This window comes from Rhizobium anhuiense, from assembly GCF_003985145.1.
Lineage (GTDB): Bacteria > Pseudomonadota > Alphaproteobacteria > Rhizobiales > Rhizobiaceae > Rhizobium > Rhizobium anhuiense.
Window position 1 is genome coordinate 850,588 of the sequence record NZ_ML133521.1, and the last position, 56,587, is coordinate 907,174.

The following is a 56,587-nucleotide window of genomic DNA, read 5'->3' on the forward strand; positions in this document are numbered from 1 at the left end:
ATTTTCTAAAATAATTGTTTTATTACAGTATGTTGTCGTGCATTTTTGGTTGTCAAATCTGGAAAGAAGCGTGATCTTTAAATCAAGATTTCCGATATTTATAATTCAGACATGCAGCCGCATGATGATATCGCGTCCATGATTTCCGAAGCCGCGGCCGAAAATATTCACGCCGCCGGTATGGCCGGCATTCTCGGCGATGCCGACCCTAAGCCGGATCGAGGAGTGCTGGGCAAGCGCCAGATCGCTGAGCGTGACATTCGATGCGGCGATGCCGTCGATGAAGGTTCCGCGCGTCGAGATGCGCCAGGTCTTCATCATCCCATATTGCGAGCCCTCGAGCTTCCACCATGCCGGCGTGAAGGCGCCGCGCTTGTCGCCGTAATCGCCGGGCGATGTCCAGGTGCCGATCGCCATGCCGTTGACCCAGAGCGTGATATCGGAGGGCCAGTCCGGATTGGTGCCGGGCACCTCGGACGACAGCTCCAGCGAAAACTCGATGGCGCGGATATCCTTGTTCAACACCTTGGCGTTGTTGGGGAATTTATATTCCACATAGCCCCGGCCGAACCAGACGAGCCCGGCCTGCATGCGCTGCGGATCGAGGAAATAGTCCGGCACATCGAGGGGACCGATGACGCTCTCGGTAGAGCAAAGACCGCAGGGCGCATGGACATCGCAACTGGTGTAGAGCCCCACAGGCATCTCGACTTCGATGATATTGTTGGCCCTTTGGGCAGCACTTTCCTCGAAGCTGATCAGAATTTCGCTGTAGATCGCCGAGCAGATCTTCTGATTTCCCTTGCGGGCTTTCGCCAGCTGGGAATCGACAAGCCGGGCGTCCTCCAAAATCTGGATGCCGGTTGCGACGGTGGATTGGGGGAGGGAAAGCGCGCGTGCGATGTCGTTGATATTCATCGGCCCTTTGGCACAGAGCAGCTTGAGAATCTCAATCCGCGCCGGCGCCGAAAGGGCGCGGATCGCATCGTTATTTTCGCCGGCGGCAATCGTCAAAAACGAGCGTTCCATCATTCCCCCATGATTTCCGATAAAATGATGTATATCGGAAATCATGATACATCAAGTGGGGATGCTTCGACGGTTTGATTGTTATTGTTGAGAAAGACGTCATTCCTAATGCCCGGCCGACTTGGGCAGCAGATCGGCATCCGTCAGGCTTCCCAAGAAAGCGACGATGTCGTCGATCTCGGGGTCGGTGAGGGCAGGCGCATCGCCGGATTTCCGGCCGAAGGGTGGGTCCTGGTTGAGATTGTCCCAATAGGCTTGCGGCAGGTCGTCATATCTACGGACCGTGCCATCTGAATTTTTTGGATACCACCGGCCGGGATCGCTGTCGCGGGTCGCATAGAAGGAGACGACGTCGCGCAGCGAGTGGAAATAGCCGTTGTGGAAGAAGCTCTTCTTCAGAGCGACATTGCGCAGCGTCGGGGTGCGGAACAGGCCGCAATAGTCGCTGCGTCCGGCAAAGTCGGTGCGCTGAGGGCCGCAGAGGCCGAGATCGTGATAGTTCGGATCGCTATTGGCCGGGATTGCCATATTGCGGGGAGCGGCGAGCCCGAGGAAGCCGAAATCGGAAAATTGCGGCGGTTCGCCGTCATTGGCAGGCTCGCTCAGATGACAGCTCGAACAGTTGCCCTTGGCCGGATCCTCGAACAGCTGCCGCCCCCGTAGCTCCTGCGCTGTCAGCGTCGCCTTGCCGGCGAGAAAGGCGTCGTAGCGGCTGGAATAGGGATAAAAATCCGGGCCGCTCTGTTCGAAGGTGGCGAGCGCCTCGGCGGCGGCGTCGAAGGCATCGTCGGGATTGTCGAACACCGTCTCGCCGAATGCCGCCTCGATGTCATCGGCATAGGCTGCCTTCTGCAGCTTTGCCATCACTTCGGCCGCATCCTTGTTTCCCATCTCGAAGGGCGAAAGCAACGGGATCTTCGCCTGATCGGCGCCGTGGTCGACCCGGCCGTCCCAGGTCAGGCCGCCGGTCGGGCCATTGTCGACGCCTTCGTCGCCCTCGTCCTCGGAATCGTAATAATGCTCGGTGAAGGTGGGTACCGCCTGGAGGTAGCGCAGCGTCGGCACGGCGCGCAGCCCCGGCCGGTCCATATGCTGGCCGCCGATTTCGACCGGCGTCGCCGATGCCGGGCCGAAGGCGTGAGCCGGATCATGGCAGGACACGCAGGCCTGGAGCCCCGAGGCCGACAGCGAGGCATCCGAGAATATCTTGCGGCCGAGCGCGGTGAGCGTTTCGGCCCGGGCAAAGGCCTCGGCGCGCGACATCGGTCCGGGATGCAGGCCGGCCGTGGTCGCCGCGCTGCTTTGCCGCAGCGGAAGACTGGCAAGACAGAGCGCCACAGCACCCATGCTCACCGCCAGGCCGGACCGCACAAGCCAGATTGTCTTGATTGTCATGATAAGGATTCCAATAGCTTAAGACTGGTTTGCTCCATGATCGAACCTGGTTGCAACAAATTGATGACGGCTATCGCCTGCGGCATCACGCCGACCCCCGATGTCACAAAGTTGATAGACGGCCGGAATAGCGTTTGGACGCCCCCGAGCGTTCTCCGCTCCCTCTAGCCAACGCCCCTAGCCATGAGGAACTGACGTGAAAAGACTGAAGACCCTCCATTCCATCTGTCTCGCCGGATCGGCCATCGTGCCGTTTGCGATCACAACGGCAGCCCATGCGACGCCCGCCGGTTACGACAAGATCGACAATGTCGTCGTCATCTATGCCGAAAACCGCAGCTTCGATAATCTCTACGGCAGCTTTCCCGGCGTCGACGGGCTCTCGAACGCGACCGCCGATCACGCCCGCCAGCTCGACCGCGACGGCCAGCCGCTATCCGAACTGCCGCCCGCCTGGGGCGGCCTCACCGCCAAGGGTGTGACGCCTGCCGTCACCGAGGCGCAGTCGGCCCATCTTGCCAACGCCACCTTTGAGATCGACGATCCCAACGGTTTTGCGCAGTCGCCTTCGGTGATCACCCGCGATCTCTGGCACCGCTTCTACCAGGAGCAGATGCAGATCGACGGCGGCAAGAACGACAAATTCGTCGCCTGGGCCGATTCCGGCAGCCTCGTCATGGGGCACTACGACGGCTCCGTCCTGCCGATGTGGCAGGTCGCCAAGAAATACGTCATTGCCGACAACTTCTTCCAGGGCGCCTTCGGCGGTTCCTTCCTCAATCATTTCGCGCTGGTCTGCGCCTGCACGCCCTATTATCCCGACGCCGACAAGAACCCGGCAAAGCCGACCATTGCCAAGGTCGATGCGGACGGCACGTCGCTTGTTGTGGCGGAAAACGGCCCGAAGTCGGCGCTGGAGGGCGCCCCGAAATTCGTCTCCGACGGCACGCTGACCCCCGACTTCTACGCCGTCAACACCATGCAGCCGCCCTACCAGCCGAGCGCCAATCCGCCGGCCAAGGACGGCGATCCGGCCTATGCCGATCCCACCGCCGCAACGACGCTGCCTCCGCAGCATGAAATCACCATCGGCGACCTGCTGTCGCTGAAGGGCGTCAGCTGGGCATGGTATAGCGGCGCCTGGCAGGCAGCCCTCGACGGCAAGAACGCCACGCCGGTGCCGAACTTCCAGTTCCACCACCAGCCGTTCAACTATTTCGCCAATTTCGCGCCAGGCACGCCGGCGCGCGCCGAACATCTGAGGGATGGCGGTCTTGGCGGCGAAGCCTTCCTCAGGGATATCGACGATGGCAAGCTGCCCGCGGTCTCCTTCTACAAGCCGCAGGGCAACCTCAACGAACATGGCGGTTATGCCGACGTGTCGAGCGGCGACCAGCATCTTGCCGATATCGTCTCCCACCTCGAGAAGAGCCCGCAATGGAGCCATATGCTCGTCATCGTCACCTATGACGAGAATGGCGGCTTCTGGGATCACGTCGCGCCGCCGAAGGCCGATCGCTGGGGCCCGGGCAACCGCATTCCGGCCTTCATCATCTCGCCCTTCGCCAAGAGCGGCATGGTCGATCACACCCAGTACGACACGACCTCGATCATCCGCTTCATCACCGCGCGCTATGATTTGCCGGTGCTGCCCGGCATCCTCGCCCGCGACAAGGCGCTGCGCAACAATGATCGGCCGCCGATGGGCGACCTCACAGCCGCGCTCGACCTGACGCATTGACGATTGCGAGCGGCCCCTGTTCGGGGCCGCTCCATCTGTTTCCTTACGTATTCCGGACGCAAAACCGCTGCGGACTTTTGCTGGAACTGCTTGCCGTCACCGCCGCAGTAATGGTCGCAATGCGGTCTGCGTTTCCTTCAGCAGCGGCAGATACCGCTCCTTCATCTCCGCGGCCGGCACGAGAGCGGCCGGCGCGCCGATATTGATCGCCGCGACGGTTTCGCCGCGGTCGTTGTCGATGGGCACGGCAATGGAGCAGAGACCGATCTCCAGCTCCTGATCGATGATGGCGTAACCCTCGGCGCGCACACGGCGGAATTCTGTGATGAGCTCCTCCGGATCGGTTCTGGTATTCACAGTGTTCTTCTTCAGCTCGCTGCGGGCAAGGATGGCGCGCGCTTCGCTCTCGGGGAGAGCCGCAAGCAGCACCCGGCCCATCGAGGCGCAGTAGGCGGGCAGGCGGCTTCCGGGAGTCAAATTGATCGACATGACGCGGCGCTGCGAGGCGCGGGCGACATAGACGATTTCGGTACCGTCGAGCACCGAGGCCGAGGCGCTCTGGCCGGCCTTTTCCGAGAGAAGATCGAGATGCGGTTGCAGCAGCGCCGGCAGCGGCGTCGCCGCGAGATAGGCATGGCCAAGCCGCAGGATCTTCGGTGTCAGGGTGAAGAACTTGCCGTCGTAATCGGCATAACCGAGTTCGGCGAGCGTCAGCAGCGAGCGGCGCACGGTGGCGCGATCGAGCGCCGTCAGTTTCGACGCCTCGGCAATGGAAAGCCGCTGCCGCGTTTCGCCAAAGGCTTCGATGACTTTCAGGCCGCGGGCAAAGCCGCTGACGAAATCCGTTTCGCGCATGGGTCCGAGTCTCCAATCAACTTGAGTAGTTTGTGCGATATATGAACAAATGTCAAATATCGCACAAATTTCTTGCCGTCCGGCCCGCCGCGCTTTATCCCTGACGCTCAAAGGATGGGAACCAGTTCCCGATCGCATAGCCAAGGAGAGATCCCGCATGGACAAGACAGTCGGGAGCACGGCGGAAGCCGTCTCTGAGATCGGTGACGGCGCGACCGTCATGATCGGTGGTTTCGGTGGCTCGGGCGCGCCGATCGAGCTCATTCATGCCCTGATCGACAAGGGCTCCAAGGGCCTGACCGTGATCAACAACAATGCCGGCAACGGGCGCATCGGCATCGCGGCGATGATCGATGCCGGCTTGGTCCGGAAAATGATCTGTTCCTTTCCGCGGTCGTCGGATCCGCGCGCCTTCACGGATAAATATCTGGCCGGCGAGATCGAGCTCGAGCTGGTGCCGCAGGGAACGCTTGCCGAGCGCATCCGCGCCGGGGGGGCGGGCATCCCGGCTTTCTATACGCCGACGGCTTACGGCACCGAATTGGCCAACGGCAAGGTCATCGCCGAGTTCGATGGCCGCCACTATGTGCAGGAGCGCTGGCTGAAGGCCGACTTTGCGATCGTGAAGGCTGAAATCGGCGATATCCAGGGCAACCTCACCTACAACAAGGCCGGCCGCAACTTCAATCCGCTGATGTGCATGGCGGCGGAAAAGACGATCGTCCAGGTCTCGTCGATCGTGCCGGCCGGCGGCATCGATCCCGAACATGTGGTGACACCCGGCATCTTCGTCGACCGCGTTGTCGCCGTTCCCAATCCCCAACAGGAAGAAGAGCTCATTCGAGCCGGAGTGGCCTACGTATGACCATCGACACTCGTGAAGACATCAAGCTTTCCAACGCGCAGATCGCCTGGCGCGCCGCGCAGGACATCGCCGACGGCGCCTATGTCAACCTCGGCATCGGCTTTCCCGAAATGGTCGCCCGATATCAGCCGCCCGGCCGTCAGGCGATCTTCCACACGGAAAACGGCATCCTGAATTTCGGCGAGCCGCCGGCGGCGGGCGAAGAGGACTGGGACCTGATCAATGCCGGCAAGAAGGCGGTGACGCTGAAGCCGGGTGCCGCCTTCTTCCATCATGCCGACAGCTTCGCCATGGTGCGCGGCGGCCACCTCGACGTCGCGATCCTCGGCGCCTATCAGGTGGCTCAGAGCGGTGACCTCGCCAACTGGCGGGTGGGCAGCAAAGGCGTGCCGGCCGTCGGCGGCGCCATGGACCTGGTGCACGGCGCCAAGCAAGTCTGTGTCATCACCGAACACGTCACCAAGACGGGCGAGCCGAAGCTGGTGGAGAAGTGCACCTTCCCGCTGACCGGCGTTGCCTGCATCACCCGCGTCTATACGAGCCACGCCGTCATCGACATCGTCAAGGGACGCTTCGTCCTGCGCGAAAAGCTCGCCGCGATGTCGCAAGAGGAATTGCAGGCGATGACCGGCGCGCCGCTGCACGTCGAAGGGCCGGTTGGCGACCTCGTCGTCCCGCAACTCTGAGGAAAAGCCATGACCGAAGCCTTTATCTGCGACTATGTCAGAACGCCGATCGGCCGCTTCGCCGGTTCGCTGTCCCAAGTGCGCGCCGACGATCTCGGCGCCATTCCGCTGAAAGCGCTGATGCAACGAAATGCCGCCGTCAATTGGGAAGCCGTCGATGATGTGATCTTCGGCTGCGCCAACCAGGCGGGCGAGGATAATCGCAATGTCGCGCGCATGTCGGCGTTGCTGGCCGGCCTGCCGATCTCAGTTCCGGGCACGACGATCAACCGGCTTTGCGGCTCCGGCATGGACGCGGTGATCACGGCGGCGCGGGCCATCCGCTCCGGCGAGGCCGAGCTGATGGTCGCCGGCGGCGTCGAAAGCATGTCGCGCGCGCCCTTCGTCATGCCGAAGGCCGAGACGGCCTTTTCACGCGCCGCCGAAATCCACGACACGACGATCGGCTGGCGCTTCGTCAATCCGCTGATGAAGAAGCAATATGGCGTCGATTCCATGCCGGAGACCGGTGAGAACGTTGCCGAGGACTATCATGTCAGCCGTGAGGACCAGGATGCCTTCGCGGTGCGAAGCCAGGCGAAGGCGGCGGCCGCCCAGGCGAACGGACGGCTGGCGAAGGAAATCACCCCGGTGATCATTCCGCAGCGTAAGGGTGATCCCGTCATCGTCGAAAAAGACGAGCATCCGCGGGCGACGACGATCGAGACGCTGGCGAAACTCGCCACGCCTTTCAAGAAGGAGGGCGGCACGGTGACGGCCGGCAATGCCTCCGGCGTCAATGACGGGGCGGCGGCGCTGATCGTCGCTTCGGAAGCGGCGGCCCGGAAATATGGCCTGACGCCGATCGCCCGCATTCTCGGTGGTGCTGCCGCCGCCGTTCCGCCAAGGGTGATGGGTGTCGGGCCGATCCCGGCCTCGCGCAAGCTGATGGCGCGGCTCGGCATGACCGCCGAACAGTTCGACGTGATCGAACTCAACGAGGCCTTCGCCAGCCAGGGGCTGGCGGTGTTGCGCGCGCTCGGCATTGCCGATGATGATGCGCGGGTGAACCGCAATGGCGGCGCGATTGCGCTCGGCCATCCGCTTGGCATGTCGGGTGCACGCATCACCGGCACGGCGGCGCTGGAGCTTCATGAGACCGGCGGAAAATATTCGCTGTCGACCATGTGCATCGGCGTCGGGCAGGGCATCGCGATCGCGCTTGAAAGGGTTTGATGTCGCTCGAAAGGGAGGCGCTTCCGGCATTTGCCGGAGGCCGCCCACCCGTTGCAAGCCATATCAGGCTTCTGTAGACATCGGGCATGCTGATCCGCCCCGCAGATAAGAACGATCAAGACGCGATCTGGAGGATCATCGGTCCGACGATCCGCGCCGGCGAAACCTATGCGCTCGATCGTGATCTCTCCGAAGCCGATGCGCTCGCCTATTGGATGGGACCGGACCGCGAGACTTTCGTCGCGGAAGAGGATGGTGTGGTCCTCGGCACCTATTACATCAAGGCCAATCAGGCCGGCGGCGGCCGGCATGTCTGTAACTGCGGTTACATGACCGACGCCGCCGCGAGCGGTCGCGGCGTCGCTCGCCGGATGCATGACCATTCCCTGCAGCATGCCCGCGCCAGGGGTTTTCGGGCGATGCAGTTCAATTTCGTCGTCTGCAGCAATGAACGCGCCGTCGCGCTGTGGCAATCGCTCGGTTTCGAAATCGTCGGTCGTCTTCCCGGTGTGTTTCTTCATCCGACGCAGGGCTATGTCGATGCATTGGTGATGTTTCGTACTCTCTAAGTGCGACGAAAAAGATGTGAGCGCGCTGTCGAAATCGCAGCGGTTCAAACGTCTTTGGATTGCAGGCGCGGAGTGCGGTAGGCTTGCCGCATGCGTCGCGATCACTCTGTCGGCATGGAGGTTATGAAGCCATGAGTGTTTCCTATCGTTGGGTCATCGTCGCTGCGGGCGCATTGATGACCTGCGTTGCGCTTGGCGCGATGTTTTCGCTGGCGATTTTCCAGGGGCCGATCGCAACGGCGACCGGCTGGTCGCATGTCGGCATCGCCAGCGCGATGACGCTGAATTTCATCGTCATGGGCTTCGGCGGCTTCTTCTGGGGCGCGGCAAGCGACCGCTTCGGCCCGCGCGTCGTCGTGATGATCGGGTCGGTGCTGCTCGGCCTGGCGCTTGTGCTGGCGAGCCGGGCCGAGACGCTGCTGCAGTTCCAGCTGACCTACGGCATCCTCGTCGGGCTCGCCGCCAGCACCTTCTTCGCGCCGATGATCGCGGCGACCACGGCGTGGTTCGACGAAAACCGCGGCCTTGCAGTGTCGCTCGTCTCCGCCGGCATGGGCGTTGCGCCGGTGACGATCTCGCCCTTCGCGCGTTGGCTGATCTCGGCCTATGAATGGCGGCCCGCCATGCTGATGATCGGTATCGGCGCCTGGCTGCTGTTGGTGCCGGCCGCTCTGCTGGTCAGGCGTCCACCGGCCGAAACCGCTGAAACCGGAACCGAGTTCGCAGCCGACGGCGCCAGGCCCCAGCTGTCGAAAGTCTTCCGATCCCCGCAATTCATCGTGCTCGGCCTGACCTTCTTTGCCTGCTGCGCGGCACATTCCGGGCCGATCTTCCATATGGTGAGTTATGCGACGATCTGCGGCGTCGCACCGATGGCAGCCGTCAGCATCTACAGCGTCGAAGGTCTGGCCGGACTGGGTGGTCGGCTGCTCTATGGCAGCCTTGCCGATAGGATAGGGGTAAAGCCGGTGCTGGTCGCCGGCCTGCTGGTGCAGGCGGCCGCACTCGCGACCTATCTCTTGGTCAGCCGGCTCGGCGAATTCTATGCGCTCGCCATCATTTTCGGCAGCGCCTATGGCGGTGTGATGCCGCTTTATGCGGTGCTGGCGCGGGAATATTTCGGGCCGCGCATTATCGGCACGGTCTTTGGTGCGGCGACGATGCTCTCCAGCCTCGGCATGGCCTTCGGCCCTCTCGTCGGCGGCTGGATCTTCGACACCTTCGCCAATTATTCCTGGCTGTTCATCGGCTCCGCAACGGTCGGTCTGGGGGCGGCCGCGATCGCCCTCGCATTCCCGCCACTCGCCCGCCAAAAACCGCAGCCGGCCTTTGGCGTGGCTCCATGAGACGACGCCGGGCTGTTCTGTGGTGCGGCGGTTGCGAAGGACCGATCTTTACGAGAAATCCGAAACGAAGCCTTCCATCGTCGTGTTCAGCCGCCCAAGGATCGTCAGCAGGATCTGCTGCTTGCGGGCTCGCCGCGCTGCCGCCGATGTCATATCGACATCGAAGATCGCCGAGAAGGTGGCACGGTTTGAAACATTGAAGAAGCAGAGACCGCTCAGCGTCATATGGATCTCTATTGGCGTAACGGCCTGATGGAATAGTTCCTTTTGGTATCCGAGACGCAGGCATTGATCGATGCGTTGCAGGATCGGCCGGTGCAATTCGCCGATCAGGGATGAGGCCGGCAGGTATTTTGCGTCGTTGAGATTCTCGCTCATGATCAATTTGACGAACGTCGGATGATCGAAGTGAAAGTCGAAGCAGAAGTCCACGAGGTTCTTCAGCGACTGGCGTGGATCTTCCTCACCGAGGTCGACCTTCGCTTCCGCGACGCGGATGCGCGCATAGGCGTTTTCGAGCACGGCGACGTAGAGCTTCGCCTTCGAGTTGAAGTAGTAATAGATCATCCGCTTGCTGCGGCGGGTCTTCTGGGCAATGCTGTCGATTGTCGTGCCGGCGTAGCCATGCCGGGCGAACTCACCCTCGGCCGCTTCGAGGATGTCTGCGCGGGTCTGATCGGGATCATTCGTCCGCTGCTGACGCTGATATTTTTGCGTCGCCTGCGACTTGCCGGGTTTAACCGCACTCTCAGCCATGGTTCCTCGCTGACCAGCCAATGCAATCGCCCTTATCGCGGCCTTTGCCTCGCTTTGCAAGCATGGCCGCCCTCGAACATTCCAAAAACCGCCAGTTGAGCCGATCCCCACGTGAGATGGCTTTTACTTGCATAGCAAGGAATGAATTTTGAACCATTTCGAACAATTTTTTGAGGCTGGCATCGGTGAATATTCAAGAAAAAATGTCAGATTGAATCTTCAAAGTAGATCAGGTTGTTATACTAAATAATTGAAAGAAAAAGAAATATTTCAGATTGGCATTAATCCTCCCAGGGAGTTGACAGATATTTCATCATCTGGCTACTTATGTACGCAAGCGAACATTTTGCGTGTGAGGGCCGGGGACGGAGAAGGCGCTTGCAGCGACGGGAGGAGCTCACCATGAGCTATCAATTTGATTTCAGCGTTATTTTTGCCGCCTGGCCCCGGCTTCTCTATGGGTGCTGGCTGACGCTTGCGATTTCGACCAAGGCGATGGCGATGGGCTTTGCCATCGGCCTTCTCTGCGTGGGCTTGCGCCGGACCGGGATCGGGCCGTTCGTCTGGCTGGTGAAGTGTTTCATCGAGATCATCCGCAACACTCCCTTTCCGGTTCAGGCCTTCTTCATCTATCTCGGCTTGCCGTCGATCGGGATCAGGCTCGCGCCAGATACCGCCGCCATCGTCGCGCTTGGTCTCAACGGCGGCGCCTATGCCGCCGAGATCATCCGTGGCGGGGTGGAATCGATCCAGAAGGGCCAGGTCGAGGCAGGCCGCGCGCTCGGCCTCAGCGGCTTCCAGGTGTTCCGCTATATCATCCTGCGGCCGGCGCTGCGCGTCAGCTTTCCTGCACTCGCAAGCCAGTTCATTCTGTTGATGCTGACCTCCAGCGTTGTCGCCTCGATATCGGCGATGGAGCTAGCCAGCATTGGCCAGCAGCTGGAATCGACGACCTTTCGCAGTTTCGAGGTCTACCTGACCCTGACCGGTCTCTACCTCGGAATGTCCGCCATGCTCACGGGGCTTTTCTCCCTGATCGAGCGCGGCCTTCTCTCCTATCCGACGCGGTGACGGCGATGGTTCAGACACTCGGCCTCAATCAGATCGTCATCCTGCTCGAAGCGTTCCGCTGGACGATCCTGCTCGCGGCGATTGCCTTCGTCTGCGGTGCCGGTGGAGGGCTCTGCATCGCCCTGATCCGCACGGCACCGTTCCAGGCGCTGCGAGCCATGGCGACCGCATTCATCATCGTCTTTCAGGGCACGCCGCTGTTGATGCAGCTCTTCGTCATCTATTACGGCCTGCCGCTGATCGGCATCACGGTCAACGCCTGGGTCGCCGTTGCCGCCGGCCTCACGCTGCATGCGAGCGCCTATCTCGGGGAGATCTGGCGCAGCACCATCATGGCGCTGCCGAAGGGGCAGGAAGAAGCGGCCAAGGCGCTCGGCCTCGGATACCGGACCCGTATCGTCGACGTCATCCTGCCGCAGGCGCTGCGGATTTCGCTGCCAAGCACCGTCGGTTTCCTGGTGCAACTGGTCAAGGGTACGTCGCTTGCCGCCATTATCGGCTTCACCGAGCTGACGCGGGCCGGGCAGATCGTCTCCAACGCGACCTATCAACCGCTCATCGTCTTCGGCCTCGTCGGCGCGCTCTACTTCGCGCTCTGCTGGCCGCTGTCGCACTTCAGTTTCCAACTGGAAAAACGCTTTGCGAGCGCCCGCTAGCGCGCGCAGGGAATAACGCTAAGGGCAAGGAGGAAGCCTAATGATGAAGAATACCAATATGTTGAGGAAGGCCTGGGGGGCAGTCGGCGCGATCGGTTTTGGCCTTGTCGTCGCATTCGGCGCCGGCAAGGCTGATGCGCAGAGCTTTGCGGAGCTGAAGGCCAGCGGCAAGATCGTGATCGGTATCCAGGGCGAGAATCCACCATGGGGGTTCGTCGACGAAAACAATCAGAGCGCCGGCTTCGATGCCGATTTCGCCAAGCTTCTCGGTGAGGAAATCGGCGTGCCGGTCGAGTTCAACCGTGTTGCCGTCGCCAATCGTATCCCGACCTTGATGACCAACAAAGTCGATGCACTGATTGCAGTGATGGGCATGTATCCCGACCGCGCCAAGGTGGTGCAGTTTACCAAGCCCTATTCGGCGATCGACATCATGCTGCTCGCCAAGCCGGAGACAAATATCAAGGCGCCGGCCGATCTCAAGGGCCTGCGAATTGCCGTTGCGCGCTCCTCGGCACAGGATACGCAGGTGACGCAGAACGCTCCGGAAGGCGCGACGATCCAGCGTTTCGATGACGATGCTACCGCCATCCAGGCCTTCCTTTCCGGTCAGGTCGACGCGCTCGGCGCCAACAACACCTATTTCCTCAGCATCGCCAAGATCGCGCCGGACTTCAAATTCGAAAAGAAACTGCAGTTCAACCGCCAATATAACGGCATCTCCGTGCGTCCCGGTCAAAAGCAGTTTGTCGAGGAGCTGAACGCCTTCATCGACAAGGCGCGCGCCGACGGCCGCCTCGAGAAGATCTACCAGAAATGGCTTGGCCAGGACGCGCCCGACTTCCCGGACTCGCTGCCTAATATCCCCTTCACCGTTCAATAACAAAGCAGATGAGGAAGACGCCGTGAATGCGATGGTGACAATTGCGGACAATGCCGCTGTCGATCCGATGATCGTCATGGAAGCCGTGGACAAATATTACGGCGCCTTCCACGCTCTCAAGAGCATCAACCTGACGGTGAAGCAGGGGGAGAAGGTCGTTCTCTGCGGGCCTTCCGGCTCGGGGAAATCGACCCTCATCCGCTGCATCAACTATCTCGAGAATTTCGCCAGCGGCCGGGTCGTGGTCGACGGTATCGAGTTGAAGACAGGCGCCTCGATCGACGCCATCCGTCGTGAGGTTGGCATGGTCTTCCAGCAGTTCAATCTCTTCCCGCATATGACGGTTCTGAGAAACTGCATGCTTGCACCGATGAAGGTGCGCGGAATGAAGGCAGCACAGGCGGAAGAGGTTGCGCGAGCCTATCTGGAGCGCGTGCGCATCTCCGATCAGATGCACAAATATCCGGCGCAGCTTTCCGGCGGTCAGCAGCAGCGTGTGGCGATTGCCCGCGCGCTCTGCATGGATCCAAAGGTGATGCTCTTCGATGAGCCGACCTCGGCGCTCGATCCCGAGATGGTCAAGGAAGTGCTCGACACAATGGTCTCGCTCGCCGGCGAAGGGCGAACGATGATCTGCGTGACCCATGAGATGGGTTTTGCCCGCGCCGTGGCCGATCGTGTGATCTTCATGGCGAATGGCGAGATCATCGAGGAGGCGTCGCCCGAGGAATTCTTCACCGCGCCCCGGAACGAGCGCACGCGCGCTTTTCTCGGACAGATTCTCGGGCACTGAGAGCGGGAAGAGAATAATGCCACTCGATTACGGTGTTCATACGTTCGGCTTCGTCTGGAACGCGACGGCGGCCGAGGCCATCGCCAGGCTGGCGGATCAGGGTTTTAGGAAATTCCAGCTGCTTGCCAGTGATCCGCATTTCAATATCCGTGATCACGGTTCGACGGACTGGATCGCGCTCAGGAACGGCATCGCCGCTGCTGGCGGAAAGCTGGTCGCGCTCGACCTGCCGGTTGGCGACTATAATCTCGCCAGCCCTATGCCCGATGTGACGGAGTTTGCTGTCGGCGCCTATGGCAGAGCAATCGAAGCGGCCGCCTTTCTCGGCAGCCGCTATGTCACGGTGAGTTCAGGGCGTAAACACGCGCTCATCGCCGCGACACCGGGCGTGCTGGAAGATATCGTCGCTGACTGCCTCGTCCGGCTGGCGGACCACGCCGCCGCCTGCGGAATCCGACTTCTCTTCGAAAACCACCCGATCGGTGTCTTCCCGGATGCGGCCTCGATCCGATCGATGCTCGACCGCTGCCGCCGGAACAATATCGACGTCGTCTATGACGTCGCCAATGCCCGGGCGATCGGCGAGGATCCGTCCGCCGGCCTGGAAATGTTGAAGGACAGGGTTCGCGTCATCCACCTCTCGGATGCCGACGACGGCAAATGGCAGCACGCGCCGATCGGCTCGGGACAGATCGACTTCCGGCCGATCCTGAAGACCATCGAAGATCTTCGCTTCGACGGCGACGTGGTCATCGAAATCATCTCGGAAAATCCATTGGCGGATGCGGTTGCTTCTCGCACCCGCCTGCAAACCCTCTTGTGACTGGAACGGAATGGTTGAAAGCATGGCAAATATCTCCATCGGCGTCATCGGCGCAGGCCTGATCGGCCGCAAACACATCAAGAAGATCATCGATCATCCCGATTTCGACCTTGCCGGTATCGCTGACGTCAACCGCGACAGCATCTCGGCGCAATATCCGGGTATTGCGGTCTTCGAGGATTACAAGTCGCTGCTCGATGAAGCACGGCCGCAGGCCGTCATCATTGCCTCGCCCAACCAGAGCCATGCCGAAATCGGTATCGAATGCGCGCGCCTCGGGATCGATATGCTGATCGAAAAGCCGGTGACCGATACGCTCGAAAGCGCCGCCGATCTGCTCCTGGAAGTGCGCGCAAACAATGTCCGGACGCTCGTCGGTCATCATCGCCGCCATCATGACCAGGTCAAGACGCTGAGACGCTTGCTGCGTGAAGGGTTGATTGGCAATCTTGTCGGCGTCTCCGCCATCTGGGCGGCCTACAAGCCGGATGAGTATTTCCGCATCGCCCCCTGGCGCACGCAGCCGGGTGGCGGACCGATCCTGATCAACCTCATTCACGAGATCGATTTCCTGCGTTACACGGCAGGCGAGATCCTTGGTGTCAGCGCCATCTCCTCAAACCGGCAGCGGCAGTTCCCGGTTGAAGATACCACCGGCGCCTTGCTTCAATTCGATAGCGGCTGCATCGGCACCTTCTTTGCGAGCGACAGCGCGGTTTCCCCCTGGACGACGGAGCAGGGGGCCGGCGAAGCAGTCGAGTTTCCGTTCAGCGGAGAGAGCAACTATCGCTTCGTCGGCAGCCGCGGTTCTCTGGAATTTCCGACCCTGGTCCATTGGGCGCAGGCAGAGGGTAGCCAGAACTGGAACGAGCCGATCCGGTCCCAGCGGCTGCTTGCAAGCTTCATCGATCCCTACCACGCCCAGCTCGACCATTTCCGCGATGTCGTCCGCGGCGAGGCGGAGTCGCTGCTCACCGTTGAGGATGGCGCCCGTACGCTGATCGCGACGCTTGCCGTGGCGGAGGCTGCCGCATCGGGAAGCCGGATCGATCTCCACGATCGTTACGAGGCGCTCGCAGCCGGAAAATTCTCACCGACATTGCAAGCTACAAATCCAAGGAAAGCATTCTGACATGAAGCCGATCTTCGTTCTCAACGGTTCCAACCTCAATCTGCTTGGCCAACGCGAGCCGCATATCTACGGCAGCACGACACTCGCTGACATCGAAACCATGTGCCATGCGAGCCCGGCGGGCCGAAAGCATGGTGTCGACTTCCGGCAATCCAACCACGAGGGCGAACTGATCGACTGGATCCACGAAGCCCGCCATGCGGCCGACGCGATCGTCATCAATGCCGGTGCCTATACCCATACCTCGCTCGCCATCCATGATGCGCTGAGGACCTTCGAAGGCCCGATCATCGAACTGCACATCACCAATGTGCATCGCCGCGAAACCGTTCGCCACCACTCCTACATCTCGCTTGCTGCGACCGGCGTGATCTGCGGCCTCGGGCCGGATGGCTATGAGTTCGCACTCGAGGCGGCGTCACGGCTCGTCGCCAAGACAAAGGCGGCATAGGGCGCTCCCATCCCGATCACTGTCGCGAAAGGACTCCTGCGATGAAGACATCGATAGCGACCGTTTCATTAGGCGGCGACCTGCGCGACAAGCTGGAGGCGATCGCCAGGGCCGGCTTCGACGGGGTGGAGATTTTCGAGAACGACTTTTTGATCTACGACGCCAGCCCCAAGGAGGTCGGCCGGATGGTGCGCGATCTCGGCATGGAGATCACGCTGTTTCAGCCGTTTCGCGATTTCGAAGGCATGCCGGAACCGCTGCGCAGCCGCACCTTCGACCGGGCAGAGCGCAAGTTCGACGTCATGCAGGAAATGGGCACCGATCTCGTGCTCGTCTGCTCGAACGTTTCGCCGGCGTCGCTCGGCGGTCTCGACCGGGCGGCGGCAGATTTTCATGAACTCGGCGAGCGGGCCGCCGGGCGCGGTCTGCGCGTCGGCTACGAGGCGCTCGCCTGGGGCCGCCACATCCATGATCACCGCGACGCTTGGGAGATCGTCCGGCGGGCCGATCATCCAAATATCGGCCTGGTCCTCGACAGCTTTCATACGCTGTCGCGCAAGATCGACGTCAACTCGATCCGCTCGATCCCGAAGGAGAAGATCTTCATCATCCAGCTTGCCGACGCGCCGCTGATCGACATGGATCTGCTCTATTGGAGCCGGCACTTCCGCAACATGCCCGGCGAAGGCGATCTGCCTGTGCTCGACTTCATGAAGGCTGTCGCCGCAACGGGGTATGACGGATATCTGTCGCTGGAGATCTTCAACGATCAATTCCGCGGCGGGTCTCCGAGCGCAATCGCCGTCGACGGCCGCCGCTCGTTGATCTATCTCGGCGACCAGGTCAAGCGGCAGCAGCCGCAGAGTGCGCTGCCGGTGCCTCCAATGCCGCCCCGCGCATTGGTCGAGGGCATCTCCTTCGTCGAGTTCACCGCCGCTGAAGACGAGGCGCCTGAGCTCGAAGCGCTGTTTGCAAGCCTCGGCTTTAGAAGAGCGGCCAGACACAAGAGCAAGCGCGTGACCGTCTTTCGCCAGGGCGCCATCAACCTCGTCGTCAATACCGAGCAGAAGGGCTTTGCCAGCGCCTCCTATTCCGTCCACGGCACCTCGGCCTATGCCGCCGGCCTGATGGTCGATGATGCAACGGCAGCGTTGCGACGCGCCGTTGCGCTCGGCGCCCAACGGTTCGAGCAATCGCTCGATGCCGGCGAAATCGAGGTGCCGGCGGTGCGTGGCGTCGGCGGCGGCATCCTCTATTTCCTCGACCGCAAGACCGAACTCGGTCGCATCTGGGAGATCGAATTCGACGCGATCGAGGACCATATCCCTCTTCAGCCGGCCGGGCTGCAGTCGATCGACCATATGGCGCAGACGATGAAATATGAGGAGCTTTTGACCTGGCTGTTGTTTTATACGTCGCTGATCGACGTGCAGAAGACGCCGATGGTCGATATCGTCGATCCCTCGGGCATCGTCAGGAGCCAGGTGGTCGAGAATGCGGAAGGCTCGCTGCGCATCACCATGAACGGCGCCGAGAACCGCAACACGCTCGCCGGCCGTTTCATCGCCGAAACCTTCGGCTCCGGCATCCAGCATCTGGCCTTCAGGACGGACGACATCTTTGCCACTGCAGCAGCCCTTGCCGCAAACGGTTTCGTCTCGCTGGCGATTTCGCCGAACTATTATGACGATCTCGAAGCCCGCTTCGGCCTCGACGCCGAATTTGCCGAGCGCCTCAAGGCGGGCAACATCCTCTATGATCGCGATGAGCACGGCGAATATTTCCAGCTCTATAGCCCGACCTATGGCGAAGGCCTGTTCTTCGAGATCGTCGAGCGGCGCGGTTATCGTGGTTATGGTGCTGCCAACGCCATCTTCAGGATCGCGGCGCTGAGGAAACATCTGAGGCCGGCAGGCATGCCGACGGTCACGAAAAATCGCGGACATCAGACCGACTGATTTTCCCGGCGACCGAGCACATCGCCGCTCGTCAGCCTCGGCCTCTCACGCAAATCTCGCCCTTTCGTGCATTGCCCTTCGTCGATTTCCCCTAGATAAGACTTCTCCTATTCGTTTCATCACCTATGTCCTTGGTTTTTCGGGAGGCATTCGTCGCCATGGTCGAACTTGCGCAATCGCTCGCATCCATCAAGCTGCCGGACCTGTCCGGCAAAGCCGTGCTGATCACCGGCGCCTCGACCGGCATCGGCGCGGCACTCGCCCGTGCCTTCGCGGCTCAAGGAGCCAAGGTCGGTGTGCATTACAACGCCAGCCGCGAACCGGCGGAAAAACTTGCCGAGGAGATCCGGGCTGCCGGCGGCACCGTGCATCTGATCCAGGGCGACGTGTCGAGGGAGGGCGAGACCGAGCGTGTCGTCGAGGAGACGGCGAAGACCTTCGGTCATCTCGACGGGCTCATCAACAATGCCGGCGGCATGCTGGGGCGCAAGCCGACCTCGGAATATACCGACGCGCATTATGCCGCGGTCATGGACCTCAACGCCCGCTCGGTGCTGGCGGCAACGCGTGCGGCGCATCCCTGGCTGAAGAAGCAGGGCGGCTTCATCATCAACACCACCTCGATTGCCGCGCGCAATGGCGGCGGCAATGGCGCGATCCTCTATGCGGCGTCCAAAGGTTTCGTCTCGACGATCACCCGCGGCCATGCCAAGGAATTCGTCGCCGACAAGATCCGCGTCAATGCGGTGGCGCCGGGTGTCATCGCCACGCCCTTCCACGAACGTTATACCAATGACGAGCAGATGGAGCTGCAGCGCAAGTCGATCCCGATGGGCTTCGTCGGCACTTCCGAGGATTGCGTTGGAGCCTATCTCTTCCTCGCATCGCCGACGCTGTCCGGCTACATCACCGGACAGATTATCGAGGTCAACGGCGGACAGTTGATGCCTTAGTTTCCGCCTCCTCGAGAGATCTTCCCTTGCAAGCCAAGGGAACTTTCGAGCCGCCGTTACGTTTCCCGCATGGTCTTTTTATCGAGCGGGGCATTATGAGCTATTCATTTTCAGAACTCGACTTCCTCAAGCCGGAGCTCGGGGCGGAATATACGGGTTCGGGCACCCATTTCGCGGTATTCTCAGCGCATGCAGAACAGGTTGAGCTCTGCCTCTTTTCGCCGGACGGCAAGAAGGAGGTCGCGCGATTGCCGCTGCCCAAGCGTGAAGGCGATATCTGGTCGGGCTATATCGCCGGCGTCGGACCGGGAACCGTCTACGGTTATCGCGCCCATGGTCCATACGATCCGAAAGCTGGTCATCGCTTCAATCCTAACAAGCTCCTGCTCGACCCCTATGCGAAGCAGGTGACGGGCGAGTTGAAATGGGACGACGCGCTCTTTGGCTACCAGATCGGCAAGGACGATCTTTCCTTCGACGAACGTGATAGCGCCCCCTTCATGGTCAAGGGCGTGGTGCAGGATCCGGATTTCGACTGGGCGGGTGAAGAGGCGATCCGCCGTCCCTGGCCTGATACGATCATTTACGAGGCGCATGTGCGCGGCCTGACGATGACCCATCCGAAGGTGCCCGACAGGCTGCGCGGCACCTTTCTCGGCATGTGCAGCGATCCGATCATCGACCATCTCGTCAAGCTCGGCATCTCGGCGATCGAGCTCTTGCCGATCCAGTATTTCCTCGACGATCGTTATCTCCTGGAAAACAACCTGCGCAATTATTGGGGCTACCAGACGCTCGGCTTCTTCGCGCCGCAATCGCGCTACATGTCCGGCGACAAGATCACCGAGATCAAGACCATGGTGAAGAAGTTCCATGCCGCCGGCATCGAAGTCATCATGGACGTCGTCTACAATCACACTGCTGAAGGCAGCGAGAAAGGCCCGACGCTCTCCTTCCGTGGGCTCGATAATGCCAGCTATTATACCCTCTCACCCGACGATCCTCGCCACACCTTCGATACAACAGGTACCGGCAACACCCTGAATGCCGCCAATCCTATGGTGATGCGCATGGTGCTCGACAGTCTGCGCTATTGGGTCGGCGTCATGCATATCGACGGCTTCCGCTTCGACCTTGCCAGCACGCTCGGCCGCCAGGATATGGAATTCGACCGGCAGGGCCTGTTTTTCGGTGCCATCCGCCAGGATCCGATCCTCGCCGGTGTCAAGCTGATCGCCGAGCCCTGGGACGTGGGCGACGGCGGCTATCAGGTCGGCGGCTTCCCGCATCCCTTCCGTGAGTGGAACGACAAGTTTCGTGACGACGTGCGCCGCTTTTGGAAAGGCGACGGCGGCATGGTGTCGGAGATCTCGCAGCGCATCACCGGCTCGGCCGTACAGTTCAACCACTCGGATCGCGGCGCGACATCATCGATCAATCTGCTGTCAGCCCATGACGGCTTCACGCTGATGGATACTGTTTCCTTCAACGACAAGCACAATGACGCGAACGGCGAGGATAACAGGGACGGACATTCGGACAATCATTCGGACAATATGGGTGCCGAAGGAGTGACGGATAACGACGACATCAACAGCCTTCGGACGCGGCGGCGCCGCAACATGATGGCGACGCTGATGCTCTCCCAGGGCGTTCCGATGATCCTTGCCGGCGATGAGGTGGGCAACAGCCAGGGCGGCAATAACAACGCCTATTGCCAGGACAACGAGATCGGCTGGACGGATTGGGCGGGGCTCGACGACCCTTTCCTCGATTTCTGCCGGCAGGCTGTCGCCTTCCGCAAGGCCCATCCCGTCTTGCGGCAGGAGCGGTTCCTGACCGGCGAGACCGCCGAGGATGGCCGCATCGAGATCGCCTGGTACAAGCCGGACGGCAACTTCATGAACGATGGGGCTTGGAACGACGACGGATTGCAGGTGCTCGGGGTCTATGTCTCGAGGAGCGTCAATGCACCAGACACCGAGACGATGGACGACCTCTTCCTCATCTTCAATGCCGGTGGCGATTGCGAGGTTCACCTGCCTGTCGTGAATGGGCTGAAACAGTGGTCGAGGGTTCTCGACACGGGCACGGAGACGGACGCCTTCGAGGTGCACGAGCCGCAGAATCCGGTCATCGTCTATGCCCAGAGCGTGGCGGTCTTCGCGCCGAAGGGCCAGACCGAGCCGCCGAAGGACGCGACAAAAGCCGAGCGTCGACGGTGGTTCCAGTTCGGCCGCAGGAGCAGGTAACAGGTCGCAGCGAAGATGAATGCCGAAGCCATCACCGAACTTGGTCTCGTCTATGTCAGCGATACCGAACCAGGCATCCGAAGACGCAGGAAAGGCAAGGGCTTCAGCTATGTGATGCCCGACGGCACGACGCTCGCTGACGAATTACAGCGGGCGCGCATTGGTGCGCTCGGTCTGCCGCCGGCCTATGAGAATGTGTGGATCTGCCTCTATGATAACGGCCATCTGCAGGCGACTGGCATCGATGCGCGCGGGCGCAAGCAATACCGTTACCACAAGGAATGGCAATCCTTCCGCAGTGCGGGAAAATTCCATCAGCTGATCGAATTCGGCCGGGCGCTGCCGAAGATACGCCGCACCGTGCTGCGCCATCTCGACACCGGCGCGGAGGACGTCAACGGTGTGCTTGCGGCTTTGACGACCCTGCTCGACGAGGCGCATTTGCGCGTCGGCAACCAGGCCTATGTCAGGGAGAACGGCACCTATGGCGCAACGACGCTGCTGAAGCGCCACCTGAAGATCGTCGACGGGCGGATCGAATTGAAATTCCGCGCCAAGGGCGGCAAGCGCGTCCAGCGCAGTCTCAAACATCCCAGGCTGCAGAAGATCCTGGAGGAAATAGCCGACCTGCCCGGGCGCCAGCTCTTCGTCTGGAAGGATGAAAGCGGGGCGCTGAAGCCGATCGATTCCGGCCGGTTGAACGCCTACCTCGCCGAGATATCGGGCATTCCCATCTCGGCGAAAACCTTTCGCACCTGGGCCGGCTCGCTGGCGGCTTTCGGCGCGGCGCGCGAGGCGATTACCGGAGGCGGCCGGCCGACGGTCAAGCAGATGTCGGAAGCCGCGGCCGAGGCACTGCACAACACGCCGGCGATCTCGCGTTCCAGTTATATCCATCCGGCGATCATCGCACTCGTCGGCAACGACCATCCTCTGGTCGAGAGCGGTAACGAGCCGCTGCGGGGCTTGCGGGCCGAGGAAAACAGGCTACTTGATTTCCTCACACGCGAGATCGAAGAATGAACCCCAGACATCCGCCAGCATCTGACGTCTCGCTGACCCATCCCGACCGGCTCTACTGGCCGGATGAGGGCGTGACGAAGCAGGCGCTCGCGGATTATTACGCGGCGGTCTGGCCGTTCATGGCGCCCTATGTCGTCAACCGGCCACTGGCGCTGCTGCGTTTGCCGGATGGGATAAAAAGCCACCAACGGTTTTTCCAGAAACATGCCTGGAAAGGCATGAATCCGCATATCGAGGAGATCGCCGACCCGGAGGATCCGGACGGCGAAAAGCTGCTGCGCATCGGCGATTTCAACGGTCTGGTGGCGCTGGTGCAATCGGCCGTGCTCGAAATTCATCCCTGGGGCGTCACCACCGACAATTGGGAAAAACCCGATATGATCACCATGGACCTCGACCCCGGCGAGGACGTGGCCTGGAGCGCTGTCATCACAGCAGCGCTTGAATTGAAGACGCGGCTGGAGGCGCGTGGCCTAGCCGCCTTCGTCAAGACATCGGGCGGCAAGGGGTTGCATGTGGTGACGCCGCTTGCGCCGAAGGCCGGCTGGGCCGAGGTGAAGGATTTCGCCCATTCGCTTGCTGAAAGCATGTCGGCCGACGCGCCGGAGAAATATCTGGCAACCGCGACGAAGGCGAAACGCGGCGGGCATATCTACATCGACTATCTCCGCAACGGCCGCGGCAATACGGCGGTCGCGGCCTATTCGACGCGAGCACGAGTAGGCGCGCCGGTTTCGATGCCGATCGACTGGCCGGATTTGAACGTGGTGAGCGGTCCGGCCGCTTTCACGCTCGGCAACGTGCCGCAGCAACTGGAGACCCGGCCGAAGGATCCTTGGGAAAATTTCTTCGCTGCGGCCGTGCCGCTCGCCTAAACGGCTCTTGCTTCATCCCGCGCTGTCGAGCTCGGGATAGTGCCGAAAAATCCCTTCCTCGTTGAAGGCGAGGCGACGGGGGGAGGCGAGATAGCGGGCGATATTCGGACGCTTTGCCACCGCGTCGTGCAGCGCCAGCAGGCCGGGGTAATCAGCCTTGCGGCTCGCCATGGCTTTCGGGAAGGCATAGGTGAGGCCCTCGATCACCTGGAAGAGCGAGAGGTCGACATAGGTCAGCGTATCGCCGACCATATGGCCCGAGCCTTTTGGGTTCTGCCGCAGCACACGCTCGAAATAGCTGAGGAATTTCGGAATGCGCTCGCGGATGAAGGCGGCTGAGCGGGCTTTGGCTTCCGGCTTCTGGTCCTCGTAGTAGAGCGACGTGTCGATCGGGTGATGCGTATCGTGCACTTCGGCGACGAAATCGGTGACGGTCAGCTGCAGGCCGTTGACGACATGGCGAAGGCCTTCGTCCTCGGGCGCGAGGCCGAGCTTCGGGCCGAGGTAAAACAGGATGTTGGCGACATGCGGGATAATGAGGTCGCCATCCTTCAGGAAGGGCGGCGCGAAGGGAATATACGCTTCGCTTTGGCTCTCCATGATCTCGAACATGGCGCCGGTCCCGCGCCGCCCGCGGCCGGATTGGCGGGTGATGTCGATATAGTCGGCGCCGGCTTCCTCCAGCGCCAACCGCACAAATTCGCCGCGGCCTTGAATGCCGTGCCAGTAATAAAGCTCGTATGCCATGACTGCTCAATCCTTCGGTTGGCGACCGAAGTCTTTTCGCAATTCGTCCTTGGCTTTTTCAAGGGTGCCGCGCCGCTTTTTCGTCAGGTGGTCGCCGGCACGGTTGATGTAGAAGGTCAGCATCGACATGGCCGCGCGGAAGGGGCTAGCCTTGCGGCGATCGCTCTTCTCGGCGGAGCGCTTGACGGAGCGGGCAATCTTCTTCGGATCGTCCGATTTGAACACGCCTTCCTTCAGGTCCATCGCATCGCTGTGTTCGGTGACGTCCTGCGACCATTTCTTCTGCGCTTTGGCCATAGCGAAAATCCTTTACCAGGTGCGGGTGCAGGATGCAGGCAGCGGCAAGCCACCGCTCATCCTGTCCCTCATTAGTGGGGGCTGTGATGTTCATTGCGCTTGCGTGTCGCAGCGGCCTTCTTCGCAGAAGCGGACCGCTCCTCCTTCGAGCGTGCGGCGGATGCCGCGCCGCCGATGCGGCCGCCCTTTTCGGAGGATTCATGCGTATCCTTCTTGCCGCGGCCGGAACCGGATTTGTTGCCGCCGCCGCTTTCCTTGTTGACGGTTGCCCAGGCACGCCGTTCGGCCTCCTTATCGGAGACGCCGCGCTCCTCGTAGCTCTCCTCAATATGCTCGGCCTTGCGCTTCTGCTTGTCGGTATAGTCGGATTTATCACCTCTCGGCATCTCAACCTCCTCTGGTTTTGCCCTGCTGGTTTTCAAAGGAATTGAACCGGTACGGAGCCCAAAAGTTCCGGCGCCCGCCATGGTCTGCAACGGCCGGTTTCGGGAACAAAAGCCGATTTTATCAGGTTTCCGATGGGAAAAGCCTGGACACAGGCCCGCACAAAGAAGGAGCCGAGAACATGGAAAAACACATCGTCAAAGCCGATGGAAACGGCGCGATCGACGTGAACGGCCAGGTATCGCCGGTCACCTATACCGTCAGTCTCAAGCAAGGGAAGGGGCATTCGTACGAGGTCGACATCCGCTTGATGGCGCCGCGTGACTGGCTGGTGCAGCGAGGTTTCGAGCGGGATGCCGTGCTGGTCAGCCAGAGCGGCGCGCGCATTCCCATTTATCACAATGGCAATCATCACGGCAACGGCCGTCTCGACCTTGCCGACACGATCTCGATCGAACTGACGGCGCGCGACGACAGCTGCACCAGCGAGGTGGATCGGATGCGCAAATATCCCGAGTTCAACGGCACCGGGTAAATAATCAGCAAAGGGCGTCGTCGGCTAGCCGACGGGCCGCTGCTGGACGGCGGTCTTGACCGCCCGCTCGAGCGCGGTGCTGCTGAAAGGTTTCGCCAGCAGCACCGAGCCGGAGAAGCGGTTTGCAATCGGCAAGCTGCTATTGCCGGTGGCAAACACCAGGCCGACCGACGGAAAGGCCTCGCGCGCCCTGGCGGCGAAGACCAGGCCCGACATGCCGGGCAGGCCGATATCGGCGACGATGATGTCGACGATGGTGTGTCCGAGGATGTCCACGCCCCGTTCGCCACTATCGGCCTCGATGACCTCATAGCCGAGATCCTGCAGGATCTCGGCCGTGTCCATGCGGATGAAGGCGTCGTCTTCCACGAGCAGCAACTTCAGCTTTTCAGCTGCGATCTCGGGATGTTTGGCAACAGGCACCGCGGCATCTGCCGCCCCCTGGCGGTGTTGCGGCCGGTTGGCAAGCACGTGGCGGATCTTGCGGGCGAGTTCCTCGCGCGTATAGGGCTTGGAGAGCAGTTCGAGACCGGGATCGAGCCTGCCGCCATGGACGATCGAATTTTCGGTGTAGCCCGATGTATAGAGCACGGCGATATCAGGCAGACGCTCGCGCGCCATACGCGCCAGCTCCGGGCTCCTCAATGGGCCGGGCATGACGACATCGGTAAAGAGCAGGTCGATATGGGCGCCGCTTTCGATAACGGTGAGCGCGCTTTGTGCATCCTTGGCCTTCAGCACGTGATAGCCGAGATCCGACAGCATTTCGATGACGGTGGCGCGAACGCCCTCGTCATCCTCGGCGACGAGGATGGTTTCCGTGCCTCCGGTTGCCGGCACGGCGTCGGTGGTGGTGACGCGATCTTCGCTCTGGAGCGAGCGGGGCAGGTAGAGCTTGAGGGTCGTGCCTTCGCCGATCTCGCTGTAGATCTTCACATGGCCGCCGGATTGCTTGGCGAAGCCATAGACCATCGACAGGCCGAGACCGGTGCCTTTGCCTTCCGGTTTCGTCGAGAAGAAGGGCTCGAAGGCCTGCTGCATGATCTCTTGCGTCATGCCGGAGCCGGTATCGGTGACGGCGAGCACGACATATTGGCCGGCGGTGACTTCGGGATGGATGCGGCTGTAGGAATCGTCGAGGAAGGCGTTGCCGACCTCGATCGTCAACTTACCGGCGCCGTCCATTGCGTCCCGGGAGTTGATCGCAAGGTTGAGCAATGCGTTCTCGATCTGGATCGGATCGGCGAAGGTGTTCCAGAGGCCGCCGGAGACCATGGTCTCGACTTCGATCTCCTCGCCGAGCGCGCGGCGCAACATGTCGTCCATGCCGGTGACGAGCCGGCCGATATTGACGACCTTCGGTTCCAGCGGTTGGCGGCGGCCGAAGGCGAGCAGCTGGCTTGCCAGCCGCGAGCCGCGTTCGACGGCGGCGAGCGCGTTGGAAATGCGTTCCTTGGCCCGGCCGTTCTCGGCCACGTCCTTGCCAAGAAGCTGCAGATTGCCGGAGATCACCTGCAGCAGATTGTTGAAGTCATGGGCAACGCCGCCGGTGAGCTTGCCGATCGATTCCATCTTCTGCGACTGCTGGAGTGCGGCTTCGGCCTGCTGGCGCTCGGCGATCTCGGCGGCGACGCGGACCTCGAGCATTTCATTGAGTTTGCGCAGCTGATCTTCCATGTCGCGGCGCTGGTCGATTTCGACTTTGGCGGCACGGAAGAGCCGGATATTGTCGATCGCGACGGCTGATTGGCCGGCCAGGCTGACGAGGCTTGCCTCGGCCGCCTGGGAAAAACGGCCGGGCTGGCCGTGGCCGAAGAACAAGCCGCCGATGACGCTGCCGTCACGTGATTTCACCGGCACGGCGAGATAGCTCCTGACCGGCAGATGTCCCTTCGGCATGCCCGCATGCGGCGCATTCTGCCCGTAGCGCGGGTCGAGCAGGATGTCGTCGGAGCGCACGATGCCTTCGCCTTCGAAGGTCGGCGCGAAGACCTTGGTATTGCGCGGCATCGGGAATTTCTCGAAGTTCTTCCGGTCGACACCGGAGAGGGCATAGAGCATGTAGCTGCCGCCCTCGCCATCGTCGACATTGTAGAAGAAGGCGCCGAATTCCGCGCCGGTCAGCGTCACGCCGGCGTCGACGACGATCTGGGTGAGGCGTTCGACACTGGGCTCGGCGGTAATCGCTGCACCCGCCTGGTTGACGACCGCAAGCGCCTCCGATTTGGCACGCAGCTCTTCCAGCGCCATCTCTTCGCCGCGCTTGGCCGCCACCTGGTCGGTGACATCAAGCGCCGCACAGAGGATGCCGGCGACCGTGCCGTCATCGTCGCGCAGCGGCGTGTAGGAGAAGGTGAACCAGGTGTCCTCGGTGCGTCCGTCCCGGCGCATCGGGATGAGCAGCTCCTTGAAGAGCTGCGAACCGCCTTCCAGCGTGCTGGCGACGATCGGGGCGAACTGTTCCCAGATATCCGCCCAGACTTCGCGGAAGGGCCTCCCAAGTGCATCGGGATGCCGCTCCGGGAAAACCGGCACATAGGCGTCATTGTAGAGAAAGGCGAGGTCCGGACCCCAGGCGACGAATTTGGGCTGGCGGGAATTCAGCACCATTTCGGCGATATGTTTGAGAGAAGCAGGCCAGCTTTCGACCGAACCGAGACCGACGGCGTGGAAGGTTGGATGCCGCAACAATTCGCCGATTTCGCCGCCGCCTCTCGGCCAGCCGTTCCCGACGCTTCCCATTCAAAATCGTTTCCTTGTCATCCGCTGCGCCGGAGTGATTGGCCACCTCGGGGTTCAGCCTGCCAAACCCTCAACATAGAGGCTTGCGATAGGAGGGAAAGGGCGCGGTCGAAATATCCTTAACCCAGAGCTTCGTACGTCCTTTCGGACGCGCAAAGGGCGATACGCCAAGGCGTTCAACAGTGGAAGCGGTCTGCGGACATGGCCTGCAAGCGGTTATTTTCGGTAGAGTTTTTGCGATGCAGCGAAGGCGCGGCCGATATAGACGGAGACCAGTTGCACCGGCGCGCGCGGATCACGGAAAACCAGTCCGACGAGATTGTCGACGACGAGGATGAAACCCAGCGCGACACCGAGATAGAGCAGCGCGGCGATGACGAGGAGCGACATCTCCATCCCTCACACGGTCGCGGTAAAAGCGCGGGTGGCGGCCGCCAAGAGCGGGACGGAAAGGATTTCGATATGGCCGTTATTCATGGCAACTTCCCCAGTCCCGCCATAAACAGCCATTCTATGTTGTTGTTCCCGATTATCGGGGCCAGCGCTCAATTTTCTTGAAAGCCTCAAAGCTTGCAGCGTCATCCGGCCTCTGTTCACCCCCGCATGGAAGCCACCTTTAAAATTCGATAAAGCACAACTAATTCAGGCATATGACAAAAGGGGTCGAAGGGCGTCGTGACGACGCCCTTTTCTAATCGACATGTTCGGTATTCCAGTGGTCAGGACGCCGTCTTGCGGCTCGCAGTCCGCTTTGGTGCCGGTGTCACGACGCCGTTCGTCTTGCTGCCCGCCACCGTGCGCTTCGCTTTGGGCTTGACTTCCTTGCCGTCGGAAGACGCCGCAGAACCCTCGAGCGCTTCGCGCTCGTAGCGTGCCTGTTCCCAATGGATGGAATCTCGCCCTGTCGGATAACCCTCTTCTTCCCAGAGGGCATATGCACGTTTCTTGATCCACTCGTCTCGAGTTTCTGCCATCGCTGATCTCCAGTCACATGATGCCGTCGTTCGAACGCGATACTGCTGAGATGGTTCCAGAGGAGGGGAACTCTTTCAAGCGAAATCGCTCTGCACGCTGGAATATTTCGCGTTGCAGCATATTAGGGTTGAGAATCGGCCTTCACGAGGACTGAAACTCCACCGCCTTGTGCAGATCTGACACGAAATCCAGGTGCTGCCGGCGCTGGTCCGCCTCGTCGCGGATGCGCAACAGATAGGAAGGGTGGATGGTGACCAGAACGGGCCGACGGTTTGTCGGCTGCAGAATATGGCCGCGCTGCGGTGTCAGCTTCACCTTCGGCCCGAGCAGCGCATAAGGCGCGCTTGCGCCGAGCGTCACGACGAGCTTCGGCTGCAGGATGTTGATCTCTGCGCCGAGCCACCATGCGCAACGCCTGATCTCGCCGGCATTCGGTTTTGCATGCAGCCGCCGCTTGCCGCGCGGCGTGAACTTGAAGTGCCTGACGGCATTGGTGACATAGCAGCGCCGGCGGTCGAGACCGGCCTCATCGAGACAGCGATCGAGCAGCCGGCCGGCGGGACCGACAAAGGGCTTGCCGGTCAGATCCTCCTGATCGCCCGGCTGCTCGCCGACCAGGACGATCTCGGCTTTGCCGGGGCCTTCGCCGAAGACGATTTGCGTGGCATTCCTGTAGAGGTCACAACGCGTGCAGCCTTCGGTCTGATGCTGGAGTTCGGCAATGCTTGTCGCCTCCGCGACTTCGAGCGTCAGGGCGGGACCGACGTTTGCAACTATGTTCATGATGGCGATCCTCATCTCGACGAGATCAATCGATCTGTGCCGGGGTTGTTCCCGTTCGGGAATGGGCAGCGGGCTTTCGAAATCTGCTGACCCATTCCGCGACTTTCGCGATCGGTTCCCGGCCGGCAAACGATCACGGCGAAAAATTTCGCGTCATGGGAGAGCCGCCCTGCGATTGAACGTCGCCGTTTCGCGGCTATATTTGCCAGCGATGTTCTATCTCCTGTCGACCTACTGGCCGCATATCCTCTTTGTCGTTTCGATCGCCATGGGGGCCGCGGCGGCGATCCATGCCGCCATGACCAAGGAGGAAGTGCGCGCCGCGATCGGCTGGGTCGGCGTCATCATCCTGTCTCCGATCATCGGTGCGCTACTCTACGCGATTGCCGGCATCAACCGCATCCGCCGCAAATCGCTGAGCATCCGCCGCGACGCGCTGCTGCTTGCGGCCGAATTCGATGAGCTGGAGACATTCGATGCCGAGGCCGAGACGGTGATCAGCCAGTTCGGGCGCCGCTTCGCGGCGCTTCAGAGGCTCGGCGACCGGGTGACGCGCAATCCGCTGACCTCCGGCAATACGATCGACATGCTGGAGACCGGTGACGAGGCCTATGCGGCGATGAAGACCAGCATCGACGAGGCGACGCGCAGCATCCTGCTCGAAACCTATATCTTCGACCGCGACGTGATCGGCCTTCGCATCGCCGACGCGCTGATTGCAGCGGTCAGGCGCGGCGTGGAGGTCCGGGTGCTGATCGACGCGGTCGGTGCGCGGTATTCGGTGCCGAGCATTCTCGGCCATCTCCGCGAGGGCGGCGTCACCGTCGCCGTCTTCAACGGCAACGTCATCATGGGTTTGCGGCTGCCCTATGCCAATCTGCGCACCCACCGCAAGATCCTGATCGTCGACGGGAAAATTGCGCTGACCGGCGGGATGAACATCCGGGCGGGTTTCAGCGAGGAGGCGACGGGAGAGAGCTTCGCTCACGATACGCATTTCAGCGTCACCGGCCCTGTTGTCGCCGACCTTTTCGACCTCGCCGCCGAAGACTGGCGCTTCTCGACTCAGGAGCTGTTGAACGACGAACCCTGGCGCATCGAACCGCCAGAGCGCAGTCCCGGCGATCCCATCCTGATGCGCGTCGTCGCCTCCGGCCCGGACCGCAGCGTCGAGACCAACCACAAGATGCTGACCGGCGCATTTTCCGTGGCGCGCCAGTCGATCCGCATCATGTCGCCCTATTTCCTGCCGGACCGCGAACTCATCAGCGCGCTGGTGACGGCGGCGCGGCGCGGCGTCGAAGTCGATATCATCGTGCCTGCGGTCAACAATCTCGTGCTGGTCGACCGGGCGATGACGGCGCAATTCGATCAGATCCTCAAGAATTATTGCCGAATCTGGCGCTCGACCGGCAGCTTCAGCCATTCGAAGCTGCTGACGATCGACGGCACCTGGGCCTATGTCGGCTCTTCCAATCTCGACCCGCGCTCGCTGCGGCTGAATTTCGAGGTCGATCTCGAAGTGCTGAACGAAGGCTTCGCCGCCGAGGTCGATGAGCATATCGAGGAAACCTTGAAATCGGCGACGCTGGTGACGCTTGAGGGGCTGCAGGCGCGGCCCTTTGCGGTGCGGCTGCTCGAAAAGGTGCTCTGGCTGGGCTCGCCCTATCTCTAATGCATGTCGCTCAAAACTGTGCGGCGGTTTTGGGAGGACGACCTGCATAAAACCAAAATCTGGCGCGTCGCATGAATTATCGTCGACGCAACGCGCCTTTTTTGTCATCGGACATGGCAAGTTCCGCTCGGCCGCCTATACTGCGGAGTGAGTAGCCTTTTGATCAACGGAACAAGTGCGCCTGCCGATGCACGCCAGAAAAGATAGCCTTCCCGCCAGCATTCTCGCCTCGATCAGGAGCAGGAAAAAGCGGCTCGACGCAGCCCAGACGGAGGCAAGGCCGCGCAGTGCGGGAACGCTGATCGCCTCCTATAACGTGCATAAATGCGTCGGGACCGACCGGCGCTTCGATCCGGAGCGCACCAGCCGGGTGATCCATGAAATCGGCGCCGACGTGATCGCGCTGCAGGAGGCCGATACGCGCTTCGGCGAGCGCACCGGCCTTCTCGATCTCGGCCGGCTGGAGCGGGAGACGGGACTGATCCCGGTGCCGGTTGCCGGCATGGCCAAGGCGCATGGCTGGCACGGCAATGTCGTGCTCTTCAAGAAGGGGCTGGTGCACGACGTGCACCAGGTCAAACTGCCGGGGCTGGAGCCGCGCGGTGCCCTCGTTGCCGAAATCGAGCTGGAGCAGGGCGGGGTGCTGCGCATCATCGCCGCGCATTTCGGCCTGCTGCGTCATAACAGAGCCCAGCAGGCCCGCACACTGGTCGAGCTTATCAATGACAGGCACGAAATGCCGACCATCCTGCTCGGCGACCTCAACGAATGGCGACTGGGCGACCGCTCGTCGCTCAACACCTTCCAATCCGCCTTCGGAGAGCTGCCGCCGGCCGTACCGAGCTTTCCCGCCGGTCTGCCGCTTCTGGCGCTCGACCGCATCATCGCCAACCGCAAGGGGATTATTTCAGAGGTGGAAGCGCATGATACGCCGCTGGCGCGCATCGCCTCCGACCACCTGCCGATCAAGGCGCTGATCGATCTGGAGCCGGTGGGCGGTTAAAAACGCCATCGACTGAGACGTCATCGGAGCGGCTCGATGGATCGCCGAGTGCTCTCACTTCGGGCGGAACATCCGCGTGAGACGGCGAAACCGCTGAGCCCACAATTGCGGATCGATCTTTTCCGATGAGGATGGTGCGGTCAATCGCGCAATGCGAGGCAAGAGAAACGCAGCCCAATCGTCAAGATCGCGTTTGCTGAAATAAGGCAGCCAGACGTCGGAGGGGGCCTCCCATTGTCGTGGATTTGCTCGAGCCAGATCGCCGAGCTTGACCAATATCATTTGGCCGTTGTCTCCGACGACTTCGATCTCCGGGTCGGGATCGGGCCTGGGAAGACGCGCGATGATGCTTTCTTCCAGAGCTTTTCCAATTCTTCGATCCGCCTCGTCGAGGCGGCCAAGTATTCTTGTGTCTCCGGCTGGGCCGGAGCCCTCTGTCATGTTGATCGTAAATTTGGCGCCCATAATGCTGTTCGAATATTGGGATACCTGCAGCCAGCAAACCCTTCCGTCCCGGGCAAAGCTGCACCTGCCCGCGTTCTCGGATTCCCAGCCGAACTCCCGAAATCTCGGAGCCAGCAGCGAGCGCATATGTCGGTGAAAATCTCTGCTTTTCAGGTAGTCGCGCATGCCTCTGTCCCAGGGGTATGCCTCGCGCTGGAGCATCTCACGGCATGCTCGAAGGCACAACGGACGCTTGTGTCGTCGCAAGCGTCTGTCAGCACGCGTATCTGAAAATATTCAGAACCGAAAGGGATGGCGTCTGCGATTTTCGATCGGCCGCGGCTGGGAGGTCGCTGGGTCAGGTCCCGGATCGGCGGCCTGAAGACGGCTGATGTTGGCGAAGACGCATTTGTTGCGAGCTGGCGCCGGCCGGTCGATGTCAGCCGGCGCCGTATGTCCTGTCGTGCAATTGGCGCTAGAGAGCGCCTGCCGCCTGCAGCAGCTTGCGATCGAGATCGACTGCCACGCGGGACTCGTTGTCGAGAACCATGGTCGCCGGCTTGTCGGTTGTGTAGGCCGGCCAGTCGGGCAGACCATCGGCGCTCGGCTTGCCGTTGCGGGCGAAATTCACCCAGGCCTGGCTCACCTTCCTGGACAGCGCGAGGGCGTCGCTGCCACCGCCGGTCGACGTCTTGACCAGGGCGGCGTTGGCAAACACGTAGGGCAGTTCCGCACAATGCCAGGCCATGGCAATCCCATCGAGGACTGGTGACTCGTAGGCGAACATGTAGGAGTAGACCGGAGCCCCGTTCTGCTTCGCCTTCAGGTCGAGATCACGGATGGTGCCCGGCCGGAAGCGCAGATCCAGGAAATAGGCGTCGGCGATCCTCTTTTCGGGGTAGGCGGCCATGAATGCCTTGCCGACCGCCTCGGCCTTATCGGCGAAGCGCTCCTTCAGCTTGGCCTCAGACTTCGCACCGTCCCAGCCGTTCTTATTGTCGGCAAGCAGCTCGCCCGCCTTGTGAGTGATGACCGTCTCGAATTCATTGAGGGTGTTGCCGACCATCAGCGGAATGTCCTTGGCCTGATCGACCCACTCTGTTCCGACAGGATTCGCTGGAATGTAGTCGCCGTCCTGAACGGGCGCATAGCGGGCGTCCTTCGCGCCCTGGGCGGTCGCGTCCTTGATGGCCTTGTCGGCGGCGGCAAGGAGATCGTAGTAGTCGACGTCGGCAAGCTTGTCGATTTCCTCAGCCTTCAGACCGAGGTTGGCGAGCGTCAGTTCGGCCACCTTCCGCGAGGACGCCTGATCGACGACCGAATCGGTCCGCGAGCCGCTCTGGACGATCGCCTTCTGAAAGAGGCCCTTCGCCGAAGGCGTCCCCATCAGGGCGCGCACCTTGTAGCCGCCGCCGGACTGGCCGAAAATCGTCACATTGCCGGGATCGCCGCCAAAGGCTTCGGCGTTGTCGTGGACCCATTTCAGCGCAGCGACGAGATCGGTGATGCTGGCATTGCCCGACCGTTTGTACTTCTCGCCATAGGCGGAAAGATCGAGGAAGCCGAGCGCGTTGAGCCGGTGGTTGAGGGTGACGACGACAACATCGCCGTCCTTGCTCAGATTGTGGCCGTCATACGAGGTCAGCTCGATACCGGAGCCGTTGGTGAATCCGCCTCCATGAATCCAGACCATGACCGGCCGCTTTTTGCCGTCCTTGATCGCTGGCGTCCAGATGTTCAGGAACTGGCAGGCTTCGCTCATCGGCAGATAGCGGTGCGGATTGAAGAGTTCGTCGCCCGCCACTTCCTTCATTCGGGGGATGAAGCAGTTCTCGCCGTAGGTGACAGCCGGACGGATGCCTTTCCAGGGCGCCACCTCTTCGGCCGGCATGAAGCGGTCGGCACGTGCATAGGGGACGCCGAGATAACTGTAGATTCCATCATCGAGTGCGCCGACGAGATTGCCCTTGTTGGTTTCGACGACCGTCTTGCTCTGCGAGGCAACAAACTCTTCGGCGAGAGCCGGCGCGCCGCCAATGGGAGCTGTCATCGCCGACAGCGCAAACAGCACAGCATAACGAGGTAACAATATGCTTTTCATCAACTTTTCCTCTTGTCGTTGATTTCGATTTTTCAAAAGCCCGACGGCCGCCGTCCCCGGCCGTCGGTGACTAACTAGGTCAGAGCGGACGATTGTCAGGGCCATGTCAGATGGTTGTTGAAGAGGGATCACACGGGAGAGTTGGACAGTTCTTCTTTGCCGAAAATCACTGCTTGACGTCTTTCGCTCTTTGAGAAATGCTAAGATGTCAGACCAATTTCACGCGCTGACTGCCTGATAAGAAAATGGGGAACCATGAAGGCAAATCGTAGCGACAGGCCGGTGATCCGGCCGCTTCCGGTCATGGACCGCGCGCGTCAGGTGACTGATGCGCTGGCGGATTATGTCGAGGAGGCACGGTTGCAGGCGGGTGACCGTCTGCCGGCCGAGCGGGAGCTGATGGCAGCCCTTGCCGTCGGCCGTTCGACCATTCGCGAGGCGATCCGCCATTTCCAGGCGCTCGGCGTCATCGAGACGCGCAAGGGCAGCGGCACCTATCTGTTGAAGCCGGTTTCCCGGGCGACGATCCATATGCCGCTGTCGTTCGACGCGGTGCATCTGCGCGACGCGCTGCTGCAGACGCTGGAGGTCCGCCGCGGCATCGAATGCGAGGCGGGCATGGTCGCGGCGCGGCGGCGCACAGCAAGGGATCTCGTCGTTATCGAGGAAAAGCTCGATGAAATGGAGCGGGTGCATTTGGAGAAAGGCACCTCCGGGCCGGAGGATCTGGCCTTCCACCTCGCCGTTTACGACGCCACCCACAATCCGCTGTTTCGCCAGCTGCTCGAGCAGATGCGCGAGACCTTCGAGCGCTTCTGGGAACATCCGTTCGACCGGCAGGATTTTGCCCGCCGGTCCTTTCCCTTTCACCGCACGCTTTTCAACGCGATCGCTGCCGGGGATCCCGAGGCGGCGCGTCTGGAAACATTGAAAATTCTCGACATCGTCGAAGAAGACATCAAGGAAATGTCCAAATGAGCAACGGCGCAGAACCGTTCGACCTTGCCTCCCTCATTACGGCGCACGACGAAGGCAATTTCGCCGAAGCCGTCGTGCCGCCGATTTTCCAGACCTCGCTTTTCACCTTTGCCGATTATGACGAGATGATCGCCTCCTATCGCGGCGAGAAGGTGCGGCCGATCTATACGCGCGGGCTGAATCCGACGGTGCGCGCTTTCGAGGAAATGCTGGCCAAGCTCGAAGGAGCGGAAGATGCGCTGGGTTTTGCCAGCGGCATGGCGGCGATCTCGTCGGCGGTGCTGAGCTTCGTCGAGCCGGGCGACCGCATCGTCGCCGTCAAGCATGTCTATCCCGATGCCTTCCGTCTGTTCGGCACCATCCTGAAGCGGATGAAGATCGAGGTGACCTATGTCGACGGCCGCGACGAGGAAGCCGTCGCCAGGGCGCTGCCCGGCGCCAAGGTCCTGTATCTGGAAAGCCCGACGAGTTGGGTGATGGAGGCGCATGATGTCGGCGCGCTTGCCGCGCTCGCCAGGCAACACGGCGTCGTCTCGATGATCGATAACAGCTGGGCGAGCCCGTTCTTCCAGCGGCCGCTGACGCTCGGCGTCGATCTGGTCATCCATTCGGCTTCCAAATATCTCGGCGGCCACAGCGATGTGGTGGCGGGCGTCATCGCCGGCTCGAAGGCGATGATTGCGCGCGTCAAGGCCGAGGCCTATCCTTATCTCGGCGGCAAGCTTTCGCCGTTCGACGCCTGGCTATTGATCCGCGGCCTGCGCACGCTGCCGCTGCGCATGAAGGCCCACGAGGCATCGGCGCTTGAAATCGCCAGGCGCCTGCAGAAGCTCGATGTGGTGGAGACGGTCTGCCATCCCGGGCTCGCCAACCGTCTGCCCGCCGGCCTCAACGGCACCTCGGGCCTGTTTTCGTTCATCTTCCGCGAAGGCGTCGATATCCGCGCCTTCGCCGATCACCTCAAGCTCTTCAAACTGGGTGTGAGCTGGGGTGGACATGAAAGCCTGATCGTACCGGGCGAGGTGGTGCTTCAGCAGAAGGCACAGCCGAATTCCGCACATGCCTTCGGCATCCATGCGCGATCCGTACGCCTCCATGTCGGCCTCGAAGGAACCGAGGCTCTGTGGAGGGACATCGAGGAGGCGCTCGCCGCCGCCTCATTATCCTGAAACCTGAGAGAAACCTAACAAGGGGGAACTGAGCCATGAAAAAAGTAATAATCTCAACGCTCTTTGCTTCGATGATGGCGGGCACGGCCTTTGCCGATACGACGCTGAAGCTTGTCGAAGTCATCACCAGCCCGGAGCGCACCGAAACGCTGAAATCGATCGTCGGCAAGTTCGAAGCCGCCAATCCCGGCACGAAGGTCGACATCATCTCGCTGCCCTGGAACGAAGCGTTCCAGAAGTTCGCGACCATGGTATCGGCCGGCGACGTGCCCGATGTGATGGAGATGCCCGATACCTGGCTGTCGCTCTATGCCAATAACGGCATGCTCGAGAGCCTGGAGCCTTACCTCGAAAAGTGGGAGCACACCAAGGAACTGACGCCGCGCGCGCTCGAACTCGGCCGCGACGTCAAGAACACCGCCTATATGCTGCCCTACGGCTTCTATCTCAGGGCGATGTTCTACAACAAGAAGCTGCTTTCGGAAGCCGGTGTGGCCGCGCCGCCGAAGACGCTGGAAGAGTTCACCGCCGCTTCGGAAAAGGTCTCCAAACTCTCCGGCAAATACGGCTACTGCATGCGCGGCGGACCGGGCGGTCTCAACGGCTGGATGATCTTCGCCGCCACCATGGCTGGTTCGAACAAGTACTTCAACGACGACGGCACCTCGACGATGAACAGCCCCGGCTGGGCAAAGGGCATCGAATGGATGGTCGATCTCTACAAGAAGGGCTATGCGCCGAAGGATAGCGTCAACTGGGGCTTCAACGAAGTCGTCGCCGGTTTCTATTCCGGCACCTGCGCGTTCCTCGATCAGGATCCGGATGCGCTGATCGCCATTGCCGAACGCATGAAAAAAGAAGATTTCGGCGTCATGCCGCTGCCGAAGGGTCCCGACGGCAAGTCCTTCCCGACGATCGGCTATGGCGGCTGGTCGATGTTTTCGACCAGCGGCAACAAGGATCTCTCCTGGAAGCTGATCGCCACCCTCGAAGGGCCGGAAGGCAATATCGAGTGGAACAAGCGCATCGGCGCCCTGCCGGCCTATACGGCGGCCGAGAAGGATCCCTTCTATGCCGGTGACCAGTTCAAGGGCTGGTTCGAGGAACTGGCGGACCCGAACACGGTACCCACAGTCATGCCGACCTACCTCGAGGAATTCGCCTTCTTCAAGGATTCGCTGGCGATCAAGACCTCGCAGCAGGCCTTGCTCGGCGATATCTCCGCGAAGGATCTGGCCGATCAGTGGGCGGACTACCTCACCAAGGCGCAGCAGAAGTTCCTCGCTAAGAAGTAAGCGACGGACCGACGGCGGCGGCTGCAGAACAGACCGTCGCCGCTTCTTTTTATGACGCAGACGGCGCATGAACGCCGCGAACGGGAACCCTTGGCTGATGACCATTTCCGCCGATACGCTCGACATGCGTCGCGACCGCAGGCCATGGCTGCGTCGCGTTGCCGATGCTTCGGAGCCCTATCTCTACAGCGCGCCGTCGCTGATCCTGATTATCGCGGTGATGCTGGTGCCGCTGACGGTCGGCATTTCCTATGCCTTCCGCGATATCCAGCTGCTCAATCCGTTTTCCGGTGGCTTCGTCGGGCTCGATCATTTCCGTGAGCTTGCCGGGGATGCCGCCTTCTACGGGGCGTTGCGGAATACGCTCTGGTGGACCGGCGCCTCCGTCGTCCTGCAGTTCGTCTTCGGGCTGATCCTGGCGCTGCTGCTCGACAAGCCGTTTAAGGGCAGGGCAATTGCGCAGGCGTTGGTTTTCCTGCCCTGGGCCGTGCCGTCCTTCCTCGCCGGCCTCAACTGGGCCTGGCTGTTCAATCCGGTCATCGGGCCGATCCCGCACTGGCTCTTCGCCCTTGGGCTGATGCATGAGCCGGGCAATATCCTCTCCGATCCCAATTATGCGATGTGGGGGCCGATCGCCGCCAACGTCTGGTGGGGCATTCCCTTCTTCGCCATCACGCTGCTTGCCGCCCTGCAGGCGATCCCGCGCGATCTCTATGAGGCGGCGTCGATCGACGGCGCCGGCTGGTTCCAGCGCTTCCGCTCGATCACCCTGCCGTTTCTGGCGCCGACGATCGCCATCACCGTGCTGCTGCGCACCGTCTGGATTTCCAATTTCGCCGATCTCATCGTCGTCATGACCAATGGCGGGCCGGCGGATCGCACACAGATCGTCGCCAGCTACATCTTCACCACGGCCTTCCGGCGGCTCGATTTCGGTTATGCCTCGGCGATCGCGCTGGTGCTGCTCGTGCTGCTGCTTGCCTATTCGATGCTGATCATCCTGCTTCGGCAGACGCTGCTGAACAAGGATTGAGATGATGAGACGATCCGTCATTCCGACCATCGCACACCGCCTGGCGATCCTCTGCTACATCGCCTTCGCGCTCTTTCCATTGTTCTGGCTGCTCAAGGTTTCGGTGACGCCGAACGACCTGCTCTATACCGAAGGTGTGCGCATGTGGCCGTCGCGCACGACATGGGATCACTATGCCTTCGTGCTGGAGCACAGCGCCTTTCCGACCTTCTTCAAGAACAGCCTGATCGTCTCGACCGCGACGGCGGTGACCGTGACGATCTGCGCCTCGCTGTCCGGCTACGCGCTGTCGCGCTTCAATTTCCGGGCAAAATACTGGATCGTCGCCCTGATGCTGCTGACCCAGATGTTCCCGCTGGTCATGCTGGTGGCGCCGATCTTCAAGATCCTGTCGCCCTTGCATCTGACCAACAGTCTGACCGGGCTCGTCATCGTCTACACTGCCTTCAACGTGCCTTTCGCCACCTTCCTGATGCAGTCCTTCTTCGACGGCATTCCGAGAGATCTCGAAGAGGCGGCGATGATCGACGGGGCGACGCAGTTCACGGCGTTTCGTCAGATCATCCTGCCGCTGACGCTGCCGGGCATCGCCGCCACGCTCGGCTTCGTCTTCACCGCCGCCTGGAGCGAACTGCTCTTCGCGCTGATGCTGATCAACGGCAATGACGCGGCGACCTTCCCCGTCGGCCTGCTCACCTTCGTTTCGAAATTCTCGGTGGATTTCGGGCAGATGATGGCGGCGGGCATCATGGCGCTCATTCCGGCCGGCCTCTTCTTCCTGCTCATCCAGCGCTATCTCGTCCAGGGCCTGACGGCCGGCGCGGTCAAGGGTTAAACAAAATGGCATCGATCGATATCCGGAATATCCGCAAAGCCTATGGCCACGTGCAGGTGCTGCACGGCGTCGAGCTCGAAATCCAGGATGGCGAATTCGTCGTGCTCGTCGGCCCGTCCGGCTGCGGCAAGTCCACGCTGCTGCGCATGATCGCCGGGCTGGAGGATGTCACATCAGGCGAGATCCGCATCGCCGGCACCAGGGTCAACGAGCTGCATCCCAAGGATCGCGACATCGCCATGGTGTTCCAGTCCTATGCGCTTTATCCGCATATGAACGTCGCCGGCAATATGAGCTATAGCCTCAAGCTCCGGAAGGTGGCGAAGGAGAAAATCACCAGCGCGGTGGCCGCGGCCGCCGCCAAGCTCGGCCTCGATCCGCTGCTCGAACGAAGGCCGAAGGCGCTTTCCGGCGGTCAGCGCCAGCGTGTCGCCATGGGCCGCGCGATCGTGCGTCAGCCGAAGGCTTTCCTGTTCGACGAACCGCTGTCCAATCTCGATGCCCGCCTGCGCGAACAGATGCGCGCCGAGATCAAGAAACTGCATGGCGACCTGAAGGCAACCTCGATCTACGTGACCCACGACCAGATCGAGGCAATGACCCTGGCGGACCGGATCGTCGCCATGCATGGCGGGGTGGTCCAGCAGGTTGGCAGTCCGCTCGAACTCTACGACCGCCCCGCCAATCTCTTCGTTGCTGGCTTCATCGGTTCGCCGGGGATGAACTTCCTCGAGGCCACCTATGATGCCGGCGGCGTGAGGCTGAAGGACGGCACGATCGTGCCGCTTGCAAAGCCTTTGCCGCTTGCCGACGGGGCAAAGGTGACGCTCGGCATCCGGCCGGAGCATGTAGTGATGAGCAACGGCGGCGCGGGCCTTGCCACGGATGTGGAACTCGTCGAACCCACAGGCTTCGGCATCATCCTGCACCTTTCCCTGCATGGCCTGCCGTTCAAGATCTTCACGCTGAACCGCGAAGCGCTGAAGGCCGGCCCGAAGGTCAACGTCGCCTTCCCGGCGCAATATCTGCATGTGTTCGACGACGAGGGAAAACGCGTCGATTGAAAGGTTAAGGCCGGTAGCCCGATGCTGTCGGTTTCGGCATACTGTCTCCGGCAGAGATGGGAGGCACGATATGCTCGTCGCGCAGATATCCGATATCCATGCCAGGCCGGACCTTTCGTCGCTCCAGACGCTGGAGCGAGCAATCGGCTGGCTGAGGATGTTCCGCCCGGATGCGCTTGTTGTCACCGGAGATCTGGTGGACGACGGATGGCGGCAAGGCTATCGCCTGGTCGCCGAATGCCTGCGGTCGCTGGACTGCCCTGTCCACCTGTTGCCGGGCAACGGTGACGATGTGCGATTGATGCGGTCCGAACTTGCCGCCGTTGGCACGTGGATCAACGCGACCGGCCCGATGCACTTCCGGACAGCCGTCGATGGCCTGACTCTCTTCGGGGTCGATCTGACCGTCGCCGGTCAGAGCTACGGCGACGTCCTGCCGCATCTGCCGTGGCTGATGAGCGTGTTTGCCGACGTGACGATGCCCTCCCTTCTGTTCATGCATCAGCCGCCATTTAGGATTGGCATCGAGGCGCTGGACCAGGTCGGATGCAGGAACGGCAGTGCGCTTCTCGGCTGCCTCGAGACGATGCGCAAGCTGCCGCTAGCGATTCTCTGCGGCCATGTCCACCGCCCCGCGTTTGGTCTTTTGGGATCGATCCCTGTCCAGACCTGCGGCTCCCTCTGCCCGCCCAATCCGCTTCTGCTGGAAGGCCGGCCCGATCTTTCGGTGATCGACGCTCCGTCCTTTCTCATGCATGAGGTCAGCGACGGCAGGTTGGTTTCGCACGTGGTCTCGGTTCCGGCATCCGACATGGGCGTATGAAAGGATTGCATGGTCATTCCTCACGTGCCGAGCGGAAAAATCTTTTGCCGCATCGCCCATGAGGGCTATATCGTCCGTGTGATTATGCTGGATTGGATGCTATGACCGACACTGTTCTCGACCGCTTTCTCCGCTATGTCGTCATCGACACGCAATCCGATCCTTCCTCGTCGACGCAGCCGACCACCGCCAAGCAGAAGGACCTCGGACGGGTTCTGGTCGAGGAGCTGCTGAAGATTGGTCTTGCGGACGCACATCTCGACAAACACGGCTATGTCTATGCGACCATCCCGGCCAATAGCGACAAGACGGTTCCGGTCATTTGTTTCTGCTCGCATATGGATACGGCGCCCGATTTCAGCGGCACTGGCGTCAAGCCGCAGATCGTCAGAAATTATGCGGGTGGGGATATCAGGCTTGCCGGCGACACCAGCCGGGTGATCCGCGTCAGCGATCATCCCGAACTGAAGAACCAGATCGGCAACGACATCGTCACCACCGATGGCACGACATTGCTCGGCGCCGACGACAAGGCCGGACTGGCGGAGATCATGGCCGCCGCCCAGATCCTCGTCGACAATCCCGATATCAGGCACGGGACGATCAAGATCCTGTTCACACCAGACGAGGAAGTCGGGCGCGGCGTCAACAAGGTCGACCTGAAGAAGCTCGGCGCCGACTTCGCCTATACGATGGACGGCGAGACATCAGGCCATATCGAGGACGAGACCTTCTCGGCCGATGGCGTCGAGATCGGCATATCCGGCGTGGCGATCCATCCCGGCTTCGCCAAGGACCGCATGGAAAACGCCATCAAGATCGCCGGCGCTATCATCGACCGGCTGCCTAGGGATGTCGCGCCTGAGACCACCGAGGGAAAGCAAGGCTTCATTCATCCCACAGGTGTGACCGGCTCGATGGAGAAGGCGACGCTCAGTCTGATCATCCGCGACTTCACTGACAAGGGGCTGGTGGAAAAGGAAACCACGCTCGAAGCCATCGTCAAGGACGTGATGTCAGCCTATCCGGGCTCGACCTATCGGTTCGAGGTGAAGGAGCAGTATCGCAACATGAAGGTGGTGCTCGACCGTCACCCGGAGATCGTCGACAACGCTGTCGAGGCGGTGCGCCGGGCGGGCATGACGCCGGTGCGCGGCAGCATCCGCGGCGGCACGGATGGCTCGCGCCTTTCCTTCATGGGATTGCCGTGCCCGAACATCTTCGCCGGCGGCCATGCTTTTCACTCGCCGCTCGAATGGGTGAGCCGGCAGGACATGGAAAAGGCCGTTAAGACGATCGTGGAACTGGCGAAGGTCTGGGAAGAGCGCGCCTAAAGCTTCTTGCCTCCAGCGCATCGGCGCGAAAATCGGAATCGATTTTTGAAAGCACGATGCGAGCGGTGAAAGTGTCAGTGCGTCCTTTGTGCGTCCGAAAGGACGCACAGCGCTATGGGCAGTTCTCAAATGGCGGGTTTAGCGACATTCGCCGGCAGGCTTTCGCGCAGCATCACGCTGTCATAGGCCGGGCGGGGAATGGGGATTGCAATCGGCATTCCCGGCTCGGGCTCGATTGACGGTGCCGGCCCCGGAGAAGTCACCGGCGCCGTGATCTGCATCGACGCCGTGCTCGCCGTGGCCATGGGGTCGGGAGCCGGGAGAGGAACGGGAACGGCCGAAGGGATCAGCGCCTCGAATTGCGGCGGCAGCATGCTTTCGCCAGGCACATAATTCATTGCCACCTCGTAGGAGGGCAGCGGCGGCGGCGTTTCAAGCATGCCGTTGGAATCGCGCTTCTCGTAGAAGGCGTTGCCGCCGGCGACCGTCACATAATGCATGTTGTCGTAGGGGAATTTCAGCCCTTCGGTGTGGAAGAACATCGCATCCTTCACCGCAGGATGGCGCGCGCCCTTGATAAGGATCGCATCCGCCGCGCTGGCAAGCTCCGTTTCCGCTTGCGGCTTGACTTCGCGAGTCATCACGCCGGGCGCGAACTGCCTTTTCTGGGCCACGATACCGCAGATGGACGTGGGATAGGCGCCTGAGGTGAGCCTGTTCATGACAACGGTCCCGACGGCCATGTAGCCGTCCTCATCCGAATGCTGCGATTCGAAATACATGGCGCGCTGCAGGCACTCGCGATCCTTGGCCGTGTAATTGAAGGTGACCTTTGCGGTTTGAACCTGCTTCGTCGTGGTCTTCGCCGCCGTTGCCGCCGGTTTCGATGTCGTCGTGCAGCCCGCGGCTGCCAGCCCTACGAACAAAATCCCGATCAGGGATTTTCCAAAGGAAATCTCCGCCCTCAACGCCAGGTGCCTCCTATCGGGATTAGTCCAGCCCTTTATGATTAACGCGCAAAATCTTTTACTCGTCATATGACTGAAATACAAACAACCTTAGATCACAAAAAGCCTGAAGGACTCTCGCCATGTGCGACTTCGGCGATGAGCCCTGATGCCGCCTGCTGCATAATTCCTGAAAATTAAGGAATTATGCAGCAACTCAAAAGGTTACAGCGCCGTTTGCGCGGCCTAAAAAGACGCGCGGAATAATCTCCATCAACTGCGGAACAGCTTCCAGCGGGTCGGCTTGAAGGCCACGCGGTTGCGGTCGAGTCTTTCCGCCTCGCTCGGCGGCAGCTCGATCTCGATATGCGGGCGGTCGTTGCCGATATCGAGTTCGATATGGCGGGTGCCGGCCACGCGGCGGCTGGAGACCGGCTGGCCGGCGATGCAGTTTTCAGCTGATTCGCAGAGCCTGACGTCATGCGGGCGGAAGTAGAGCTGCGCCGCGCCATCCGGTTCGCCCTCGGCATTGAGGCCGAGCGAGCGGCCGTCGAAGCGGATGTCGCCGTCCGATATCTCGACCTGCAGGCAGTTCGACTGGCCGATGAAGCCGAAGACGAAGGGAGAATTCGGATTGTCGTAGACCTGGTCCGGCGTGCCGACCTGTTCGATCGCCCCCTGGCTCATGACGACGACGCGGTCGGCAAGCTCCAGCGCCTCGTCCTGGTCGTGGGTGACGAAGACGGTGGTGTGTCCGGTGCGGTCGTGGATCTCGCGCAGCCACTTGCGCAGGTCCTTGCGCACCTGGGCGTCGAGCGCGCCGAAGGGTTCGTCGAGCAGCAGCACGTTCGGCTCGACGGCCATGGCGCGGGCCAGCGCCACGCGCTGGCGCTGGCCGCCGGAAAGCTGGGCCGGATAGCGTTTCTCAAGGCCGGAAAGCTGCACGAGTTCGAGCAGTTCCAGCGCCCGCCGGCGGATGTCGGCCTTCGGCGGTCGCCGCGCACCGCTTCTGACCTTCAGGCCGAAGGAGACGTTTTCGAGCACCGTCATGTAGCGGAACAGAGCGTAATGCTGGAAGACGAAGCCGATATTGCGCTGCTGCACCGATTTCTTCGAGGCATCTTCGTCGCCGAAGAAGATCAGTCCCTCGGTCGGGCTTTCCAGGCCGGCGATCAGGCGCAGCAATGTCGTCTTGCCGGAGCCCGAAGGGCCGAGCAGTGCGATCAGCTCGCCGGAGCGGATGTCGAGCGAGACATCGTGCAGCGCCGGAAAACGATCGAATTCCTTGCGAATGTTTTGAACGCGTACTTCCATTCCAAATCCTTCAGTGCCGCCGGCTGGCGGCGATTTCAGCGCTATAGCGCATTTCCAGCAGCGTCTTCAAAACAAGAGTCACGAGCGCGAGCAAGGCCAAAAGCGTGGCGACGGCAAAAGCACCGGTGAAATTATACTCGTTGTAGAGAATCTCCACCTGCAGCGGCATGGTGTTCGTCTGGCCGCGGATGTGGCCCGACACCACCGAGACGGCGCCGAATTCGCCCATGGCGCGGGCGTTGCAGAGCAGCACGCCGTAGAGCAGGCCCCATTTGATATTCGGTAGCGTCACGTACCAGAAGGTCTGCCAGCCGCTGGCGCCGAGCGAAAGAGCTGCCTCCTCGTCGGCAGTTCCCTGTTCCTGCATCAACGGGATCAGTTCGCGGGCGACGAAGGGGAAGGTGACGAACATCGTCGCGAGGATCAATCCCGGCACCGCAAATAGGATCTTGATGTCGTGCGCGCTGAACCACTGGCCAAGCCAGGTGCTGGAGCCGAACAGCAGAACGAAGACCAGACCCGATATGACGGGCGACACCGAGAAGGGCAGGTCGATCAGCGTCGTCAGGAAGGCCTTGCCCTTGAACTCGAACTTGGCGATCGCCCAGGCGGCGGCAACCCCGAAGATGAGGTTGAGCGGCACGCTGACGCCGGCAACGATCAGCGTCAGGCGAATCGCCGAGAAGGTCTCGGTATCGGCGAGCGCCTGGAAGAAGGGGGCAGGCCCCTTGCGGAAGGCCTCGACGAAGACGGCTGCAAGCGGCAGAAGCAGGATCAGCAGCAGGAAGATCAGCGAGATGGCGATCAGGGTGAAGCGCGCGATCCTGTTTTCGGTGGTCACCGAACGCAGCTTCGCGGGTTGAACGGTCGCATCAAGCGCCATAGCCGTACCTCCGCCTGCTCCAGCTCTGGATGAGGTTGATGACGAGCAGCATGGCGAACGAGATCACCAGCATGATTGCCGCAATGCCGGTCGCTGCCGCGTAATTATACTCTTCGAGTTTGATGATGATCAGCAGCGGCGCGATCTCCGATTTGAACGGCAGGTTGCCGGCGATGAAGATCACCGAGCCGTATTCGCCGACGCCGCGGGCAAAGGCGAGCGCGAAGCCGGTGAGCACGGCAGGCGCCAGCCCCGGCAGCAACACGCGGAAAATCGTCTGGAAGCGGTTGGCGCCGAGCGTTGCTGCGGCTTCCTCCACTTCCTTGTCGATTTCCTCCATGACCGGCTGCACGGTGCGCACCACGAAGGGCAGGCCGACGAAGATCAGCGCCACGACGATGCCGGCCGGCGTAAAGGCGATCTTGATACCGAGCGGCGTCAGAAACTGGCCGACCCAGCCATTCGGCGCATAGAGCGCCGCCAATGCGATGCCGGCGACGGCGGTCGGCAGCGCGAAGGGCAGGTCGACCATGGCATCGATGACGCGCTTGCCGGGGAAACGGTAGCGCACCAGCACCCAGGCAAGGATGATGCCAAAGATGGCGTTGATGGTCGCGGCGATGAAGGCGCTGCCGAAGCTGATGCGCAGCGCGTTCAATATGCGCTGATCGAACGCGATCGACCAGAATTGCTCCCAGCCGAGGGCGCTCGACCGGACGGCAAGGCCCGAGAGCGGGATGAGGATCAGAAGGGTGAGCCAGGTCAAGGTAAGGCCGAGCGCCATTCCGAAACCCGGAATGACGCTCGGCCGCTTGAACCGCCACCGCGTGGGGCTATGTGCTTTCATGAAGTCTATTATTGGGCCGGCTTGTAGATTTGGTCAAATACGCCGCCGTCGCCGAAGAATTTCGGCTGTGCGTCCTTCCAGCCGCCGAAGTCGTCGATGGTCGCCAGCGTCAGCTTCGGGAAGCGGGCGATGTCGGCCGGATCGGCGGCTTCAGGCTTGATCGGCCGGTAGAAGTGCTTGGCGGCGATCTTCTGGCCTTCGTCCGAATAGAGGTAGTTGAGATAGGCTTCGGCGACCTTGCGCGTGCCCTTCTTGTCGACATTGCCGTCGACGACGGCGACCGGCGGGTCGGCGCGGATGGAGAAGGCCGGCGTTACGATCTCGAACTGGTCGGGACCGAGCTCTTCAAGCGAAAGATAGGCTTCGTTTTCCCAGGCGAGCAGCACGTCGCCGAGGCCGCGCTGGACGAAGGTGGTCGTCGCGCCGCGGGCGCCGGTATCGAGAACCGGAACGTGCTGTAGCAGTTTCGTCACATATTCCTGCGCCTTGGCGTCGTCGCCGCCATTCGCCTGCTTGGCCCATGCCCAGGCGGCCAGGAAGTTCCAGCGGGCGCCGCCCGAGGTCTTCGGGTTCGGGGTGATGACCTGCACGTCGTCCTTGATCAGGTCGCCCCAATCCTTGATGCCCTTCGGGTTGCCCTTGCGGACCAGGAAGACGATCGTCGACGTATAGGGCGTTGAATTGTTGGGCAGTTTGGACTTCCAGTCGGCCGGGATCTTGCCGGTCTTCTTGGCGATGGCGTCGATATCGCCTTCGAGGGCCAGGGTGACCACGTCTGCGTCGAGGCCGTCGATGACGGAGCGGGCCTGCGCGCCGGAGCCGCCATGCGATGCCTGGATCGTCACGGTTTCACCGGTGTCCTTCTGCCACTTGGCGGCAAAGGCGGCGTTGAAATCCTTATACAATTCGCGGGTCGGATCGTAGGAAACGTTAAGAAGCGTCTGATCCGCGAATGCAGGAGCGATGCTCCCGATTGCGAAGCTGCCTGCCATGACCGCGGCTGCGATGAGCCGGGTGAGCCGTTGTGTCTGCATTGGGGAACCCTCCGTGTTTGTGCCTAAACACTATCAAGTCAGTCGTATAATGAAACGAAGGTTCTTCCGGTTCCGGCACTGCCGTTAGAATGTCATTCCATTTAAGGGGCAATTTGGAAATGGACGTGCCGAAGTTGGCCGCGGCCAATGGGGTCAGCTACGGCCGTGCGGCAGGACCGTGTTTTTTTCGCCACAGTTCCTCCACGAAAACGACATGGTCCGGCAGATTTTTGCCTGGATTTTGCCGCGATGACACTTGCGGATTCCTATATGGCCTCCGTGCGGTCGTATTCACCGGCCGCTACGCGGGGGCAACCCTTGAAGTGCGCCTCGCATTCCAAACCTGTTAGGGCCATTCAAAATGAATATCAGAACTATGCTTTTTGCCTCCGTTGCCGCCCTTGCCGCGGCCTCCGGAGCCCGCGCAGCCGACGCCATCGTGGCGGCGGAACCCGAGCCCGTGGAATATGTTCGCGTTTGCGACGCCTATGGGACCGGCTATTTTTATATTCCGGGAACGGAAACATGCCTTTCGATCGGCGGTTACATCCGTACCGAAGTGCGCTTCGGTGACGACATAGCCGGCGATTCCGACGTAAACTTCTGGACTCGCGGTCAGGTCACCTTCCAGGCCAAGAACGACACCGAGTACGGTACGCTCACCGGCGTCATCACCCTGCGTTACAATGTCGACAATGCCTCCGACCAGGAAGCTTTGCTTGACGAAGGTTATCTCGACATCGCCGGCTTCCGCGTCGGTAAGCTGTACAGCTGGTGGGATGACGACATGAGCGGCGAGACCGATACGCTCGCCAGCAACGAGACGACCCATAACTCGATCCGTTATCAGTACGAGTCCGGCGCTTTCGCGGCCGGCATCTCGGTCGACGAGCTGGAAGACGACTACGCCACCAAGCCGGGCGAAGGCCCGAACAACTTCGGTGTCGCAGGCCAGGTCTCCTACAAGGCCGGCGCCATCAGCGCCTACCTGCTTGCCGGTTATGACACCGACACCAGCGAAGTCGCTGTCCGCGGCATCGTCTATGCCGATATCGGCCCTGGCACGCTCGGCATTGCCGGCGTATGGGCGAGCGGCGCCAACTACTACTACGAAGAGTCCGAATGGACGATCGCAGCAGAATACGCCCTGAAGATCAACGACAAGTGGTCGGTCACCCCCGGCTTCCAGTACTTCGAAAACATCGCTCTCGAAGCTGACGGCAATGGCTTCACCGGCGGCAGCGCCTACACCACAGGTGTCACGATCGACTACCAGATTGTCGAAGACCTGCGTTCGAAGCTCAGCGTGCAATATCACGATGAGGACGAAGGCGACGACGAAGTGTTCGGCTTCCTGCGCTTCCAGCGCGACTTCTAAAATCGTCTGATTGCAGACAAATGGGGCGCGACCTTCGGGCCGCGCCTTTTTCACACCCGGGAATCGGCGATGAAATCGGAATAGAATTCGTCGACCGTCCTTGCCTTGCGCATGGCGGCAAGCACGCCGTCCGATTGCAGCCGCCTGGCGATGGCGGACAGCACGTTCAAATATTCGCCGCGATTGTTTTCCCCGAAGAGCAGCACGACGGCGATGTCCGTCGCAATATCGTCGATCGCTTCGAAATCCAGCGGCTGGGCGAAGCGGAGGAGAAGGCCGCGCGGGCTGGTCATGCCGTCGATCGCCGCATGGGGAATGGCGATGCCGTTGCCGATGCCGGTGGAGCCGAGCTTTTCACGCGCTTCGAGCGCCTTCAGGATGGCCTGGCCGTCGATGGAAAAAGCCTTTGCCGCCTTGTCCGCGATGGTCTGCAGCGCACGCCATTTGGTCGGCGCCGACACGCCGATGAAGGTGTGTTCCGGCCGGATGATGTTGGGAAGATTCATGTCATTCTCAATGCTGTTCGGCTCAATACTGTTCGGGCAGCGGGAGGCAGGGGAGGTCAATCCGGTTCCCTGAGCCGGTAGCCGACGCCGGTCTCGGTGGTGATATAGTGCGGCTGGTCGGGAATCTGCTCGACCTTTTGCCGCAGCTGCCGGACGTAGACGCGCAGATACTGCACATCCGCCGCCGGCCCCCATACCTGTTTCAGAAGAAACTGGTGTGTCAGCACCTTGCCAGCATGCTGGGCGAGCACGCGCAGAATGTCGTATTCCTTCGGCGACAATTTTATTTCGTTGCCGTCGACCTTGACGATGCGCTTGACGAGATCGATCGACAGGCCGCCGGTCTGGAAGATCGCCTTTTCGCCCTGCTGCTGCAGGCGGTGGCGCAACGCCACACGGATGCGGGCGCCGAGCTCGTTGATGCCGAAGGGCTTGGTGACGTAATCGTCGGCGCCGCTTTCCAGCGCCTTGACGATACCGGCCTCGTCGGTGCGGCTGGACAGGATCACGACGGGCATGGAAAGCCCTTCGTCGCGCCACTCCTGTAAGAGGTCGTGGCCTGGTTTGTCGGGCAGGCCGAGGTCGAGCACGATGAGGTCGGGCATGTCGTCGGCGACCGACTGCCGGGCGGCGCTGGCGTTCGGCGCTTCCTGCACCTCGTAACCCTGCGCGGTCAGGCCGACGCGGAGCAGCTTGCGGATTGGAGGCTCGTCGTCGACGACGAGGATTTTGACGGCTGAACCGGTCATCTGAGTTCGTCCAGTTTCGGAATGTCGTTGGGTTTCGGCAGGCGGATGGTGAACACCGCGCCCGGACGGCCCGTCCGGTTGCCGGCGGTGATCGTGCCGCCCATCGCCTCGATGAAGCCGCGGCAGATGGAAAGGCCAAGCCCGGTGCCGGCGCGCACCTGATCGCCTTTGCGCACGCGGTAGAAGGTATCGAAGACCCGGGTGAGATCGGCCGGCGGGATGCCGGGGCCTTCGTCCGAAACCTGGATGACGACGTTGTCGGCATCGGCCCAGCCCTCGATGTGGATCACCGATCCCTCGGGCGCGTATTTCGCGGCATTGTCGAGCAGGTTGAAGATCACCTGCTCGAACAGGACGGGATCGACGCGCACCATCGGCAGGTCGGCGGGAATGCTCATCTCGGTCTTGTGGCCGTCGAGGATCTTGGCGGCACGGCGCAGCGCGCTGCCGATGATATCGCCGGCATAATGCAGCGCATGGTTCGGCTCCATCGCACCGGATTCGATCTTGGTCATGTCGAGCAGGTTGGCGATGAAGCGGTTGAGGCGCTCGGATTCGTCGACGACGGTCGACAGCAGGTCGCTGCGGTCCTCCTCCGGCATCGAGGCGAAATAGTCGCGCAGCGTGCCGGCGGCGCCGAGGATGGCGGCAAGCGGTGTCTTCAGATCGTGCGAGATCGAGGTCAGCAAAGCCGAGCGCAGCCGGTCGGCTTCGGCCGCAAGTCTTGCCCGGTCGACATCGGCGACGAGCTGGACGCGTTCGATGGCAAGGGCTGCCTGGTCGGCCAGCGCATCGAGCAGCCGCTGCTGCTCCGGCGTCAGCAGCGGACCATCGCGGCGGTCGCTGTCGAGGCCGATGACGCCGACGGCGGCGCGCCCGGTTCGGAGCGGCACGTAGAGGCGCTTGGCGCCGGGCAGGGTATCGGCGCCGCGGCCGGCGGCGTGATTGTGCTCCCAGGCCCAGCGGGCGGCGGCGATGTCGGCATCGTCGAGCGTGTCGTCGGGCGGATAACCGGCCTTGACGGCGATCGTGCCTTCTTCCGGCAGCAGCAGCACGACGCGGACCTTCAGCATCGAGGCAAGCTGGAAGGCGGTCGCCCAGAGCACGTCGTCGAGCGTACCGGTGCCGGCGAGTTTCTTGGAAAAGAGATAGAGATCCTCCGTCGTGCGCGCCCGCTGGCGCGCGGACGCCGCCTGGCGCTGCACGGTGGCGGTCAGATTGCTGGCGATGATGGCGACGCCCAGGAAGAAGAACAGGGCCAGCACGCTTTCCGGATCGCTGATCGTCAGCGTGTAGCGCGGCGGCAGGAAGAAGAAGTTGAAGGATAAAGCGCTGAGGATGCAGCTGTAAAGCGCCGGCCGCAGTCCATGGAGGACGGCGGAGGTCAGCACCGCCATCAGGAAGACGAGGGCGAGGTTGCGCACGTCGAGCACCTGGTCGAGCACGACGCTGACGCCGAGCGCGATGGCGACATAACCGGTCGCCAGCAGGTAGGCCCTGAAATCCAGTTCCGGCGCCGTGGCGGCCGCCCTGACGCCGCGCGCGGTGGTGCCGTCCTTCTCATTGCCTGAAATGACATGGACGCTGATCTCGCCGGTCTTGCGGATCAGTTCGTCGGTGATCGAGCGATGCCACCAATCGCGCCATGTCGGCTTCTTCGGGGCGCCGATGACGATATGGGTGACGTTGTTGGTGGTGGCGTGGCGGACGAGCTCTTCGGCGACTTCGCGGCCGGGAAGGGTGATCGCTTCACCACCGAGCTGCTCGGCAAGACGCAGCGTGGATGCAACGGTATCGCGCTCGGCCTCGGTGAGATTGATCGAGCGGTTGGTCTCGATATAGACGGCAGCCCAGGGCGCGCGCAGCCGCGAGGCCATGCGGGCGGCGTAGCGTACCAGCGAGGCGGAGCGCGGATGGTGGTCGATCGAGACGAGGACGCGTTCGCCCGCCGCCCAGGGGCCTGATATGGCATGGGCCTGCATGTGCGTGAGCAGCTGGTCGTCGACGCGCTGGGCGGTCTTGCGCAGCGCCAGTTCCCTGAGCGCCGTCAGATTGCCGGGCGTGAAATAATTGGTCAGCGCCCGCTCGGCGGTGCGCGGCATATAGACCTTGCCGTCATGCAGGCGCTTGATCAGATCATCCGGCGTCAAGTCGATGATCTCGACGTCGTCGGCAAGGTCGATGATCGAGTCCGGCACCGTCTCGCGCACGCGGATGCGGGTGATCTGCGAGACGACGTCGTTCAGGCTCTCGACATGCTGGATGTTCAGCGTCGTATAGACGTCGATGCCGCGATCGAGCAATTCCTTGACGTCGAGGTAACGCTTCGGATGGCGGCTGCCCTCTGCATTGGTATGGGCGAGTTCGTCGACCAGCACGAGATCGGGCCGGCGGGCGAGGATACCGTCGAGATCCATTTCCTCGAGCGGCCGGCCCTTGTAGCTGATTTCGACGCGGGGAATGATCTCGAAACCGGCGACGAGCGCTTCGGTCTCCTTGCGACCGTGGGTCTCGACGACGCCGATGACGACATCGAGACCGTCGGCGATCTTGGCCCGGCCGGAGATCAGCATCTCGTAAGTCTTGCCGACGCCGGGCGCGGCACCCAGAAAAATCTTCAGACGGCCACGCGACTCCGCCCTGGCTTTTTCGAGAAGCGCATCGGGCGAGGGCCTGCCGGCCTGGTCGCGATTGTCGTCTGGCATGTAGTTCGGTCTTTCTGCAGATGGCCACCGAGAATGCGTTACGTCTCCGTATCCCTCGTCAACTCAGTTTAGCCGAGGTGCCGGCATGGTTTGGCTCAGCAGGCGGATGGCATTCCTGACACAAATGTCTGCGCCGTAAGTGGTGCGTTACGCCCGCCCCATCCTCCGTCATGCTCGGTCTTGAGCCGAGCATCCACAGCCGCATCCACCGTTAGCTGCGGCATGGATCCTCGGGTCAAGCCCGAGGATGACGGAGAATGGGGTTGGCCTTGTTGCCAACCGGCACTGAACCTGCCAACCCTCACTCAGTCATAGAAGCATCAAGGCTCTGGTTCAACGCCAGAACATTGACAGTGGGTTCGCCGAGAAGGCCGAGCTCGCGGCCTTGAACGGCGCCATCGACCAACGCCTTGACCCTGGCCTCATCCAGGCTTCGCGCTTTGGCGACGCGCGGCACCTGGAAATAGGCGGCCTCCGGCGAAATATGGGGATCGAGGCCGCTGCCCGAAGCGGTGACGAGGTCGGCCGGTACCGCCGCGCTCGGGTTTGCCGCCTTGGCGGCCTCATAATCGCTCTTGACGCGGTCGATCAGCTTCTGGCTGGTCGGGCCGAGGTTCGAGCCGCTGGAGGCGGCGGCATTGTAGCCGTCGCCGGCGGCCGACGGGCGACCGTGGAAATACTTGTCGCTGGTGAAGGCCTGGCCGATCAGCGTTGAGCCGATCACCTGGCCGTTCTTCTCGACCAGGCTGCCGTTTGCCTGGGTTGGGAAGAGGGCCTGGGCGGCGCCGGTCATGGCGAGCGGATAGAGAAGGCCTGTTATGGCGGTGGTGGCGACAATCATGACGACCGCCGGACGAAGTTCTTTCAACATTGTTCTGACTCCTTGGAGTGTTTCAGGCCAATTTTGTTAGGCCAGGCCGAGGGCTGCGACGGCCATGTCGATCGCCTTGATGCCGATGAAGGGGACGATGATGCCGCCGAGGCCGTAGATCAGCAGGTTGCGCGACAGCAGCGCGCCGGCGCCGATCGGACGGTAGCGAACACCCTTCAGCGACAGCGGGATCAAGGCGATAATGATCAGCGCATTGAAGATGATCGCCGAGAGGATGGCGCTTTGCGGCGTCGAAAGTCCCATGACGTTCAGGATGCCGAGCTGCGGGTAGAAGGTCAGGAACATCGCCGGGATGATGGCGAAGTACTTGGCGATGTCGTTGGCGATCGAAAAGGTCGTCAGCGCGCCGCGCGTCATCAGCAGCTGTTTGCCGATCTCGACGATCTCGATGAGCTTCGTCGGGTCCGAGTCGAGATCGACCATGTTGCCGGCCTCGCGGGCGGCAACCGTGCCGGTGTTCATGGCGACGCCGACGTCGGCCTGGGCAAGGGCCGGCGCATCGTTGGTGCCGTCGCCGCACATGGCGACGAGCTTGCCCTTCGACTGTTCCTCGCGCATCAGCGCCAGCTTCATCTCGGGCGTTGCCTGGGCAAGGAAGTCGTCGACACCGGCTTCGGCGGCGATGGCGGCTGCCGTCAGCGGGTTGTCGCCGGTGATCATCACGGTGCGGATGCCCATGCGGCGGAGTTCCGTGAAGCGCTCGCGGATGCCGCCCTTGACGATATCCTTCAGCTGGATGACGCCGAGCAGCCGGCCGTCGCGGGCGACTGCCAGCGGCGTGCCGCCTGATTTGGCGACCTCGTCTGATATCGATTGCAACTCGCGCATGACTTCGCTGCCGTTCTTCGAAGGTGCGTCGCCGTTGACATAGGCGAGCAGGGCATCGACGGCGCCCTTGCGGATCGAAGAGCCTTCGAGATCGACGCCGCTCATCCTGGTCTGGGCGGTGAAGGGTACGAAGGTGGCCTTGAGGCTTGCCATGTCGCGGCCGCGGATCGCGTATTTTTCCTTGGCGAGCACGACGATGGAGCGGCCTTCCGGCGTTTCGTCGGCAAGCGAGGCAAGCTGGGCGGCATCGGCGAGATCCTGTTCGGAAACGCCGCGAACCGGGCGGAAGGTCGTCGCCTGGCGATTGCCGAGCGTGATCGTGCCGGTCTTGTCGAGCAGCAGCGTGTCGACGTCGCCGGCGGCTTCGACGGCACGGCCGGACATGGCGAGCACGTTGAAACGGACGAGGCGGTCCATGCCGGCAATGCCGATCGCCGACAACAGTGCGCCGATCGTCGTCGGGATCAGCGTCACGAAGAGGGCGACCAGCACGATGATCGGGATTGAGCCGCCGGCATAGATGGCAAAGCTCGGGATCGTCGCCGTCGCAAGCACGAAGATCAGCGTCATGCCGGCGAGCAGGATGTTGAGCGCGATCTCGTTCGGGGTCTTCTGACGCTCGGCACCTTCGACCAGGGCGATCATCCGGTCGAGGAAGGTCGAACCGGCCGCGGCGGTGATGCGCACGCGGATCCAATCGGACAGCACCTGCGTACCGCCTGTGACCGCCGAGCGATCGCCGCCCGATTCGCGAATAACCGGGGCGGATTCGCCTGTTATCGCCGCTTCGTTGACGGAGGCCACGCCTTCGATAACCTCGCCGTCCGACGGGATGATGTCGCCGGCCTCGACGAGCACGACGTCGCCGACCTTGAGGCTGGTGCCCGGCACCATGCGGTAGCCGCTGCCATTATTGGCGGTCAGCAGCTTGGCCTGGGTTTCGGTGCGCGCCTTGCGCAG

The 56,587-nt window shown here is 61.7% G+C and carries 54 protein-coding genes (1 of these 54 cut by a window edge); 30 read left to right on the plus strand and 24 right to left on the minus strand.

Going from position 1 to position 56,587, the window contains the following annotated elements; genetic code table 11:
- Nucleotides 1-105: 105 nt before the first annotated feature.
- Together EEQ99_RS04155 and EEQ99_RS04160 are read right to left on the minus strand one after the other, a co-directional pair.
- Nucleotides 106-1,032, minus strand: coding sequence for an ArsR/SmtB family transcription factor (locus EEQ99_RS04155; RefSeq protein ID WP_174824429.1), 927 nt, complete (start codon nt 1,030-1,032; stop codon nt 106-108).
- A gap of 102 nt (nt 1,033-1,134) precedes the next feature.
- Entirely contained in the window at nt 1,135-2,424 is a 1,290-nt protein-coding gene (locus EEQ99_RS04160; RefSeq protein WP_127430039.1) for a cytochrome-c peroxidase, read from the minus strand.
- A 196-nt stretch (nt 2,425-2,620) separates the two neighbouring features.
- On the opposite strand from EEQ99_RS04160, the gene EEQ99_RS04165 reads away from it, so the two are divergent.
- Nucleotides 2,621-4,165, plus strand: a complete 1,545-nt coding sequence (locus EEQ99_RS04165) for an acid phosphatase (protein WP_063476006.1) — start codon at nt 2,621-2,623, stop codon at nt 4,163-4,165.
- 96 nt (nt 4,166-4,261) lie between these two features.
- Here EEQ99_RS04165 and EEQ99_RS04170 read toward each other — a convergent pair whose 3' ends face one another.
- Entirely contained in the window at nt 4,262-5,020 is a 759-nt protein-coding gene (locus EEQ99_RS04170; protein ID WP_127430040.1) for an IclR family transcriptional regulator, read from the minus strand.
- Between the two features lie 157 nt (nt 5,021-5,177).
- On the opposite strand from EEQ99_RS04170, the gene EEQ99_RS04175 reads away from it, so the two are divergent.
- The 5 genes from EEQ99_RS04175 (at nt 5,178) to EEQ99_RS04195 (ending at nt 9,701) form a co-directional block, all read left to right on the plus strand.
- Nucleotides 5,178-5,885 (plus strand): 3-oxoacid CoA-transferase subunit A, encoded by a 708-nt coding sequence (locus EEQ99_RS04175; RefSeq protein ID WP_097622707.1) that lies wholly within the window; start codon nt 5,178-5,180, stop codon nt 5,883-5,885.
- Complete coding sequence (locus EEQ99_RS04180; protein ID WP_047612856.1) at nt 5,882-6,571, plus strand: 3-oxoacid CoA-transferase subunit B; 690 nt, start codon at nt 5,882-5,884, stop codon at nt 6,569-6,571. Before EEQ99_RS04175 ends, EEQ99_RS04180 begins: the two co-directional genes overlap by 4 nt.
- A 9-nt stretch (nt 6,572-6,580) precedes the next feature.
- The gene (pcaF, locus tag EEQ99_RS04185) at nt 6,581-7,786 is read left to right on the plus strand and encodes a 3-oxoadipyl-CoA thiolase (RefSeq protein WP_047612858.1); all 1,206 of its coding nucleotides are present in this window, start codon (nt 6,581-6,583) and stop codon (nt 7,784-7,786) included.
- Between the two features lie 86 nt (nt 7,787-7,872).
- Complete coding sequence (locus tag EEQ99_RS04190; protein WP_127430041.1) at nt 7,873-8,355, plus strand: GNAT family N-acetyltransferase; 483 nt, start codon at nt 7,873-7,875, stop codon at nt 8,353-8,355.
- A gap of 131 nt (nt 8,356-8,486) precedes the next feature.
- Nucleotides 8,487-9,701: an MFS transporter gene (locus EEQ99_RS04195; protein ID WP_127430042.1), complete on the plus strand. Its 1,215-nt coding sequence runs from the start codon at nt 8,487-8,489 to the stop codon at nt 9,699-9,701.
- A gap of 48 nt (nt 9,702-9,749) precedes the next feature.
- Here EEQ99_RS04195 and EEQ99_RS04200 read toward each other — a convergent pair whose 3' ends face one another.
- Nucleotides 9,750-10,457 carry a TetR/AcrR family transcriptional regulator gene (locus tag EEQ99_RS04200; protein ID WP_052213310.1) on the minus strand — a complete coding sequence of 236 codons (708 nt, stop codon included), beginning with the start codon at nt 10,455-10,457 and terminating at the stop codon, nt 9,750-9,752.
- Nucleotides 10,458-10,859: 402 nt separating this feature from the next.
- On the opposite strand from EEQ99_RS04200, the gene EEQ99_RS04205 reads away from it, so the two are divergent.
- From EEQ99_RS04205 to ligD, 12 genes are all read left to right on the plus strand, one after another.
- Nucleotides 10,860-11,528, plus strand: coding sequence for an amino acid ABC transporter permease (locus EEQ99_RS04205; RefSeq protein ID WP_063476252.1), 669 nt, complete (start codon nt 10,860-10,862; stop codon nt 11,526-11,528).
- 5 nt (nt 11,529-11,533) lie between these two features.
- Nucleotides 11,534-12,184, plus strand: coding sequence for an amino acid ABC transporter permease (locus EEQ99_RS04210; RefSeq protein WP_063476012.1), 651 nt, complete (start codon nt 11,534-11,536; stop codon nt 12,182-12,184).
- A gap of 43 nt (nt 12,185-12,227) precedes the next feature.
- Nucleotides 12,228-13,067, plus strand: a complete 840-nt coding sequence (locus EEQ99_RS04215) for a transporter substrate-binding domain-containing protein (protein WP_164735896.1) — start codon at nt 12,228-12,230, stop codon at nt 13,065-13,067.
- 31 nt (nt 13,068-13,098) lie between these two features.
- Nucleotides 13,099-13,860: an amino acid ABC transporter ATP-binding protein gene (locus EEQ99_RS04220; RefSeq protein ID WP_280178056.1), complete on the plus strand. Its 762-nt coding sequence runs from the start codon at nt 13,099-13,101 to the stop codon at nt 13,858-13,860.
- 16 nt (nt 13,861-13,876) lie between these two features.
- On the plus strand, nt 13,877-14,683 hold the full coding sequence (locus EEQ99_RS04225; protein WP_164735897.1) for a sugar phosphate isomerase/epimerase family protein: 807 nt from the start codon (nt 13,877-13,879) through the stop codon (nt 14,681-14,683).
- 22 nt (nt 14,684-14,705) lie between these two features.
- Nucleotides 14,706-15,815: a Gfo/Idh/MocA family protein gene (locus EEQ99_RS04230; RefSeq protein ID WP_127430044.1), complete on the plus strand. Its 1,110-nt coding sequence runs from the start codon at nt 14,706-14,708 to the stop codon at nt 15,813-15,815.
- A gap of 1 nt (nt 15,816) precedes the next feature.
- Nucleotides 15,817-16,266, plus strand: coding sequence for a type II 3-dehydroquinate dehydratase (gene aroQ, locus EEQ99_RS04235; RefSeq protein ID WP_028757578.1), 450 nt, complete (start codon nt 15,817-15,819; stop codon nt 16,264-16,266).
- A gap of 41 nt (nt 16,267-16,307) precedes the next feature.
- The gene (locus tag EEQ99_RS04240; RefSeq protein ID WP_127430045.1) at nt 16,308-18,224 is read left to right on the plus strand and encodes a bifunctional sugar phosphate isomerase/epimerase/4-hydroxyphenylpyruvate dioxygenase family protein; all 1,917 of its coding nucleotides are present in this window, start codon (nt 16,308-16,310) and stop codon (nt 18,222-18,224) included.
- 158 nt (nt 18,225-18,382) lie between these two features.
- Complete coding sequence (locus EEQ99_RS04245) at nt 18,383-19,177, plus strand: SDR family NAD(P)-dependent oxidoreductase (RefSeq protein WP_127430046.1); 795 nt, start codon at nt 18,383-18,385, stop codon at nt 19,175-19,177.
- A gap of 95 nt (nt 19,178-19,272) precedes the next feature.
- Entirely contained in the window at nt 19,273-21,429 is a 2,157-nt protein-coding gene (glgX, locus tag EEQ99_RS04250) for a glycogen debranching protein GlgX (protein ID WP_127430047.1), read from the plus strand.
- A gap of 15 nt (nt 21,430-21,444) precedes the next feature.
- Entirely contained in the window at nt 21,445-22,452 is a 1,008-nt protein-coding gene (locus tag EEQ99_RS04255; RefSeq protein ID WP_127430048.1) for a DNA topoisomerase IB, read from the plus strand.
- Nucleotides 22,449-23,327, plus strand: coding sequence for a non-homologous end-joining DNA ligase (ligD, locus tag EEQ99_RS04260; protein ID WP_127430049.1), 879 nt, complete (start codon nt 22,449-22,451; stop codon nt 23,325-23,327). The genes EEQ99_RS04255 and ligD overlap by 4 nt, the downstream gene beginning before the upstream one ends.
- 12 nt (nt 23,328-23,339) lie before the next feature.
- Here the strand turns inward: ligD and EEQ99_RS04265 are convergent, their stop codons facing one another.
- From EEQ99_RS04265 to EEQ99_RS04275, 3 genes are all read right to left on the minus strand, one after another.
- Nucleotides 23,340-24,074, minus strand: coding sequence for a glutathione S-transferase (locus tag EEQ99_RS04265; protein ID WP_127430050.1), 735 nt, complete (start codon nt 24,072-24,074; stop codon nt 23,340-23,342).
- A gap of 6 nt (nt 24,075-24,080) precedes the next feature.
- A complete protein-coding gene (locus tag EEQ99_RS04270; protein WP_063476017.1) occupies nt 24,081-24,371 on the minus strand; it encodes a DUF3175 domain-containing protein in 291 nt (96 codons plus the stop codon).
- A 71-nt stretch (nt 24,372-24,442) separates the two neighbouring features.
- A complete protein-coding gene (locus tag EEQ99_RS04275; RefSeq protein ID WP_047612885.1) occupies nt 24,443-24,757 on the minus strand; it encodes a hypothetical protein in 315 nt (104 codons plus the stop codon).
- Between the two features lie 179 nt (nt 24,758-24,936).
- Here EEQ99_RS04275 and EEQ99_RS04280 point away from each other — a divergent pair, with 179 nt between their 5' ends.
- Entirely contained in the window at nt 24,937-25,290 is a 354-nt protein-coding gene (locus tag EEQ99_RS04280) for a hypothetical protein (RefSeq protein ID WP_127430051.1), read from the plus strand.
- Nucleotides 25,291-25,314: 24 nt separating this feature from the next.
- Here EEQ99_RS04280 and EEQ99_RS04285 read toward each other — a convergent pair whose 3' ends face one another.
- From EEQ99_RS04285 to EEQ99_RS04300, 5 genes are all read right to left on the minus strand, one after another.
- Nucleotides 25,315-28,032, minus strand: a complete 2,718-nt coding sequence (locus EEQ99_RS04285) for a hybrid sensor histidine kinase/response regulator (RefSeq protein ID WP_127430052.1) — start codon at nt 28,030-28,032, stop codon at nt 25,315-25,317.
- A 216-nt stretch (nt 28,033-28,248) separates the two neighbouring features.
- Nucleotides 28,249-28,422, minus strand: coding sequence for a hypothetical protein (locus tag EEQ99_RS34455; protein WP_164735898.1), 174 nt, complete (start codon nt 28,420-28,422; stop codon nt 28,249-28,251).
- 9 nt (nt 28,423-28,431) lie between these two features.
- The gene (locus EEQ99_RS04290; protein ID WP_082008792.1) at nt 28,432-28,614 is read right to left on the minus strand and encodes a hypothetical protein; all 183 of its coding nucleotides are present in this window, start codon (nt 28,612-28,614) and stop codon (nt 28,432-28,434) included.
- A gap of 137 nt (nt 28,615-28,751) precedes the next feature.
- Nucleotides 28,752-29,006 (minus strand): DUF2934 domain-containing protein, encoded by a 255-nt coding sequence (locus EEQ99_RS04295; protein ID WP_047612891.1) that lies wholly within the window; start codon nt 29,004-29,006, stop codon nt 28,752-28,754.
- Nucleotides 29,007-29,148: 142 nt separating this feature from the next.
- On the minus strand, nt 29,149-29,790 hold the full coding sequence (locus EEQ99_RS04300) for a UdgX family uracil-DNA binding protein (protein WP_047613465.1): 642 nt from the start codon (nt 29,788-29,790) through the stop codon (nt 29,149-29,151).
- Between the two features lie 211 nt (nt 29,791-30,001).
- Here EEQ99_RS04300 and EEQ99_RS04305 point away from each other — a divergent pair, with 211 nt between their 5' ends.
- The gene (locus EEQ99_RS04305) at nt 30,002-31,465 is read left to right on the plus strand and encodes a phospholipase D-like domain-containing protein (RefSeq protein WP_047613468.1); all 1,464 of its coding nucleotides are present in this window, start codon (nt 30,002-30,004) and stop codon (nt 31,463-31,465) included.
- Nucleotides 31,466-31,652: 187 nt separating this feature from the next.
- Entirely contained in the window at nt 31,653-32,468 is an 816-nt protein-coding gene (locus tag EEQ99_RS04310; RefSeq protein ID WP_047612893.1) for an endonuclease/exonuclease/phosphatase family protein, read from the plus strand.
- 54 nt (nt 32,469-32,522) lie between these two features.
- Here EEQ99_RS04310 and EEQ99_RS04315 read toward each other — a convergent pair whose 3' ends face one another.
- The gene (locus tag EEQ99_RS04315; protein WP_127430053.1) at nt 32,523-33,098 is read right to left on the minus strand and encodes a hypothetical protein; all 576 of its coding nucleotides are present in this window, start codon (nt 33,096-33,098) and stop codon (nt 32,523-32,525) included.
- A 289-nt stretch (nt 33,099-33,387) separates the two neighbouring features.
- On the minus strand, nt 33,388-35,013 hold the full coding sequence (locus EEQ99_RS04320; RefSeq protein WP_127430054.1) for a carboxylesterase/lipase family protein: 1,626 nt from the start codon (nt 35,011-35,013) through the stop codon (nt 33,388-33,390).
- Nucleotides 35,014-35,268: 255 nt separating this feature from the next.
- Between EEQ99_RS04320 and EEQ99_RS04325 the strand changes: the two genes are divergently transcribed.
- The 8 genes from EEQ99_RS04325 (at nt 35,269) to pepT (ending at nt 43,544) form a co-directional block, all read left to right on the plus strand.
- Entirely contained in the window at nt 35,269-35,991 is a 723-nt protein-coding gene (locus EEQ99_RS04325; RefSeq protein WP_047612905.1) for a FadR/GntR family transcriptional regulator, read from the plus strand.
- Complete coding sequence (locus EEQ99_RS04330) at nt 35,988-37,160, plus strand: PLP-dependent transferase (RefSeq protein ID WP_097622717.1); 1,173 nt, start codon at nt 35,988-35,990, stop codon at nt 37,158-37,160. Before EEQ99_RS04325 ends, EEQ99_RS04330 begins: the two co-directional genes overlap by 4 nt.
- A 35-nt stretch (nt 37,161-37,195) precedes the next feature.
- The gene (locus EEQ99_RS04335; RefSeq protein ID WP_097622718.1) at nt 37,196-38,455 is read left to right on the plus strand and encodes an ABC transporter substrate-binding protein; all 1,260 of its coding nucleotides are present in this window, start codon (nt 37,196-37,198) and stop codon (nt 38,453-38,455) included.
- A gap of 97 nt (nt 38,456-38,552) precedes the next feature.
- Nucleotides 38,553-39,488, plus strand: coding sequence for a carbohydrate ABC transporter permease (locus tag EEQ99_RS04340; protein ID WP_047612914.1), 936 nt, complete (start codon nt 38,553-38,555; stop codon nt 39,486-39,488).
- A 4-nt stretch (nt 39,489-39,492) separates the two neighbouring features.
- The gene (locus tag EEQ99_RS04345; protein WP_047613474.1) at nt 39,493-40,323 is read left to right on the plus strand and encodes a carbohydrate ABC transporter permease; all 831 of its coding nucleotides are present in this window, start codon (nt 39,493-39,495) and stop codon (nt 40,321-40,323) included.
- 5 nt (nt 40,324-40,328) lie between these two features.
- On the plus strand, nt 40,329-41,387 hold the full coding sequence (locus EEQ99_RS04350; protein ID WP_047612917.1) for an ABC transporter ATP-binding protein: 1,059 nt from the start codon (nt 40,329-40,331) through the stop codon (nt 41,385-41,387).
- Nucleotides 41,388-41,457: 70 nt separating this feature from the next.
- On the plus strand, nt 41,458-42,210 hold the full coding sequence (locus tag EEQ99_RS04355; protein WP_097622719.1) for a metallophosphoesterase: 753 nt from the start codon (nt 41,458-41,460) through the stop codon (nt 42,208-42,210).
- 101 nt (nt 42,211-42,311) lie between these two features.
- The gene (pepT, locus tag EEQ99_RS04360) at nt 42,312-43,544 is read left to right on the plus strand and encodes a peptidase T (RefSeq protein ID WP_097622720.1); all 1,233 of its coding nucleotides are present in this window, start codon (nt 42,312-42,314) and stop codon (nt 43,542-43,544) included.
- 125 nt (nt 43,545-43,669) lie between these two features.
- On the opposite strand, the gene EEQ99_RS04365 is transcribed toward pepT, so the two are convergent.
- From EEQ99_RS04365 to EEQ99_RS04385, 5 genes are all read right to left on the minus strand, one after another.
- Nucleotides 43,670-44,512, minus strand: coding sequence for a cell wall hydrolase (locus EEQ99_RS04365; protein WP_047614901.1), 843 nt, complete (start codon nt 44,510-44,512; stop codon nt 43,670-43,672).
- 252 nt (nt 44,513-44,764) lie between these two features.
- Nucleotides 44,765-45,805, minus strand: a complete 1,041-nt coding sequence (locus EEQ99_RS04370) for a sulfate/molybdate ABC transporter ATP-binding protein (protein ID WP_047612928.1) — start codon at nt 45,803-45,805, stop codon at nt 44,765-44,767.
- 10 nt (nt 45,806-45,815) lie between these two features.
- Nucleotides 45,816-46,688 carry a sulfate ABC transporter permease subunit CysW gene (gene cysW / locus EEQ99_RS04375; RefSeq protein WP_047612930.1) on the minus strand — a complete coding sequence of 291 codons (873 nt, stop codon included), beginning with the start codon at nt 46,686-46,688 and terminating at the stop codon, nt 45,816-45,818.
- On the minus strand, nt 46,678-47,535 hold the full coding sequence (cysT, locus tag EEQ99_RS04380) for a sulfate ABC transporter permease subunit CysT (protein ID WP_047612932.1): 858 nt from the start codon (nt 47,533-47,535) through the stop codon (nt 46,678-46,680). Before cysT ends, cysW begins: the two co-directional genes overlap by 11 nt.
- 8 nt (nt 47,536-47,543) lie before the next feature.
- Nucleotides 47,544-48,569 carry a sulfate ABC transporter substrate-binding protein gene (locus tag EEQ99_RS04385; protein ID WP_047612933.1) on the minus strand — a complete coding sequence of 342 codons (1,026 nt, stop codon included), beginning with the start codon at nt 48,567-48,569 and terminating at the stop codon, nt 47,544-47,546.
- Between the two features lie 361 nt (nt 48,570-48,930).
- Between EEQ99_RS04385 and EEQ99_RS04390 the strand changes: the two genes are divergently transcribed.
- A complete protein-coding gene (locus tag EEQ99_RS04390; RefSeq protein WP_028756382.1) occupies nt 48,931-49,947 on the plus strand; it encodes a porin in 1,017 nt (338 codons plus the stop codon).
- 50 nt (nt 49,948-49,997) lie between these two features.
- On the opposite strand, the gene EEQ99_RS04395 is transcribed toward EEQ99_RS04390, so the two are convergent.
- The 5 genes from EEQ99_RS04395 to kdpB all read right to left on the minus strand — a co-directional run.
- Complete coding sequence (locus EEQ99_RS04395; protein ID WP_047614905.1) at nt 49,998-50,453, minus strand: PTS sugar transporter subunit IIA; 456 nt, start codon at nt 50,451-50,453, stop codon at nt 49,998-50,000.
- 56 nt (nt 50,454-50,509) lie between these two features.
- The gene (locus EEQ99_RS04400; RefSeq protein ID WP_047614906.1) at nt 50,510-51,202 is read right to left on the minus strand and encodes a response regulator transcription factor; all 693 of its coding nucleotides are present in this window, start codon (nt 51,200-51,202) and stop codon (nt 50,510-50,512) included.
- A complete protein-coding gene (locus EEQ99_RS04405; RefSeq protein WP_063476023.1) occupies nt 51,199-53,907 on the minus strand; it encodes a sensor histidine kinase in 2,709 nt (902 codons plus the stop codon). The genes EEQ99_RS04400 and EEQ99_RS04405 overlap by 4 nt, the downstream gene beginning before the upstream one ends.
- 301 nt (nt 53,908-54,208) lie before the next feature.
- Nucleotides 54,209-54,778: a potassium-transporting ATPase subunit KdpC gene (gene kdpC / locus EEQ99_RS04410; RefSeq protein WP_047612936.1), complete on the minus strand. Its 570-nt coding sequence runs from the start codon at nt 54,776-54,778 to the stop codon at nt 54,209-54,211.
- Between the two features lie 36 nt (nt 54,779-54,814).
- Nucleotides 54,815-56,587 carry the 3' portion of a potassium-transporting ATPase subunit KdpB gene (gene kdpB, locus EEQ99_RS04415; protein WP_028755698.1) on the minus strand. 288 nt of this gene lie beyond the right edge of the window, so the window shows 1,773 of its 2,061 coding nt (coding positions 289-2,061); its start codon lies off the right edge, out of view; the stop codon is at nt 54,815-54,817.

Coding starts and splice junctions, on each gene's coding strand:
- EEQ99_RS04155 (WP_174824429.1), bottom strand. CDS start 1,032: ATGATGGAACGCTCGTTTTTGACGATTGCCGCCGGCGAAAATAACGAT.
- EEQ99_RS04160 (WP_127430039.1), bottom strand. CDS start 2,424: ATGACAATCAAGACAATCTGGCTTGTGCGGTCCGGCCTGGCGGTGAGC.
- EEQ99_RS04170 (WP_127430040.1), bottom strand. CDS start 5,020: ATGCGCGAAACGGATTTCGTCAGCGGCTTTGCCCGCGGCCTGAAAGTC.
- EEQ99_RS04175 (WP_097622707.1), top strand. CDS start 5,178: ATGGACAAGACAGTCGGGAGCACGGCGGAAGCCGTCTCTGAGATCGGT.
- EEQ99_RS04180 (WP_047612856.1), top strand. CDS start 5,882: ATGACCATCGACACTCGTGAAGACATCAAGCTTTCCAACGCGCAGATC.
- pcaF (WP_047612858.1), top strand. CDS start 6,581: ATGACCGAAGCCTTTATCTGCGACTATGTCAGAACGCCGATCGGCCGC.
- EEQ99_RS04190 (WP_127430041.1), top strand. CDS start 7,873: ATGCTGATCCGCCCCGCAGATAAGAACGATCAAGACGCGATCTGGAGG.
- EEQ99_RS04195 (WP_127430042.1), top strand. CDS start 8,487: ATGAGTGTTTCCTATCGTTGGGTCATCGTCGCTGCGGGCGCATTGATG.
- EEQ99_RS04200 (WP_052213310.1), bottom strand. CDS start 10,457: ATGGCTGAGAGTGCGGTTAAACCCGGCAAGTCGCAGGCGACGCAAAAA.
- EEQ99_RS04205 (WP_063476252.1), top strand. CDS start 10,860: ATGAGCTATCAATTTGATTTCAGCGTTATTTTTGCCGCCTGGCCCCGG.
- EEQ99_RS04210 (WP_063476012.1), top strand. CDS start 11,534: ATGGTTCAGACACTCGGCCTCAATCAGATCGTCATCCTGCTCGAAGCG.
- EEQ99_RS04215 (WP_164735896.1), top strand. CDS start 12,228: ATGAAGAATACCAATATGTTGAGGAAGGCCTGGGGGGCAGTCGGCGCG.
- EEQ99_RS04220 (WP_280178056.1), top strand. CDS start 13,099: ATGGTGACAATTGCGGACAATGCCGCTGTCGATCCGATGATCGTCATG.
- EEQ99_RS04225 (WP_164735897.1), top strand. CDS start 13,877: ATGCCACTCGATTACGGTGTTCATACGTTCGGCTTCGTCTGGAACGCG.
- EEQ99_RS04230 (WP_127430044.1), top strand. CDS start 14,706: ATGGCAAATATCTCCATCGGCGTCATCGGCGCAGGCCTGATCGGCCGC.
- aroQ (WP_028757578.1), top strand. CDS start 15,817: ATGAAGCCGATCTTCGTTCTCAACGGTTCCAACCTCAATCTGCTTGGC.
- EEQ99_RS04240 (WP_127430045.1), top strand. CDS start 16,308: ATGAAGACATCGATAGCGACCGTTTCATTAGGCGGCGACCTGCGCGAC.
- EEQ99_RS04245 (WP_127430046.1), top strand. CDS start 18,383: ATGGTCGAACTTGCGCAATCGCTCGCATCCATCAAGCTGCCGGACCTG.
- glgX (WP_127430047.1), top strand. CDS start 19,273: ATGAGCTATTCATTTTCAGAACTCGACTTCCTCAAGCCGGAGCTCGGG.
- EEQ99_RS04255 (WP_127430048.1), top strand. CDS start 21,445: ATGAATGCCGAAGCCATCACCGAACTTGGTCTCGTCTATGTCAGCGAT.
- ligD (WP_127430049.1), top strand. CDS start 22,449: ATGAACCCCAGACATCCGCCAGCATCTGACGTCTCGCTGACCCATCCC.
- EEQ99_RS04265 (WP_127430050.1), bottom strand. CDS start 24,074: ATGGCATACGAGCTTTATTACTGGCACGGCATTCAAGGCCGCGGCGAA.
- EEQ99_RS04270 (WP_063476017.1), bottom strand. CDS start 24,371: ATGGCCAAAGCGCAGAAGAAATGGTCGCAGGACGTCACCGAACACAGC.
- EEQ99_RS04275 (WP_047612885.1), bottom strand. CDS start 24,757: ATGCCGAGAGGTGATAAATCCGACTATACCGACAAGCAGAAGCGCAAG.
- EEQ99_RS04280 (WP_127430051.1), top strand. CDS start 24,937: ATGGAAAAACACATCGTCAAAGCCGATGGAAACGGCGCGATCGACGTG.
- EEQ99_RS04285 (WP_127430052.1), bottom strand. CDS start 28,032: ATGGGAAGCGTCGGGAACGGCTGGCCGAGAGGCGGCGGCGAAATCGGC.
- EEQ99_RS34455 (WP_164735898.1), bottom strand. CDS start 28,422: ATGTCGCTCCTCGTCATCGCCGCGCTGCTCTATCTCGGTGTCGCGCTG.
- EEQ99_RS04290 (WP_082008792.1), bottom strand. CDS start 28,614: ATGACGCTGCAAGCTTTGAGGCTTTCAAGAAAATTGAGCGCTGGCCCC.
- EEQ99_RS04295 (WP_047612891.1), bottom strand. CDS start 29,006: ATGGCAGAAACTCGAGACGAGTGGATCAAGAAACGTGCATATGCCCTC.
- EEQ99_RS04300 (WP_047613465.1), bottom strand. CDS start 29,790: ATGAACATAGTTGCAAACGTCGGTCCCGCCCTGACGCTCGAAGTCGCG.
- EEQ99_RS04305 (WP_047613468.1), top strand. CDS start 30,002: ATGTTCTATCTCCTGTCGACCTACTGGCCGCATATCCTCTTTGTCGTT.
- EEQ99_RS04310 (WP_047612893.1), top strand. CDS start 31,653: ATGCACGCCAGAAAAGATAGCCTTCCCGCCAGCATTCTCGCCTCGATC.
- EEQ99_RS04315 (WP_127430053.1), bottom strand. CDS start 33,098: ATGCGCGACTACCTGAAAAGCAGAGATTTTCACCGACATATGCGCTCG.
- EEQ99_RS04320 (WP_127430054.1), bottom strand. CDS start 35,013: ATGAAAAGCATATTGTTACCTCGTTATGCTGTGCTGTTTGCGCTGTCG.
- EEQ99_RS04325 (WP_047612905.1), top strand. CDS start 35,269: ATGAAGGCAAATCGTAGCGACAGGCCGGTGATCCGGCCGCTTCCGGTC.
- EEQ99_RS04330 (WP_097622717.1), top strand. CDS start 35,988: ATGAGCAACGGCGCAGAACCGTTCGACCTTGCCTCCCTCATTACGGCG.
- EEQ99_RS04335 (WP_097622718.1), top strand. CDS start 37,196: ATGAAAAAAGTAATAATCTCAACGCTCTTTGCTTCGATGATGGCGGGC.
- EEQ99_RS04340 (WP_047612914.1), top strand. CDS start 38,553: ATGACCATTTCCGCCGATACGCTCGACATGCGTCGCGACCGCAGGCCA.
- EEQ99_RS04345 (WP_047613474.1), top strand. CDS start 39,493: ATGAGACGATCCGTCATTCCGACCATCGCACACCGCCTGGCGATCCTC.
- EEQ99_RS04350 (WP_047612917.1), top strand. CDS start 40,329: ATGGCATCGATCGATATCCGGAATATCCGCAAAGCCTATGGCCACGTG.
- EEQ99_RS04355 (WP_097622719.1), top strand. CDS start 41,458: ATGCTCGTCGCGCAGATATCCGATATCCATGCCAGGCCGGACCTTTCG.
- pepT (WP_097622720.1), top strand. CDS start 42,312: ATGACCGACACTGTTCTCGACCGCTTTCTCCGCTATGTCGTCATCGAC.
- EEQ99_RS04370 (WP_047612928.1), bottom strand. CDS start 45,805: ATGGAAGTACGCGTTCAAAACATTCGCAAGGAATTCGATCGTTTTCCG.
- cysW (WP_047612930.1), bottom strand. CDS start 46,688: ATGGCGCTTGATGCGACCGTTCAACCCGCGAAGCTGCGTTCGGTGACC.
- cysT (WP_047612932.1), bottom strand. CDS start 47,535: ATGAAAGCACATAGCCCCACGCGGTGGCGGTTCAAGCGGCCGAGCGTC.
- EEQ99_RS04385 (WP_047612933.1), bottom strand. CDS start 48,569: ATGCAGACACAACGGCTCACCCGGCTCATCGCAGCCGCGGTCATGGCA.
- EEQ99_RS04390 (WP_028756382.1), top strand. CDS start 48,931: ATGAATATCAGAACTATGCTTTTTGCCTCCGTTGCCGCCCTTGCCGCG.
- EEQ99_RS04395 (WP_047614905.1), bottom strand. CDS start 50,453: ATGAATCTTCCCAACATCATCCGGCCGGAACACACCTTCATCGGCGTG.
- EEQ99_RS04400 (WP_047614906.1), bottom strand. CDS start 51,202: ATGACCGGTTCAGCCGTCAAAATCCTCGTCGTCGACGACGAGCCTCCA.
- EEQ99_RS04405 (WP_063476023.1), bottom strand. CDS start 53,907: ATGCCAGACGACAATCGCGACCAGGCCGGCAGGCCCTCGCCCGATGCG.
- kdpC (WP_047612936.1), bottom strand. CDS start 54,778: ATGTTGAAAGAACTTCGTCCGGCGGTCGTCATGATTGTCGCCACCACC.